Below are 57671 nucleotides of genomic sequence, written 5' to 3'. Positions count from 1 at the left end.
GCCGCTTCCTTCGCCCAACGAGATCAGTTCGCTCATAGTCTTCCCCCCCGGCGGCCGTAACGGTACCACGCGCCGCAGCTTCCTTCCGACGAAACCATGCAGGGGCCGACGGGCTCCTGCGGCGTGCAGACCTTCCCAAAAAGAGCACACTGCGGCGGCGCGAGACGGCCGCGCAGCACTTCGCCGCAGCGGCAGCCGGGAATGGGGGCGCTGACGGCGGACGGCAGATCCAGCTTGGCGCGGGCGTCGCAACACGCATAGGGAGCGCGCAGTTTCAGCCCCGACTGCGGGATCGACCCCAGCCCGCGCCAGACGCTGTCGCAGGGCGTAAAACATTCGTCGATCAGCGCCCGGGCGCGCGGATTGCCGCGATCGCGCACGCCGCTCGGATAGGCGTTGACGACGCGCGGCTCGCCGCGTACGGCCTGCGACAGCAGCGCGCACAACGCCAGCAGGATCTGCTCTCCCTCGAAGCCGCCCACGGCGCAGGCGAGGCGGTACTTTTCGGCCAGGATCCCGTAAGGCTCCAGCCCGATAATGCTCGAGACGTGACCCGGCAGCAGAAACCCCTTCACGCCGGTCAGCGGATCCTGCGCCAGCAGCTCGAGCGCCGGGAGGACCCGCTTATGCTCGACCAGCACGGAAACGTTGCCGACGCCGAGGCGTTTCGCTTCTTGAAGAAGCAGGGCCGTCTGCGGCGTGGTCGTCTCGAAGCCGACGGCGAAAAAAACGAATTCGCGCCGCGGTTCGTTCAGCGCCAGCGGGATCACGTCCATGGCGCTCATGACCACGCGCACGTCGCCGCCGCGGCCCGCCGCTTCGCGCAGCGAGCCGCCCCGTCCGGGAACGCGGAGCATGTCTCCGTAGCTGCATAGCGTCACGCCGGGGAGCGAAGCCGCCGCGATAGCCTGGTCGACGTCGGCCTGATCGGTGACGCAGACGGGGCAGCCGGGGCCGGAAAGCAGCACGACGTTTTCCGGCAGCAGCGAGCGCAGGCCGCTGCGGAAGATCGACACCGTGTGAGTGCCGCAGACTTCCATCAGCCTGACGGGGCCTATGCGCCGGGCCAGTTCCGCCAGCGTCTGCGCGGCGCTAGAAAGGAAGCTGGCCTGCATCGCCGGCGCCTTCCCGAATTTCGGCCCAGAGCGCTTCCAGTTCGGCGCCGTCGCGTTCGTCGACTTTTTCGATGGCAAAACCTGCATGCACCAGCACGAGATCCCCCACGGCCGGCGCGTCCAGCAGGTCGACGCGGATCGAACGGCGGATCGGGCCGGCCGCGGCGATCGCGCTGCCGTCGCCGCAAAGTTCTTCAATTCTATGAGGCACTGCGAGACACATCTGTCCGCCCCCCTTTTTCTGAAACTCTCCGTCAATTATACAACGGCGAAACGTTTTCGCCGCACGGCAGCCGCGCCCCGTCCGAAACGCTTTTCCAATTTGTTGCATGTTTGAACTTTGAGGCGTTTAGATCTTATTCATTTTGCGTCATTGACGTAACCGATTCTGGCGTTAAAATGAGACGGTAAAGGGCGCATGAACTGCGCGGACAAAAACATCTTTCAAGGAGTGGATTTACTATGGCAGTTGAACTTACGAAAGAGACGTATGAAGCGGCAATCGAAGCCAGCAAAAACAAACCCATGTTTATGGATTTCTGGGGCCCCAAGTGCACTCATTGCCTTGCCCTGATGCCCAGCGTCGAAGCTCTCGCCGAGAAATATGCTGACAAGGTCGATCTGTGCAAGGTTAACATCGCCGGCGGCCGCCGTGTCGCCATGGCCCTTAAAGTCATGAGCCTTCCTTCGTTCCTGTTCTTCAAGGACGGCGCCGAAGTGGCCCGTCTGAGCGGTGACACGGTCACCATCGAGCAGATCGAAGAGAACGTCAAGAAGCTCTGCGAATAACCTCGATTAACTGCAAAAGCCCGCGCGTTTTTTCGCGCGGGCTTTTTTATTGGATCTCGCACAAGTTCTGGATCGGAAATCGGTGTGGAGAGGGTTTTCGTCGCAGGGGATTTTTGTCGTGAATGAGTTTGTATTTTTGAATGGAAAATAAAGGTCGTAAATCTTTATGTTGTGGCAGAATGTCGTAAGAATATTTCTTCCTTCGCGATGTTTGGTTAAACTGCACAAAATAAATTTGTCTTTTCGCGGTTTTGGTGTATTCCTCGTACTTTTAGATCAACTGCTCTTTCATAAAAAACATTACTGATCGATCGTAAAAAACTTGAACTTTTTCTCGTTGGTTGTAAAATGAACACGGCGAAAGAAATTCGGGAGAGAGATCCCGGCCTGTTTTGTGAGGGTCGGACGCCGAAGGGGCAACGCAAAACGCTTTTCCATTGCGGAAACTCTCAGGCACAAAGGATCCCGAGCGGACGCCGCTCTGAACATACGTGCAAATCGTACGACAGAGACACATGAGCGCCAGAGAGGTGAACGTGGTGTCCTGTCGTTTTATTTTGCTCACGAACAACCCGCGCTACAAAGACCGGACCGATTTGCCCGTGCAGTTCGTCGGCGGCGCCGGAAAGGACGTTATTACCGCCGGGCGCGATCTGATCCACCAGGGCTGGGCCTTGCAGAATCATCCCCTGTACGGCAACTTCCGGCCGCACCAGCAGCCGTTCCGCACGCTGCTGATGAAAAAAGACGAAAAGGCGGGATTCGACGAATACGGCCTCAACCTGATCGAAGAAGCCGCGCTCGTCTACACGAACGATCCTTATCCGCTGACTCCGGAGCAGACGCCGTCCCGGATGGCCGCAGACTGTTCCGAGATCGACTTCGAGCTGATGAAGGAGACGCTTCTCAAGAACAATCTGATCCACTAGCGTTTTATCCGGGCACGAAACGTTTCCCTCCGCTGGGCAGAGCGTGGAACCGTTTCTGGCCATGATCTAAACGATACAGGTACCGCGCGCCGCCGGATTTTCCGGCATCAGTGCCCCGAGGAGGGGCATGGGTAACATTCAGAAGGGAGGAGTTATCTTGAAGCTTGAACTCCATAAGGTAAAGATTGACAAGATCGCGTTTGGAGACGAATTCTCCGTCAAGGGCGGGGTGCTCACCATCAACAAGAAGGCCATCATCGACCATCTGATGGATGACGATCGTCTCGCCAGTGTCGATGTGGAACTGGCCCATCCGGGCGAGAAGACCCGCATCATGCCCGTCAAGGACGTTGTCGAACCCCGCTGCAAGATCGAGGGAACCAACGAGGTGTTCCCCGGCATGATCGGCGACGTCGACACCGTCGGCGAAGGCTCCACGCTGGTCCTCGACGGCGCCGCCGTGGTTACCACCGGCCGCCTTATCGCTCCTCAGGAAGGCATCGTCGACATGTCCGGCCCCGGCGCCGAACTGACGCCGTTCTCCAAGACCAAGAACATCGTTCTGGTCCTGAACCCCGTTGAGGGGCTTGAGAACCACAACCGCGAGACGAGCTGCCGCATGGCTGGACTGAAGGCCGCCGTTTTCATCGCCCAGCAGATCAAAAAGGCCGGATTCACGGCCGACAAGGTTGAGACGTTCGAGGCTCCCTGCTACAAGGATGCCCTGGCCGCCTACCCCGGGCTTCCCAAGGTCGCCTACATCTACATGCTGCAGACTCAGGGCCTGCTTCACGATACCTATGTCTACGGTGTCGACGCCAAGAAGATCATCCCCTCGGTGATCAACGCCACCGAAGTCATGGACGGCGCCATCTGCTCCGGCAACTGCGTTTCCGCCTGCGACAAGAACAGCACTTACGTGCATCTGAACAACCCCATCATCAAGAGCCTCTACGAGCACCACGGCAAGGATCTGAACTTCATCGGCGTCGTCATTACCAACGAGAACGTAACGCTGGCCGACAAGAAGCGCAGCAGCTCCTACGCCGTCAAGCTGGCCCAGACTCTTGGCGCCGACGCGGCCGTCATCTCCGAGGAAGGCTTCGGCAACCCCGACGCCGACCTGGTCATGAACTGCTGGAAGTGCGAGCGCAAGGGCATCAAGACCGTCCTCGTCACCGACGAATACGCTAACCGCGACGGCGCCTCCCAGTCTCTGGCCGACACCTGCCCCGAGGGCGACGCCTGCGTCACCGCCGGCAACGCCAACGCCACCATCACCCTGCCCCCGATGGACAGGATCATCGGCGACACGCAGTTCGCCGACGTCATGGCCGGCGGTTTCTTCGGCTCGCTGAAGGAAGACGGCAGCATCTTCGCCGAGATCCAGATCATCACCGGCGCCACGAGTGAAGTCGGCTTCACCAAAAACGGCGCTTACACGATCTAGCGGCGAAGAATCCCTTTTTCCCAGGACAGACTCTTAAGGAGGGGAACTTATGACTTATAAAGTAGTTCATTATATCAACCAGTTCTTCGCCGGCATCGGCGGAGAAGAAAAGGCCGACATCGCGCCCGAAGTGCGCGAAGGCGTCGTCGGCCCCGGTCTGGCCCTGAAGAACGCTTTCAAGGGCGAGGCCGATATTGTGGCCACCGTCATCTGCGGCGACTCCTATTTCGCCGAGAACATGGACGCCGCTTCCGACTTCGTGGTCGAGGCCGTGAAGAAGTTCGGCGCCGACGGCTTCGTCGCCGGTCCCGCTTTCAACGCCGGCCGTTACGGCACCGCCTGCGGCGCCGTCTGCAAGGCCGTGGGCGAGAAGCTGGGCATTCCCACCGTTTCCGCCATGTACGTCGAGAACCCCGGCGTCGACCTGTACAAGAAGTACACCTACATTGTCAGCGCCGCCGACAGCGCCCGCGGACTGGGCAAGGCCGTACCCGTCATGGCCAGCATCATCCTGCGCCAGATGAAGGGCGAAAAGCTCGGCGCTCCCGCCGCCGAAGGCTATATCGAGCGCGGCGTGCGCGTCAACAAGTTCTACGACGAAGTCGGCGCGGAGCGCGCCGTGAAGATGCTGATCAGCAAGCTCAAGGGCGAGAAGTTCGAGACCGAGTACAAGATGCCCGTCTTCGACCGCGTCGAACCCCGTCCGGCGCTCAAGGACGTCACCAAGGCCACGATCGCCCTCGTCACTTCCGGCGGTATCGTGCCCTTCGGCAACCCCGACCACATCGCTGCTTCCAGCGCCCAGAACTACGGCGAGTACAACATCGCCGGCGTCGAGGATCTGAAGCAGGGCGAGTATCAGACCGCTCACGGCGGCTACGATCAGACCTACGCCAACGAGGATCCCGACCGCGTGCTTCCCGTCGACGTGATGCGCAAGCTGGAGAAGGAACACAAGATCGGCAAACTTTACGATTTCTTCTACACCACCGTCGGCAACGGCACCGGCGTCGCCAACGCCAAGCGTTTCGGCACGGAGATCGGCCAGAAGCTGCACGGCAAGGTCGACGCGGTCATTCTCACCTCCACCTGAGGCACTTGCACTCGTTGCGGTGCAACGATGGTCAAAGCTATTGAAGAGAATGCCGACGTCCCCGTGGTCCACATGCTGACGATCGTGCCGATCTCTCTGAGCGTCGGCGCCAACCGTCTGATTCCCACCGTGGCCATTCCTCACCCGCTCGGCAACCCCGCGCTGAAGCCCGAGGAGGAGTTCGCGCTTCGTTACCGCCTGGTCACTCGCGCTCTCAAGGCTCTGCAGACCCCGGTGACCGAGCAGACTGTTTTCACGGAGGACTAAGCGCCTCTCGACGGTCAGAGAGATATTCGAAACCTAAAAAAGGACGCCTTTTTTGCAAAGGCGTCCTTTTTTTTATGAGCGAATATGGATATAATATGAAAAAGATCGGAGATTTTGATTTTCTGAAGAAGGGGTGCGAAAGTTGAAAGATCTGAAAATTCTAACGGGCTGTGTCGCCGTGCTGACCGTGATTGCCGTGGGGGTCGTGCTTCAGGCGGCGCAAAACGTCTTTCTGCCTCTGGTCATCGCCTGGATCATTTCGTACATCATGGCGCCGGGCGTGCGTTTCATGACGCGCCTGAAAGTACCGGTCGAAATAACCACTTTTCTGCTGCTGGCGCTGCTGCTGTACATCACGTCGCAGGCGGGCAGCTTCCTGAGCCAACTGTTCGCCGGTTCGGCCGACAAGTTCATGAACTACTACGAACAGCTCGTCGCCATCTGGAACCAATTCTCGGCCAAATACAACATCACCGCCACTTACCTGCGGGGCGTGGACTGGGGCGGGGCGCTGCGTTCCTATATCATCGCGCTGTCGGGGTCGATCGTCACGATCCTGTCCAAGACGGTGATGGTGATCGTCTTTCTGATGTTCATTCTCTTCGGCAGTCCCTACGTGGAGTATAAAATGCGCAAGGCGTTTCCGCAGAAGAGCGGACAGGTCATGAACATTCTCGATTCGATCTCGACGCAGATCGGCCGTTTCCTTTCGGTGATGACGCTGATCAGCGGCGCGACGGGGATCCTGATCTGGCTGGGGCTGAGTTGGATCGGCGTCGATTTCGCGCCGACGTGGGGCGTTTTGGCGTTCTTCCTGAACTTCGTTCCCACGGTCGGCTCGATCGTCGCTTCGGTCCCGCCGATCCTGATTTCGGTCGTACAGTTTTATCCCGCGGCGGCCAGCGGTGTGTTCGGCATTCCGCCGCAGGTCTTTATGACGATCGGCGTGATTCTGGCGGTGCAGGTGACGATCGGCAACATCATCACGCCCAAGGTGATGGGCGACAGCATGAATCTGAGCCCGGTCATGATCCTGGTTTCGCTGCTGCTCTGGGGCTGGCTTTGGGGCGTGGCGGGAGCGCTGCTTTCCATGCCGATCGCCGGCATCATCAAGATCATCTGCGACAACGTCGATCAGTTGAAGATGGTCGGCGTGCTGATGAGTTCCGGCCAGTCGTTCGAGAAGGAATTCAAGACCGAATAGCGTCCGCCGGGAACGGCACGCGGAGCTGCGGCGGTGAAAAGAGGCGGAGGTGTTTTTTCGAGAGAAATTAAGAAAGAGGGTGGGTATGGATGAACTGGAGCGAGATCTTCATGGGGAAGAGAACTCCGGACGAAAAAGATCCCACAGCTTTTTCCGCGGGGACTGCGATGGTCGGCGGAAAGACGCTACCCCCTGCCGACGGCGAAGTCGGTTGCCAGGCTGCCGAAACCGAAACGGAAAGCGGCGGCGGTGCGGTGGGGCTTCCCCTCTGCGACGTGGCGGTGCGCATGTGCATCAGCGATACGGGGAACGCCGCCAAAGCCGCGCTTTATCTGGCGCTTTCCGAAAGCATCGACGAAGAGCGCCGTATCAAGGAGGCACTGAGCGCCTGCGGGTGGTGCAGCGTGGCCACCGAAGTGGGCGGCATTTCCGGCGAGCTTGCCGCGAAGGCCAGCCGTGCTCTGGTCGGCGCGGCGCTGAACAGCGGCGTCGTGCGCAGGAGCGCTTCGGAAATGCACGCGCTCATGCATGCGGCGCAGGAAGCCTTCAATTCCTTCATTCCCTTCGGGTTGCTTGAAGCGAGTGTCGGCGCCAAGATCGCCATCGTGCGCAATGCTCAATGGCTCGCCGTGGCCGTCGTCGGCGATGCGGCCTTTCATGCCATCGCCCATCACGAGCGCGTCGGCGTCGGCGTCATGCACATTTAAGTTATTTTCGCGCTGTCGCCTCCGGAAGAGACTTTTCAACTCTTGCGCGAAAGCTCAAGTTGTGTTAAATTCTACCAATGTAAATGGAAGATCTTTGTACGCTAGGAGGTGCACAAAGTATGAAAAAGGACATTCATCCCAATTACGTCGAATGCCAGGTGACCTGCGCCTGCGGCAACCATTTCACGACCCGCGCCACGGTCCCGGAGATCAAGGTCGGCGTGTGCTCGGCCTGTCATCCCTTCTTCACGGGCAAAAAGAGCCGCGTCGTTTCCGAAGCCGGCCGCCTCGAGAAGTTCAACAGAAAGTACGCCGGCATGAACTACGGCCAGAGAGAAGAGAGTTCGGACTAAAAAGACGGGGCCTGCGCCCCGTTTTTTTTTCAGCTGCGTTTTGCGCCCCGCCGGGGCGTTGCTGTATAAATATGCCGGGCGTTTTTCGAGTCCCCGTTTCGAGCCCGGCGTTCAAAGGAGGTTTTGAGCGATGGAGATCAAAGTTATCAACAAGACGCCCGATTTTCTGCGCACGATCTGGACGGCCGGACGTACCTGCCACAGCACCATGGCGCCGCAGGAGCTTTTCGAACTCGACGAGAGCGAGGGCAAAATGCTCAAGCTGGTGAACTTTCTGCTGAAAGCCCGCCATCTCAGCACGCTGGAGCACTGCTCCGTGACCTACGCCGTGGCGGGCGTCTCGCGCACGCTGCTGGCGCAGTACAGCCGCCACCGCATCGGCGTTTCTCTGTCGGTGCAGAGTCAGCGCTACGTCTCCGAAGGCACGGAAAAGCGCGGTCAAACGTTCGAGTACGTCACGCCGCCCACGATTGCCGCCGACCCGGCGAGATTGTCCGCCTACCAGGCCGCCATGGCCGCCGCCCAGAAGAGCTACGACGAACTGGTCGCCGCCGGCGCGCCCATGGAAGACGCGCGCTTCGCGCTGCCCGGCGGCATCTGCACGAATTTCGTCACCACGCTGAACCTGCGCTCGCTGCTCGACATCTACGAAAAGCGCGTGCTCGTCTCCGGCGCGCAGTGGGAAGTGCGCGAGATGGTGCGCCGTATGGCCGAACTGCTGGTGGAGAAGGAACCGTGGCTGGCCGGCGTTTTCGAAGGAGTCTCGCCAAAGTGACTTTTTCTGCGGCAAAAAAGTTTTTCGCGGTACTGACCGCCTCGCTGGCGGCCCTTGCCGCGGAAGCGGAAGACGGCCTTCCCGCGCCCATGCCCGTGGGGGGGCAGGCCGTCATCGAAGGCGTGCTCATGAAAGGCTACACCCGCTGGGGACTGGCGGTACGCCGCGCCGACGGCGAGATCGTCACCGAGCACTGGCCCGCCAAAAACTGGAGCAAGACGGGCTGGGGCAAAATTCCCGTCGTCCGCGGCTTCCTCAACATGATCGAGATGCTGCGCGAAGGTTTCAAGGCGCTGTCCAAGTCCGCCAGCCTCTCCCTCGGCGAGGATGACGAGATGACGACCCGCGACGTGTTTCTCACCGGTTTGGTCGCGGCCGTCATGGTGATCGGGCTGTTCATCGTGCTGCCCGTCTACGCCGCCGACTGGATCCGGCGCGCCGCTGGGCTGTCGGCCTGGAGCGGGCACCTGATCGAAGGCTGCGTGCGCGGCCTGGTGTTCGTCGGCTATCTGGGCATGATCGGCCTGTGGAAAGACATGGCCCGCATGCTTGCCTACCACGGAGCCGAACACAAGACCATCAATGCCTACGAGTCCCGCCGCCCCATGACGGTGGAGTCGGTGTGCCGCTGTTCGCGCCTGCACCCCCGCTGCGGCACGTCGTTTTTGCTCATTGTCGTGATCGTCAGCATCGTCGTCTTCTCCCTGGCCGGCCCCGGCGGCATCGTCTGGCGCGTCGGCTCGCGCGTCTGCCTGGTCCCCGTGGTCGTCGGCGTGTCCTACGAGTTCATCCGCGCCATGTCGCGGCTGGGGCGCGCCGGGCGCTGCGTCATGGCGCCGGCCATGTCGCTCCAGTATCTGACCACGAGAGAGCCGGGGGCCGATCAGGTGGAAGTGGGCATCCGCTCCCTCGAAGAAGCTCTCGATCTGAAATTCGATTCTGACCGCACGGAGGCCGTCTGAATGAACCTGGAACCAAAACTGCGCGAACTGGAAGCGCTTTACGTCGAACTTGAAAGGAAGATGGCCGACCCCGTTGTCGTCTCCGACCTCAAGGAGATGCAGAGCCTCGGCAGGAAACACGCCGAACTGGAGGAAGTCGTCGGCGACTACCGCCGCTACCGGCAGGTCCGGGATGAGATCGCCGAAGCCAGAGAGCTGGCCGGCGGCGGCGATCACGAGCTGGCCGAGCTGGCCAAGATGGAGTTGGAAGAGAAGGAGCCGCTGCTCGGCGAGATCGAAGAGCAGCTGCGCGTCGCCCTGCTGCCCAAGGATCCCAACGACGAGAAAGACGTCATCATGGAGATCCGCGCCGGCACCGGCGGCGACGAAGCCAGCCTGTTCGCCGCCGACCTGTTCCGCATGTATTCGCGCTATGCCGAGCGTGAGGGCTGGAAGCTCGAGATCGTCGACGAGAACGAGACCGAAGTCGGCGGCTACAAAGAAATCGTGCTTCAGATTCACGGCCACGGCGTGTACAGCCAGCTCAAATACGAGAGCGGCGTGCACCGCGTGCAGCGTGTCCCCGCCACCGAAGCGGGCGGACGCATCCACACCTCGGCGGCGACCGTCGTCGTCATGCCCGTCGCCGACGACATTGACATCGAGATCCGTCCCGAAGATCTGAAGATCGACACCTACCGATCCAGCGGCGCGGGCGGACAGCACGTCAACATGACCGACTCGGCCGTGCGCATCACGCACCTGCCCACCGGGCTGGTGGTCACCTGCCAGGACGAGCGCTCGCAGATCAAAAACCGCGCCAAAGCCCTGCAAGTGCTCAAGACCCGCCTCTACGACGCCGAAGTGGAGAAGCAGCGCAGCGCCGAATCGGCCGAGCGCAAGGGCATGATCGGCTCCGGCGACCGCTCCGAGCGCATCCGCACCTACAACTATCCGCAGAACCGCGTCACTGACCACCGCATTGGCCTGACGCTCTACAAGCTCGAATACATGATGGACGGCGACCTCTACGAGATGATCAAGGCGCTTGTCATGGCCGAACAGGCTGCCAAGCTCGAAGCCCTCGATGGAGTATAAGCCCGGCACGCTGGGCGAACTGCGCGCGCTTTTGGCCGCCGAGCTGAAGGAACTTGATTCGCCGCTTCTCGAAGCCGACCTGATCCTCGCTCATTACGCCGGCAAAGACCGCGCCTGGGTCCACGTCCATCTGCCCGACGCCGCGCCCGCCGCCGTGGCGGAAGCGGCGCTGTCGGCCTGCGCGCGGCGCAAGGCGCGCGAGCCGCTGCAATATGTCTTGGGCTGCTGCGATTTCGACGGCCTTTCGCTGCTCGTCGAGGCGGGCTGCCTCGTGCCGCGCCCCGAAACGGAGCTGCTGGTGGAATGCGCGGCGGCGAACTTCGACGGCGGCGCGTTCCTCGACTGGGGCACGGGAACGGGGTGCATTGCCGTGGCGCTGCTGAACCGCTTTCCGAACGCGCGGGCGCTGATGGCGGAAAAAAATCCCGCCAGCCTGCGCTGCGCGCGCCGCAATCTGGAAAAGTTCGGTTTTGCGTCCCGCGCCCGCCTGATCGCCAGCGAGGCGCCCGAAGACATTCCCGACTGCGAAGTCTCTCTTGTGGTCTCCAACCCGCCGTACATCCCTTCCGGCGAAATCGAGCGTTTGATGCCCGAAGTTTCGTGCTACGAGCCGCGACTGGCCCTCGACGGCGGCCCCGACGGGCTGGAGCCGTACCGCCGGCTTTTTGAGCTCTGCGGGCGCGTGCTGCGCCCGGGCGGCTTCTTCTGCGTCGAGTACGGCGGCGGCGCACAGACGGAAGCGCTGCGCGCCTTGGCCCCGAAAACTTTTCGCGAAACGGTTTTTTTGCGTGATATTGCTGGCTGCGACAGAGTGATGGGGTGGCGATTTGCCGATGCTTTGCCGCAATAAAACTTTTCTTGAGTTTGATATAATCTCAAATATGTTTCTTGTTTACACCCGCTGCTTGTCAGCGGAGATCTTCGTGCAGAGAGGAAGAATTTAGATGGAAGAAAGAGATGTTGTCATCATCGGCGGAGGCCCTGCCGGAATGGCTGCGGCCGTTTATTGCCGGCGCGCCGGCCTGAAGACGGTCGTGCTGGAGAAGGGCAACTGGGGCGGCGCGATCAATCGCACCGAAGAGATCGAAAATTACCCCGCCATCAAACACAGCAGCGGCCCCGAGATCGGCAAAATGTTCGTCGAGCACGCCAAGGCTTTCAACGCCGAAATGGTCGACTGCACCGTCAACAGCATCAAGGAAGACGGCAAGTTCAAGGTCGTCGGCACCAGCAAGGGCGATTACAAGGCCAAGGTCGTCATCGTGGCGACCGGCGCCGAGTTCCGCAAGCTGGGCTGCCCCGGCGAAGCCGAGTACACCGGCAAGGGCGTGAGCTACTGCGCGACCTGCGACGCCGCTTTCACCGAAGGCGTCGACGTGGCCGTGGTCGGCGGCGGCAATACGGCCGTCGAAGAGGGCTGCTACCTGACCCAGTTCGCCAATAAAGTTTACATCATCCATCGCCGCGACCAGTTCCGCGCCGACGAGATGGCCGTCGAGCGCATGCTCAAGAACCCCAAAGTCCAGCCCGTCTACAGTTCGGTCGTCGAATCGATCGAGGGCGACGGCGACTTCGTGCAGAAGGTCGTGCTGAAGAACGTCAAGACCGGCGAGATCAGCGACCTGCCTGTCGAGTTCGTGTTCATGTTCGTCGGCACCGAGCCCAACAACGAGCTTGTCAAGAATCTCGTCAAGTGCACCGAAAAGGGCGGCTGGGTCGTGGCCAACAGCAACATGGAAACCAGCGTCCCCGGCATCCTCGCCGCCGGCGACGTGCGCGACACGCCGCTGCGTCAGGTCATCACCGCCGCCGCCGACGGCGCCGAAGCCGGCATGTCCGCTTACAAGTACATCGCCGAGAACTTCTAGTTTTTCATCGAGCAGACGAAGAGAATCCCGCGAACCGTTTTCCGTCGGTTCGCGGATTTTTTTTCGCCGTGCGAAAAATGGAAGAAAGCGGACGGTCTTTCATTGGGGCGCTTATATTATTTCTTGATAAAAGCATTAACATAGTTTGCTGGGAGCTGCGAGGGAGTTCAGTCGCTCAGAAGGAGCTCGACTGCTGCGCAGTCTGCGCAGCCCGCTTTGTGGATCTCCTTCAGGGGAAAGGACATTCATTGTTTGAGTCACGGCTTGCTCCGCTCCGAAGTGCGGCGTCTTCGATGAAGTCGCTTCATTGAGAAAGAGAGTGACAAAGTAAAACTTTTCCCTGACCTGTATTGACATTCGGCTGACTTCCTGCTATTCTCTCATGCGTAATAGATGCGTTAGCACTCCTTTTAATTGAGTGCTAATAACATGGAAGGAGGTGCGAGGCCGTGCTTACAGAACGGCAGCTTGAGATAGTTTTCGCCGTGGTGTACGAGTACATCAAGACCGGCGAACCGGTGGGCTCGCGCACGATTTCGCGCAAGTTCCTCAAGAGCCACAGCGCGGCGACGATCCGCAACGAAATGTCCGATCTGGAAGAGATGGGCTATTTCTCCCAGCCCCACTCATCGGCGGGACGGCTGCCCACTTCCATGGCGTATCGCGTGTACGTCAATTCGATCCTGCACCGCCCCTCGTCGCCTCCGCCGGAGATCAGCCGCTGGGTGCACCAGGTCGCCGATCAGCTGCAAAGTTTGGACGAGCGTCTGGCCGAAGCGGCCCGTTTTTTGGGGCGCTTCACACGCTGTTTCAGCGTCGCCGCCGTTTCCGCGCTCGAAGGACTGAAGCTGCGCAAGGCCGATTTCATCCGGCTGGCGCCGGAGATCCTGCTGATCCTGCTGGTGATGGAAAACGGCGCCGTGCACCACAGCCGCGTGCGCGTTTCGCCCGACGTGACGCAGGAGCAGCTGGAGCAGCTGGCCGCGGTCATCGACCGCGCCGCGGGCGGAATGCCGTGGAACGACGTGCGCGGCGAGCTGCTCGAGTATCTTTCGAGGGCGATGGCCGAACGCTGGCGGGACATCGAAGACATCTTTATCGCCATCGACGAGATGATGAGCGGCGACGGCCTGACCCTTTCCACCGGCGGCATGCGCGAGGTCTTCGTCTCCGACGGCGGAGAGGCGTCCGACGAGCGGCGCGGCCGCATCCAGGCCATCTCTTCGCTGATGGACACGCGCGAGGATCTGGAAGACTTCATTTCCGATTACGCCGCTTCCGAGGGGCTGAAAGTGACCATCGGCGACGAGAACGAGCGTCCCGCCATGCAGAACTGTTCGGTCATGATGTCCACCGCCACCGGCGGAGGGCGCAAGGCCGTGGTGGGGCTGGTGGGGCCGCTGCGCATGAATTACGAGAACTCGATCGCGGTGCTGGAGGCCGTTCTGAACGGCTTGAACCGTCCCGTGACCGAGAAGGAGGAATCATGATATGGAAGACGATTTGAAAAAAACGACGGCGGAGACCCCCGCAGCGGAAGAGTGCCCCGAGAACCAGAGCGCGCCCGAGGCGGAAACGCCCGCGGACGAAACGCAGCGGAAAATCGACGAACTGACGGCGCAGTACCAGCAGATGCGCGAACTCGCCGCCCGCGCGCAGGCCGACGGCATCAACTACCGCAACTGGGCCGAGCGCGAGATGAAGCGGCTCAAGGCGTACGGCAGCGAGCGTGCGGTCCTCGCCATGCTGCCCGTGTTCGACAACCTCGAACGCGCCCTCGGTTCGGCCGAGTCCGATCCCGCCTCGATCAAGGAAGGCGTACGCATGGTCCGGCAGCAGTTCGCCGACGCGCTCAAAGATCTTGGCGTGACGGAGCTGGATCCCGCGGGCAAACCGTTTTCGCCCGCGGAGCACGACGCCATGGGCATGGTGCCCGTCGACGACAAGGCGCAGGACGGGCTTGTCCACACAGTCGTGCGCAAGGGCTTCCAGATGGCCGAGAAGGTTATCCGTCCGGCTCTGGTCATGGTCGGCCGTTACGCCGAAAACGAACCGGAAGGGAACGGGGAACAGCAGTAACAGGGTAATAAGCGGGAAAGACCGCCGCGACATATAAAAACGAAACAAAATTTTTCATGAGGTGATTCATTATGAGTAAAGTCGTAGGTATCGATCTTGGCACCACCAACAGCTGCATCGCCGTGATGGAGGGCGAAAACGTCACGATCATCCCCAACAGCGAAGGCGCGCGCACCACGCCCTCCGTCGTGGCGTTCACCAAGGACGGCGAGCGTCTCGTCGGGCAGCTCGCCAAACGCCAGGCAATCGTCAACGCCGACAACACCATTATGTCCATCAAGCGTCACATGGGCAGTGATTACACCGTGACCATCGAGGGCAAAAAGTACACGCCCCAGGAGATCAGCGCCATGATCCTGCAGAAGATGAAACACGACGCCGAGGATTATCTCGGCACCGAAGTGAAGAAGGCCGTCATCACCGTGCCCGCCTACTTCACCGACGCCCAGCGCCAGGCCACCAAGGACGCCGGCGCCATCGCCGGGCTGGACGTGCTGCGCATCATCAACGAACCCACGGCCGCGGCGCTGGCTTACGGCGAGAACAAGAGCGGCGACCACAAGATCCTCGTCTTCGACCTCGGCGGCGGCACCTTCGACGTCTCGCTGCTCGACGTCGGCGACGGCGTGTTCGAAGTGCTCGCCACGCGCGGCGACAATCGCCTGGGCGGCGACGACTGGGACATGAAGATCGTGCAGTGGATGGTCGCCGAGTTCAAGAAAGAGCAGGGCATCGATCTGTCCGCCGACAAAATGGCCATGCAGCGCCTGCGCGAGGCCGCCGAAAAGGCCAAGATCGAACTGTCGTCCATGATGGAGACCACGATCTCGCTGCCCTTCATCACCGCCGACGCCACCGGCCCCAAGCACCTGGAGATGAAACTCAGCCGCGCCAAATTCGAGGACCTCACCGCCGACCTGCTCGAGCGCATTGTAGCTCCCGTCAAGAACGCCCTTTCCGACGCCGGCGTGAACGCCTCGCAGATCGACAAGATCCTGCTCGTCGGCGGCTCGTCCCGTATGCCCGCCGTGCAGGCCAAGGTCAAGGAGCTGCTCGGCAAGGAACCCACCAAGGGCATCAACCCCGACGAGTGCGTCGCGGCCGGAGCGGCCATCCAGGGCGCGATCATGAGCGGCGACACCGACAAAAACATCGTCCTCGTCGACGTCGCACCTCTGTCGCTGGGCATCGAGACCCTCGGCGGCGTGTGCACCCGCATCATCGAGCGCAACACGGCCATCCCCGTGTCCAAGAGCCAGATCTTCTCGACCGCGGCCGACAATCAGCCCTCCGTCGAGATCAAAGTCCTTCAGGGCGAGCGCTCCATGGCCGCCGACAACGTGCTGCTGGGCACCTTCTCCCTCGACGGCATCGCCCCCGCGCCCCGCGGCATCCCGCAGATCGAAGTGACCTTCAACATCGACGTTAACGGCATCCTCAACGTCTCCGCCAAGGACAAGGGCACCGGCAAGGAGCAGAAGATCACCATCCAGTCCTCCAGCTTGTCGAAGGACCAGATCGAGAAGATGAAGGCCGAAGCCGAGGCGCACGAAGCCGAGGACACCAAAAAGAAAGAACTGATCGAAGCCAAGAACATGGCCGATTCGATCATCTACCAGTCCGAAAAGACCCTCAAGGATCTCGGCGACAAGGTCACGCCCGAGGAGAAGGGGGCCGTCAACGCCAAGATCGACGAACTGAAAAAAGCCAAGGACGGCACCGACCCCGAGGCCATCAAGAAAGCCGTCGAGGCGCTGAACACCGCCATGCAGCCCATCGGCGTGCGCCTCTATCAGCAGAACGCCCAGCAGAATCCTGGCGGCGCGGACAACGCCAATGCCGCCGGCGGTACCAACGACACCAAGAAAGACGGCGACACGGTCGACGCTGAATTCAGCGAATAATCGGGCGTAGGCAATGGCTGGAACGCATCGGGACTATTACGAAGTCCTCGGCGTCGCCCGCGACGCGACGACCGTCGAGATCAAGCGCGCCTTTCGCCTGAAAGTCCGCGACTGCCACCCCGACACTCATCCTGACGATCCCGAAGCGGAACAGAAATACAAGGAGATCAACGAGGCTTTTTCCGTTCTCGGCAATCAGGAAAAACGACAGCGCTACGACCGCTTCGGCACCGCCGACGACACCGGCAATCCCTTTGCCGGCGCCGGCCCCGAGGACATCTTCGGCGACCTTTTCGGCAGCATGTTCGGCGGCTTCGGCGGTCCCCGTTCGCGCCCCAACGCCCCTGCCCGCGGCAGCGACCTGCAGATGGTCCTTTCCGTCACCCTCGAAGAAGCGGCGACCGGCGTGGCGAAGAAGGTCACCATTCCCCGCTGGGAACCTTGCGACCATTGCCACGGCAGCGGCTCCGAGCCGGGGCACGAAGCGCGAGAATGCCCCACCTGCCACGGCGCCGGCGAGGTCCGTACCCGCGTGCGCACCCTCTTCGGCGACACGCTCAGCGTCAGCACCTGCCCCACCTGCGGCGGCCGCGGCACAGTGGTGGAAAAAGCCTGCACCGAGTGCGGCGGCGAAGGCCGCATCCACCGCCGCCGCGAGCAGGAGATCAAAATCCAGCCCGGCGTCGACACCGGCACGCGCCTGCGCGTTCCCGGCGCCGGCGAACTGGGCGCCAACGGCGGCCCTCCCGGCGACCTGTACATCGTCATGCAGGTTAAGGATCATCCGCTGTTCCAGCGCGACGGGAACGACCTGCACCGTACCGTTTCCATCCCCTTCCCGCTCGCCGTCATGGGCGGCTCGTCGAGCGTCGGCACCCTGATCGACGGCGACGCCTCCTTCGACATCCCCGAGGGAACCGCCCCCGGCCAGACCATCCGCGTCAAAGGCAAGGGCATGCCCCGCCTGCGCGGCTCCAGCCGCGGCGACCTGTACCTGCACGTCACCGTCGACGTCCCCAAGGGCAGCGCGCTTTCCGAGCGCGCCGCCGAGCTGATGAAACAGCTCGCCGAAGAAATGGACGTCGCCGCCGGCGAAAAGGAAGGCCTGTTCGACAAGCTCTTCGGCGGCAAAAAGTCCGCCGCCAAAAAGAAAAGCGCGAAAAAGAAATAAACGGACGACATGGATCCTGAAGCAGTTTCATCCTGTTTCAGGATCCATTTTTGTGAACTCGTATTTGGTTGTCTCGCAAGAGCAAGTGCTGTCCTTTGGCGGTGTTTTTGCTATAATGTCTCAGGGGATTTCTTCTGGGCAGGAGGCGTGAAAATGGAACGCAACGACAACTTCTGGTGGTACATCACGCTGCGCGGGCCGGCGGGGCTGGAAGACGTGCTCAGCTCGGCGGCGGAGAGCACGGGTTGCATCGGCTCGACGGTGACGAACGAGGGCGACGCCGTGGATCTGCAGGTCTATTACCGCGCCAACCAGGATCTGGGCGAATGGCTGAAGATGCTGCAGCCGTATCTGGAGCCGTGGCGCGAGATCGAGATCAAGGACATGGGGCGGGTGGAGAACCGCGCCTGGAACACGGAGTGGATGGACGCCTTCCCGCCGCTGAACGTGGGCGAGAAGCTGGTCGTCATGGCGCCGTGGCACGCCGGCAAGGAAGATCCCGGCCGTCTGCCCATCTTCATCTATCCCGGCTCGGCGTTCGGCACGGGCTATCATCAGAGCACGCAGGCGGTGCTGACGCTGATGGAGCGCTGGCTGAAGCCGGGCGACGCGGTGGCCGACATCGGCTGCGGCACGGCGATCCTTTCCATCGCGGCGCTGAAGATGGGGGCGGAGCGCGCCTACGCCCGCGACCTCGATCCGTCCGTCGTGCGCGAGGCGGTGCGCAACACTCTGGAGCTGAACGGCATCGCCGGGGAAAAACTCGACATCGCCGTCGGCGATCTGCTCAAGGGCTTTGGGCACACGGTCGATCTGCTGCTGGCCAACATCCTTTACGAGCCGAACATGGCCATGCTGCCCGATGTGGCGCGCGTTCTCAAACCCGGCGGACGGGCGATCTTCTCGGGGCTGGTCGTCGAAGAGGGCGAGAAGTTCAAGGAGAAGCTCGCGGAAAACGGCTTGCGTCTCGTCGACGAAGTGCGGCTGGACGACTGGTGCGGCCTTGCCGTCGCCAAAATCTGAGCCGCTGCGGGGGCGCCGCGTCGCCATACAGGCGCTGGGCTGCCGCACGAACCTTGCCGAAGCGGAAGCGCTGGCCTCGGCCTTTCAGCGCCGCGGCGCGTTGGTCGTGGACGAGCCACCCTACGACGCGGCCGTGATCGTGACCTGTTCGGTGACGGCCGCGGCCGACCGCAAGAGCCGCCAGCTGATCAACCGCTGCCGCCGCGCGGGCGAAAACGTTTGCGTCGCCGTATGCGGCTGCTGGGCGCAGGGCGTCGGCGAGAAAAAAGCCGCGGCGATGGGCGTCGATCTGCTGATCGGCAACCGCCATAAAAGCGAGCTGCCTTGCCTCGTCGCGCAGTGGCTGGCTGGGCATAAGCGCCCCTTTGAAGCCGTGCGGGGCGAGATGGGGCGGAAGTGGGACGCGCTGGAACTGGAACGCTCCCCCTATTTCGGGCGAGCGTTCGTGAAGGTGCAGGACGGCTGCGACCACCGCTGCACGTACTGCATCGTTCCCGTTCTGCGCGGGCCGTCGGTGAGCCGGCCCGCGGCCGACATCCTTGATGAGGCGCGCCGCTGCGCGGCGGCCGGGCAGTTCGAGCTGATCCTGACGGGCGTGCATCTGGGGCTTTTCGGCCGCGACAGCGGCGAATCCTTTGCCGGGCTGATCCGCGAACTCGACAAAATCGAGGGAATAAAGCGCCTGCGTTTCGGTTCTCTGGAGCCGTTTTCCATCGGCGACGATCTGCTCGAGGCGCTGGCGCAGTCGCCGCGGTTCTGCCGCCATCTTCACCTGCCCGTGCAGTCCGGCGACGACGAAATCCTGCGCCGCATGGGGCGCGGGCACACGGCCGCGGATTATCTGAAGCTGGTCGAGCGTCTTCGCGCTGCGCTGGGAAGCGACCTGCACGTCTCCACCGACGTGATGTGCGCGTTCCCCGGCGAGAGCGAAGCGGCCTTCGAGAACACGCTGGCGCTGCTGAAAGCGGCGCGCGTCGGCCGCGTGCACGGCTTCCATTATTCGCCGCGCCCCGGCACGCTGGCAGCGACTATGCCCGGGCAGATCCCGACGGAAATCGCGCACGCCCGCGCCGAACGCCTGAAAAAAAGCGGCCAACGGCTTTTGGCCGCGGAGGCGCGGCGCTGGATCGGGCGCGAAGTGGAAGTGCTTTTCGAAGGGAGACAGCGCGGACGCGCGCAGGGATATACGCGCGGCTATTTTGAATTCCGTCCCGAGAAAGAAAGTATTTACGACGAACTGCGGAAAATGACGGTGATATCGAGCAAAAACGGGGTTCTTTGGGGCCGTTAGGAAGAAAAAGACCGACTGTCGATAATTGCCTATTGTCGGAAGCAGTTCAAGAGTGATAAAATAATCGCTATGCGAGGTGACGACGATGGAATCCTGTCCATTTTGCGCGATCGTGCAGAAGCGGCTTCCCGCGGAGACCGTGTACGAGGACGAGAATGCCTTGGCTTTTCGCGACATCAGGCCGCAGGCGCCCGTTCACGTGTTGATCGTGCCGAAGGAGCATGTCGGTTCTGCCGACGACGTACAGGATCCCACCCTCTGGAGCCGGCTGATGCCGGCCGTCAAGGCGACGGCGGCGAAGCTCGGCGTGTCCGGCGGATACCGGCTCGTCGTCAACTGCGGCGAATCTGCTGGTCAGACAGTCCCCCACCTTCATATCCATTTACTCGCAGGGCGAGGGCTCCAATGGCCCCCGGGTTAAAAGTTTGATGCAGGTGGAGCAGAAAGGAGGGAATTGTTTTGACGACAGTCGTTAGAAAAGACAACGAATCGATCGAAGACGTCCTTCGTCGTTTTAAGAGAGACGTCTCCAAAGCGGGAGTCCTTCGCGAGGCCCGTAAGAAAGAACACTACGAGAAACCCAGCGAGGCGAGAAAGCGCAAGCGCCAGGAACTCTCTCGCAGAAAAGTCAGGGGGTAAGCAGCCGTGAGCACGTTGACCGATCGGGTTTCCGCCGATCTGAAGACGGCCATGAAAGAGCACCGGGAGCTCGAGCTTTCCGTGTTCCGCATGCTCAAGGCCGAACTTCAGAAGTTTCAGGCCGACAAAGGCGTCAGCTACGAACTGAGCGACGACGACGTGATTTCCCTCGTCGGCCGCCTGGTGAAGCAGCGCCGGGAAGCGGCGGAGCAGTACAAGGCGGCGGGCGCGGACGACCGCGCCGAGAGCGAGCTCGCCGAGATCGAAGTCCTTGACGCCTACCTTCCTGCCCAGCTCAGCGCTGAAGAAGTGGAGACGCTCGTCCGCGAAACGGCCGCCGAGATCGGCGCTGCTGCGCCCAAGGACATGGGCAGAGTGATGAAGGCTGTTATGCCCCGGCTGAAAGGCCAGGCTGACGGCATGCTTGTCAAGGACGTGGTGATGCGCGTCCTGCAAGGTTGAGTATTGCGTGAAACGGGTCTGGAGTTTTTCTCCGGATCCGTTTTTTTTGAAGGCATTGAAAAACGAGTTTCGGAGTGATCGTAAGGAAAGGAGTTGTCAGAATCGATGAGATGCCCTCAGTGTGGTTCCATGGAGACTCGCGTGATGGAAACGCGCACCGCCGAAGAGGGGCGCACGATCCGCCGCCGCCGCGAGTGCATGGCCTGCGGGTTCCGCTTTACGACCTACGAACGCGTGGAAGAACGCAAAGTGCTGTGGATCTCCAAGAAAGACGGCCGCCGCGAGGCCTTCGACCGCAGCAAGCTGGTCCGCGGCATCAGCCGCGCCTGCGAGCGCCTTCCCGTTTCCCTCGACACCATCGAGGACATGGCCGCCCGCATCGAAGCGCGCCTGCGCGAAAGCGGCGACGAAGTTTCCAGCATGGCGATCGGCGAACTGGTCATGAAAGAGCTGGCCGAGATCAACAAAGTGGCTTACGTGCGCTTCGCTTCGGTGTACCGCGAGTTCACCGACCTTTCCAGCTTTCAGCGGGAAATCGCCAGGCTGGTCTCCCGCGCCGGGCAGCCGGAGGCAACCGACGAAGAAAAAGAGGAGAAGAAAAGTTCTGCGAAGAAGTGAAATTTTTCGTCCGAATACGCACAGATCGATATTTTATGCGATAATAGACCGGTTGCACTGACAAAAAGTCGCCGCGGCTTTTCCTGCGGCGAAAAGGAGAGAGAGTCCTGCTATGCGTTCTCTGAACGTTCCCAACCTCTTGAGCCTGTCGCGCATTTTTTTGGCTCCGTTTGTGATGGTTCTGCTGCTGTACACGCGCATCGGCCGGGGCATTCCTTTTTTCAGCGCTTATGGCCTTGACCTGACCTACAGCGATCTGCTGGCCGGTCTGGTCTTTATTATTGCGGCGCTGACCGATACGGTCGACGGCTACATCGCGCGCAGGAAGGGACTGATCACCAATCTCGGCAAATTCATCGACCCGCTCAGCGACAAGGTGCTGGTCATGGCCGCCCTGATCGCTCTGCTGGAACTGCACCGCCTCAGCGGCTGGATGGTGATGATCATCGTCGCCCGCGATTTCATGGTCAGCGGCCTGCGCATGGTGGCCGCCGCCGAGGGACAGGTCATCGCCGCGTCCCGGCTCGGCAAGCTGAAGACCGTTTCTCAGATCGTCGCCATCGTGATGATGATCTTCAGGATCCCCTGTGCGATCTATGTGATGTATCTCAGCATCGTGCTCACCGTCTGGTCGGGCGTCGTCTACGTGGCCAACGGCTGGGAATTGATCACCGACGCTGACTGATTTCGTAAATGCCAGGGCCGCCTCTGCGGCCTTTGTGAAAAAATATATTCCGGACGTGCGTCACCCGGTTTTTTACGAGAGGTGGAAGGTTTATGTTCGAATCACTGAAACGCGCCATGGGGCTCGATCCCAACGAAAACGCCCTGAAGCGCTACCGCAGGAAAGTCGAGGAGATCAACGCGCTTGAGCCGAAGGTTCAGGCCATGAGCGACGAACAGATTCTGGCCCGCGCCCTGGAGATCAAGGCCGACATTCGCGGCGGCGCCGAACTCGACAAGTATCTGGCGGAAGTTTTCGCCATGGCCCGCGAGGAAGCGAAACGCAAGCTGGGGCTGCGTCCCTTCGACGTGCAGCTGATCGGCGCCATGGCCCTGAACGACGCCAACATCGCCGAGATGAAGACAGGCGAAGGCAAGACGCTGGTCGCGCCGATCGCCGTGATCCTCAACGCCTACAAGGGCGAGGGCGTCCACGTGGTCACCGTCAACGACTATTTGGCCCGCCGCGACGCCAACTGGATGGCGCCGCTGTACGGGGCCATGGGGCTGAGCGTGGCCGTGATTTACGCCTTCATGGATCCCGAAGAGCGCAAGAAAGCCTATCGGGCCGATATCACCTACGGCACGAACAGCGAGTTCGGCTTCGACTACCTGCGCGACAACATGGTCCTGCAGGCCGACGAGATGGTACAGCGCGGGCATTCCTACTGCATCGTCGACGAAGTGGACTCCATCCTCATCGACGAAGCCCGCACGCCGCTGATCATCTCCGGCCCTTCCGAGGACGACACCGGCGCCTACATGAAGGCCGATCAGATCGCCACGCAGCTCAAAGGCGTCTTCAAGGATCCCAACGAGATCGAAGTGCACAGCTTCCTGCTCGACGACAAAGACCGTCCCGAGCCCGACGGCGATTTCGTCGTCGACGAAAAGGAAAAGACCGTCGTGCTCACCTCGAAGGGCATCGCCAAGTGCGAGCAGCTCCTCAAGACGCCCGGCCTGTTCTCCGACATGGCTCACGCCGACATGGCCCACAAGATCAATCAGGCGCTCAAGGCCCATTATCTGTTCAAGAAGGACGTGCATTACGTCATCAAGGACGGCGAGATCGTCATCGTCGACGAGTTCCGCGGCCGCCTGATGTTCGGCCGCCGCTTCTCCGACGGGCTGCACCAGGCCATCGAGGCCAAAGAGCACGTCAAAGTCGGCAAGGAAAGCCAGACTCTGGCCACCATCACGATCCAGAACTACTTCAGGATGTACAAGAAGCTGGCCGGCATGACCGGAACCGCCGCTACCGAAGCCGAGGAGTTCAAGGACATCTATCATCTCGGCGTCGTCGTCATTCCCACCAACAAGCCGGTGATCCGCAAGGACTGGCCGGATCAGGTCTACCGTACCATGGACGAGAAATTCACGGCCGTGGTCGAAGAGATCGAAAAAATCCACGCCGCCGGCCGCCCCGTGCTGGTCGGCACCGTTTCCGTGGCGGTGTCCGAGCACGTCAGCAAGCTGCTGCGCGCGCGCCGCATTCCCCACCAGGTACTGAACGCCCGCTATCACGAGAAGGAATCGGCCATCGTCGCTCAGGCCGGCCGCTTCAACGCCGTCACCGTCGCCACCAACATGGCCGGCCGCGGCACCGACATCCTGCTGGGCGGCAATCCCGACTTCCTCGCCCGCGAGGAGTACCGCGCCCAAAATCTCGATCCCGCTAGAGACGCCGAGAAATGCGCGCCCATTCTCGAACAGATGAAGGCCCTCTGCGCCGCCGAGAAGGAAAAAGTGCTCGAACTGGGCGGCCTCTGCATCCTCGGCACCGAGCGCCACGAGTCGCGCCGCATCGACAACCAGCTGCGCGGCCGCGCCGGCCGTCAGGGCGACCCCGGCAGCTCGCGCTTTTATCTGTCCCTTGAGGACGATCTGCTGCGGCTGTTCGGCTCGGACCGCATCGGCGGCATGCTCGACAAGCTCGGTATGGAAAAGGGCGAGTCCATTGAGCATCCGCTGCTGACCCGCGCCATCGAGAACGCCCAGAAGAAAGTGGAAATGATGCACTACGACGTGCGCCGCCAGCTGCTGCTCTACGACAACGTCATGAACCAGCAGCGCGAGGCCGTTTACGCCGAGCGCTCGACGATCCTCGGCGACTCCGAGATCCTCGAACACGCCAAGGAAATCGCCGTCAGCAACGTGGACGATATCATCGACGCGGCGTTCCCCGAGGACAAGGAAGCCAACCCCGTTTACGCCGCCAACAAGTTACGCGGCATTTACTGGCCGGGCATCGAAAAATCGCTGGCCGGCGCCGACGACCGCCGCAACGTCATGCCCGCCGTCGAAAAGATGAAGGAAGAGATCTCCGCCCGCTTCGACGAGCGGGTCGACAAGCTTGAACCCGCCGTGGCCGAGGGGCTGTTCCGCTTCATCGCCCTGCACGTGCTCGACGGCGCCTGGAAAGAGCATCTGCTCGGCATGGACGTGCTGCGTCAGGGCATCGGCCTGCGCGCCGTCGGGCAGAAGGATCCGCTTATGGAGTATCAGTTCGAGTCCTTCAACCTCTTCCAGGAGACGATGGCCCACGTGCGCGAGCAGATCACGCAGCTGTTCTTCCGCGTCGCCATCGTCTCCGACGAAGACCGCCTGCGCCGCGCCGCCCCCGCCGCGATGAGGGAACACCGCGGCACCGTCGCCGCGCCGTCAAAGGCAGCGGCCGAGGAACTGGGCTTCAACCCGCAGAACTCGCGCGGCAGTTACTTCGCGAACTACGGCACGGGCGGCGAACGTCCCCAACCGGTGCGCGTCAAGAAGGTCGGACGCAACGACCCCTGCCCCTGCGGCAGCGGCAAAAAGTACAAAAACTGCTGTGGCAGAAACCTCTAGGAGGCGGTCATGAAAAAGTTTGTTCTCGTGTTGCTTCTGGCGCTCTGCCTGCCGGCGGCGTCCTTGGCACTGCCCCTGACCTCGGCGGACATCGCCAAAATGGTGCAGGATTGTCCCACGCTCGAGGAGTACCGAGGCGCCGAGCCCGCGGTGATTTGGAGCCGGAAACAGCTCTACACGCAGGATTCTCAGGGGCGTGCCGTCAAAAGCACGTCCTATGTGATCCTCTGCGGAGCCACGGCTCGTCTTGGCTGGCTTCAGGATCAGCTTATCGCTCCCAACGGCGGACATATCGAACTCGAACAGGCGGCGATTTTCGATCCCGGCACGGCGAAGCTTCTGCACAACCTTCCTTATGACCGGGACGAACTGGCCGAACACGGACGGCTTATCGTCAATTTCCCGAAGATGGACGACGTCTACGTGCTCGTGCTCAGCTACCGCCAGATCTTCGCCGAGCCGAACGTGATGGAAGACATCGCCTGGCTCGGTTCCGAATATCCCACCTGGGAGGGCAGCGTACAGATCCGCATCGCCAAGGATCAGGCGCTGGACTGGGAGTCGAGCACCGACGCCATTCCCACGATCGACGTGGACGAGACGTTTCGCCGTTACGGCTGGTTCTATTTCAAACAGCCGGCCAACCGCGGCATGCGCGGCATGCTCGAAAGCTCCGATCCCTACGTGGTCTTCAGCCTTACGACCGGCCCCGCCACCGCCGTGGCCATGATGCGCGATCTGGAAGAACGCCGCTGGCCCGGTCTGCCCGAAAAGTACGTGGTCAATGAGGGCAGTCCCCGCGACAAGGCCCTGAAGACCATCGAGAAGTTTTGGCGCAGCGCCGACCGGCTTCCCGGCCGCGGCACCTGGCGCAGCGCCCGGATGATCCCTGCCGGCGGTCCCTGGACCACGTGGGAATCCATGTACCTTTTGGCGTCCTGGCTGCAGAAACAGGGCTGGAAAGCCGAAGTCTGGTTCCAGCATGTGCTGCCGCAGGATCGCGAATCCATTTCCTGCGCGCCGGCGCTGACGCATCCGGTGTTTCTGCTCAGCGAGCCGGGCTCCAAAAAAAGCTGGTACTATGTGCCCGGACAGCCGGGGGAGCCCGGCAAGCTGCCCGTATCGCTGCGCGGCAAGACGCTGTACGCCGCCGGCACGAAAAAACTCCGCCGCCATTCGGTCGGCGGCACCCGCCTGGAGAAAAACCGCCTTTCCATCGCCTGGAATCTTGACGTCGACGCCGACTGCATCGTCTCCGGCACGGTCGATATCCGTGCGCGCAACAACTGGGTCGAGACGTGCGAGTCGCTGGCGGACGGGCGCAAGGATCAGATCTATTCGCTGTTCCCCGGGCTGGAAGGCTGGATCGACCTCGATCGGGATCTCGACATCTCGCCGCTGGGCAGCCAGGGCTTCAAACTGGTTCTGCCCGTGAAGGCACGGTCGGGCATCGAAGGACAGCAGGGCCTGATGATCGGCCTGCCCTCGATCGCTCCCGGCCCGATGATGCGTCTTCTTGACGTGGGCAGCAGCGCCGTGCTGAAATATCCCTTCGTGGTGGAGCAGTCCTACCGTGTGCAGCTTCCCAAGGGCTATCGTTCCATGGGCGCGCCGCTCAAAATGGAGCAGGGGAGCATGGTCAGCAGCTACACGAGCCAATACCGCATCAATCAGCGCAAGAATCAGCTCGAAGGCGAAGAGAAGCTGATCCAGTCCTCTACGCGAGTCGATGTGCCGTATCTGGGCGGCTTCAAACGCGTGATCGAAACGTGGGGTACCTGGAGGGGCACCAGCCTGGCCTTGATGCCTGTCGGCCGCTCAAAGTGAAAAATGCATGAAAATGATGGGAGTATAAATTATATGTCAGACAACACGAGTGCGCTGAAGGCTCTTGTTCGGGGGGCTCTTGAGGAGATCGCAAAGGAAAAGGGGCAGGATCCCGCTTCGCTGGGCGAGCTCCATTTCGAGCGTCCCAAACAGGAGAACCACGGCGACTGGGCGACGAACGCCGCCATGCAGAACTGCAAACTGCTGGGCTGCAAACCGCGCGACCTGGCCGAGGACATCGTGCGCCGTATCGGTTCGGACAAGCACATTCGCCGCGTCGAAGTGGCCGGTCCCGGCTTCATCAATTTCTATCTGTCGAATCTGTGGATGGGCGACATCGTCCGCGACGTGCTGGCGGCCGGCGGCGATTACGGGCGCGTCGATCTCGGCAAAGGGCGGAAAGCGCAGGTCGAGTTCGTCAGCGCCAATCCCACCGGGCCGCTGCACGTCGGTCACGGCCGCGGCGCCGCCGTCGGCGACGTGACGGGCAACATCCTCGCCTTCGCGGGCTGGAACGTGGAGAAGGAGTATTATGTCAACGACGCCGGCCTGCAGATGAACATCCTCGGCCGTTCCGCGCAGTCGCGCTATTTCGAACTGCTCGGCCATCCCGAGAAGTTCCCTTTTCCCGAAGAGTCCTACAAAGGGCACTACATCTACGACATCGCTCAGGAAGTGGTCGACGCCCGCGGCGAAGAGTTCCTCGACCAGCCGCTCGAAGAGTCGCTGCCGTTCTTCAGGACTTACGCGGCCGGGCGCATCCTCGAGCAGATCAAGGACGAGCTGGGCGAATTCGGCGTCACGTTCGACAGCTTTTTCTCCGAGAAGTCGCTGTACGACCGCAATCTAGTGCCGGCCGCCGTGCAGACGCTGAAGGAGCGCGGCCATCTCTACGAACAGGACGAGGCGCTCTGGTTCCGCAGCACCGAATACGGCGACGACAAGGACCGCGTGCTGATGCGCTCCAACGGCGTGCCCACCTACTTCACGTCGGACATCGCCTATCACAAGGAAAAGTTCGACCGCGGCTTCGAGCGCGTCATCGACGTATGGGGCGCCGACCATCACGGTTACGTGCCGCGCATGAAAGCCGCCATCGAAGCGCTGGGCTACGATCCGAAAAAGTTCACGATCCTGCTGATCCAGTTCGTCAATCTGCTGCGCGACGGCGAGCAGGTGAAGATGTCCACGCGCAGCGGACAGTTCGTGGAGCTGCAGGAAGTGGTCAGAGAGGTCGGCGTCGACGCCGCGCGCTATTATTTCCTGATGCGCCGCAGCGACAGCCATCTCGACTTCGATCTCGAGCTGGCCAAAAGCCAGTCGGCGGACAATCCTGTCTATTATGTGCAGTACGCCCACGCCCGCCTGTGCAGCATCCTGCAGAAGGCGGCCGAGAAGGGGATCGCCGTGCCCGGCGTTTCGGCCTTCGACCCCGACGCCATCGCCACGCCCGAGGAAAAACGTTTATTCACCAAACTGGCCCAGTTCCCCGACGAAGTGGGGCGCGCCGCGGCCGACCTCGAACCTCATCGCATCGTCAACTACGTTCACGAGCTGGCGGGCGATTTTCATTCGTATTACAACAACGGCAGCCGCATCCTCGAGGAGTCCGGCGCGTTTCGGGACAGTCACTTGCTGATGGTCGCAGCCATCCGTACGGTGATCGCCAACGCTCTGCATCTGCTGGGCATCAGCGCCCCCGAGAAAATGTAGCCATGAAACTGCGCTGGGTGGCCTTTTGGGCGGTGGTCGTCATGTCGGCGGCCATGCTCGTCACGTCGGTGCTGAACGAATTCCGCCGGCAGCGGCGCATGGCCGAACTGATGCAAGAAAAGGTTGAAGCGCTGCACCAGGCGCAGGACAAGCTGAGCCGCATGCGCGACCGCGTCGAGTTTTTCAAGACCGAAGAAGGCCAGGCCTGGATCGCGCGGGACAAGCTGAACATGGCCTTCGGCGGCGAAGAAATCTATAGGATCGAAGGAGAAATCCCGGACGATCGAAAGCCGGCGACGGAGTCAAAATAGGGTTCCCCTTCCCCGATTGGACAAAGGAGCACAAAAAATCCTGAACGTCTCTCACACGTTCAGGATTTTTTTATGCCTTCATCATATGCGGTTTTCGTTAAGAGTCCTATGGTTTTTCGGCCTCTCCGCAGCGCTGAAGACGCGTCGAAAATTGGTATTATATAAAAATCGACGATCAAAAAATATTAGCTCTTTACAAAAACACTTTCATGAATATAATATATCCCAACGCGATTTATTTATTGCAAATGGCGGCGGGATCACCATGAGATATGGTTCAAGAGGGGATGAATCGAAAATCGCTCCGGTTGGAGCGGCACACAGCAGAAAATCGCGTTGACGGAACTCGTGAGGAAAGGGGAATGAATTTCATGACAAAACAGGAACTGAAAGACCTGGCGTGCGGGATTATCGACGAACATCGCGAGAGGATCACGGCGCTGGGCGACAGCGTTTTCGCCGAGCCGGAGACGGGCTGGAAGGAATTCAAGACGGCGGAGAAGATCAAAAAAGTTTTCGAATCTCTGGGGTACCCGACGGCCGACAAACAATGCATCACGGGCGTGATCGCGCAGGTCCGCGGCAAGGAGAAGAAGCTGAAGCTTTCCGTGATGGGCGAGCTGGACGCGCTCGGCGTGCCCGACAGCCCCTTCGCCGATCCGGAAACGGGCGCCGCGCACATGTGCGGGCACCACTGCATGATTGCCGCGCTGTCCGGCGTGGCTTACGCGCTGCACGACCGCCGCATCATGGACGAGCTGAGCGGCGACGTGGCGCTGATGGCCGTGCCCGCCGAGGAATTCATCGAGATGAGCTACCGCGGCCGGCTGCGCCGCGAGGGAAAGATCAAAATGTTCGGCGGCAAGCAGGAGTTCATTTGCCGCGGCCTGATGGACGACGTCGACATGATGGTCATGCAGCACACCACGCCGACCGAGGGCGAGCAGGAGACGCCGATCAAGGCCAACGTCGGCGGCACGTCGAACGGCTTCGTCAGCAAGGAAGTCTTTTACGTCGGCAAGGCGGCTCATGCCGGGGGCTCGCCTCACAACGGCGTCAACGCGCTCAACGCGGCCAAGATCGGCCTGGTCGCCATCGACGCGCAGCGCGAGACGTTCCGCGACGAGGACCACATCCGTGTCCATCCTATTGTCACCAAGGGCGGCGACACCGTCAACGTCGTGCCGGCGGACGTGCGCATCGAAACCTACGTGCGCGGCGCCTCCGTCGAGGCGATCCTGGACGCCTCGCAGAAGGTCGACCGCGCGCTGAAAGCCGGCGGCTACGCCGTAGGCGCGGAAACGATCATCGACGAAGTGCCGGGCTACCTGCCGATGAAGCCGTGCGGCGATCTGCAGGATCTGATGTACGCCAACCTTGTTCAACTGTTGGGAGAAGACGCCGTCGGGCGCTCCACGCCTCACAGCGGCGGCAGCACGGACGCGGCCGACGTGGCGGCGCTGATGCCCGTGGTCCACACCTATATCGGCGGCGCGGCCGGCGTGGCGCACAGCAAGGACTACCACATCGTGGACAAGGAACTGGCGTACATCGTCGCCGCCAAGGCGCTGACGATGACGGTGATCGACCTGCTGGCCGACGGCGCCAAAATCGGCCTGAAGATCAAAGCGGACTTCAGGCCTCAAATGACCAAGCAGGAATACATCGACACGTGGGTAAACATGAAATGAGCGTGAGAGGGCGGCAAAATTTTACGTGATGGAGTGAGAAGAATGCAGGATTTTTTCAAGGATTGGAAAGTGCATGCGCTGTGCGTCGTCATTGCGCTGGTCGCCGAGGCTCTCGGCGTAAGGAAGTTCCAGATCACGCCGGCGATCGGTTTCAGTCTGTTCCCGATGCTGTACGCCATGGCCATCGGCATCGTCATGGGAGCGCGAAAGCTTTTTTCGATGGAGACGATGAAGCAGGCCTCGGCCTATACCACGATTTCAGTCATGTTCCTGACGGCGAAGGTCGCTTCCGGCATCGCTCCCGGGCTTTATAAAATTTATACGGAAGGCAAACTCGGCGGCACGGCGCTGGCCTTGATCCTGCAGGAGTTTGGCAACATGGGCACGGCGATTTTCGGCGTGCCGGTCGCCGTCTTTCTGTTCAAGATGAGCCGCGCCGCCATCGGCTGCACCGTCTCCACGTCGCGCGAAGGAACCATCGCTATTATCGGCGAGCTGTACGGCCTGGACAGCGACGAGGGGATCGGCGTCATGGGCGGTTATGTGACCGGCACCGTGCTGGGCACGATTTTCTTCGGGCTGATGGCCTCTCTCTGCGCCCGTTCCGGTCTGTTCCATCCGTACGCGCTGGGGGCTGCATGCGGCGTCGGTTCCGCTTCGATGATGTCCGCCTCGCTTGGCGCGCTGCAAGTCGAGTTTCCCGAGATGGCAAAGGACATCCAGACTTACGCTTACACTTCCCAGGCACTGACGAACGCCGACGGCATGCTGATGAATCTGCTTCTGACGCTGCCCATGACGAATTGGCTGTACGAAAAGTGCGCCGGGATCCGCGGCATGGGGATCAAAGCGCAGCCTCTGCCCGATCTTGTCGAAGCGGAAGCAAAGATCGAAGCGGAAGACATCGAGGAAAGCTGAGGAGGCGATCGTCATGACCAGAATGTGGATGCTTACGAAGGGCTGGATCGTATCCGGCGTCGTGGCGGCGTTCTGCAACTATGTCTACACGCTGAGGCTGAACGATCCCGCCAGAGTGGTCAGGCCGCACGAAGCCGCTCCCGGACTGCTGATCTTTCTGGGTATCATCGTGCTGGCCCAGCTGATTTATCAGGCCATGAAGAAGGCCGCCCCGCGCGTGAGGTTCCCCGCGGTTCTGTATATCACGTTCATCGGGATCCTGGTGACGTGGCCGGGGCTGCTTCCCTGCGCCGATTTCGTCAACAAAACGGTCGGCAAAATCTATCTGCTGCCGCTGTGCACGCCGATTTTGGCCTATTCCGGCGTCGCCGCCGGCAAGGATCTGAAGACTTTCAGAGAGCAGGGCGTCGCCATCGTCCTGACTACGCTCATCGCTCTGGTGGGCACGTTTGTCGGTTCCGCGGTCATCGCTCAGCTGGTCATGAAATGGACCGGCGTGTTCTAAAAGAGACATTCTGAAAAAGTCCGCCGTCTGAGAAAATTTCAGGCGGCGGACTTTTGCGACGGAGCGGACGACAGCGCCCGTCCCTCCGCGAAACGAAAAAAATCCGCTTGCGCGGCATGCGCAAGTAATGTATAATCGCTAACTGTAGTTCCCTGCCCCATGAGGGGCCGACAGTCCAGAGGGAGGAGGTGTTGCGCGTGGTACGTTCATACGAAATGATGGCGATCATCGATCCCACCGTCGAGGACCACAGCGTGGAAGTCAAGGCTATCGAGGAGCTCGTCGTCAAACTCGGCGGCGAGGTCGCGAAGACCGATGTTTGGGGGAAGCGGCGTCTTGCTTACGAGATCAAGAAGCTGACCGAGGGCATTTACGTCGTCGTCGAGTTCAAGATCGACCCCGATCAGCTCAAGGAGCTTGGCCGCGTTCTCAGCCTGCGTCCGCTGATCGTTCGCCATCTCAACGTGGCGGCGGACGGAAAGTAAACGGGTGTCGTCCGATGCGAGGGTATAACAGAGCCATCATCATGGGCAACGTGGCCCGCGATCCGGAGATCCGCTACACCGCCACGCAGCGCGCCGTAGCGTCGTTTTCCGTGGCCGTCAACCGCAGCTGGAAAGACCAGAACGGCGAAATGCGCGAGGAAGTCTGCTTTATCCCCGTCGTCGTCTGGGGCAAAGGCGCCGAAGTCTGCGAACGCTACCTGAAAAAAGGCGGCGGCGTGCTGGTGGAGGGACGCATCAACGTGCGTTCCTACGAGGCGAAGACCGGCGAGAAACGTTACGTTACCGAGATCGTAGCCGACAACTTCCAGTTTGTGGGCGGACGCCGCGACGACGGCGGAGCTGCGCCTTACGGGGCCCAGGACGGCGGCGGTTCTTTTCAGAGCCAAGGCGGCGGTTCCTACCAGTCGGGGCGCGGCAGCGCGCCGAAAAGCTACCGCGACTCTCAGCCGCCGCAAAACGACGGCTTCGGCCCCAACGACAGTTTCCCCATGGATATCTCCGAGCTCGACTCGGGCGCGGCCAGCGTTGCGCCGCCCGAGGACGAGGCCGACATTCCCTTTTAAAAAAGTCTCGCTTCGCGCGCCTTAAGCGCCGCGGAGCATTGAACAGGGGCGCACCCCTGGTGGTGTTTTTTGCGAAGGAGGTTTTTCCCGATGCCCTTTTCCGGTCCGATGAGAAAGAGAGGCGGCGGCAAGCGCCGTCCGAAGGTTTGCTTTTTCTGCGTTGACAAGCTTGACGAGGTAGATTACAAGGATGTGGAGCGCCTGAAGAAGTATGTCAGCGAGCGCGGCAAGATCATTCCCCGCCGCGTCACGGGCAACTGCGCCAAGCATCAGCGTCAGCTGACGGTCGCCGTGAAGCGCGCTCGTTTCATGGCTCTTCTGCCCTATACCGCCGAGTAATCATACGCACGCACGGAGAGAGGATGCTTGTCTTCCTCTCTCTTTTTTTACACAATCTGTGAAAAACGCGGCTGCTCCGTTCAGCCTGCCATCATAGAAGGGGGAAAAGGACATGACACAGGCGCGCAGCCTGGTGGAATCGGCGCTCCTCACGGGGCTGTCGGTCATTCTGTACGTTGGAGCGAACATTCCCGTGTTGGGGCTGCTCCTGATCTTGCTCAGCCCGGTTCCCCTGGTGATCCTGGAAATGCGCCACGACCTGCGGCTCGGCTTTGCGTCGCTGATCGTCGGCTCCGTTCTCGTGCTGCTTTGGGGCGGCCCGATCGCCGCGCTGTCCTACGCTCTCGGCTTCGCCCTGATGGGGCTGAGCATGGGGCGCATCATCGAGCTGAAAAGTTCCGCCGTCGAGATCCTGGGCTGGAGCTCGCTCGTCTCGCTGGGCTGTAAGCTGATCATGGCCGTCCTCCTCTTTTACGTCACCGGGCTCAACCCGATGAACCTCGATATGAGCGGCGCCCAGAAGATAATGGACATGATGCTGAAGCTGCCCGTCGGCGCCGAACTGTCGGCCGCCGTCAAAGCGCAGCTCGAAGCGACCATGAAGATCATGCCGCTGATCGTCCCCGCTATTTTTATCATGGTAGCCGTGATCGACAGCGCCACCTGCTATTGGATCACCGGGCGCGTGCTCGGGCATCTCGACCGCGTCGAACTGCCCAAGCTGCCGCCTTTTGACCGCTGGCGTTTCCCCTCCAGCCTGATGTGGGCTTTCCTCGTCGGGCTGCTGTGCACGTGGGCGGGAGCGAACTATCCGGCGCAGGCCGGCTTTCTCATCCGCATCGGGCTCAATCTCGATCTGCTCGTGCGCACGCTGTTTCTGATCCAGGGCATGTCCCTGGCGGCGTGGTACATGGACGGCCGCGGCCTGCCCCGCATTGTCCGCAACGTCATACTCGTGACGCTTACGATCATCCCGTTCCTGTCGCAGCTTGCGGCCTTCGCGGGAATCATCGACATGTGCTGGAATATAAGATATCGTTTTGGAGGCGATCGTTTATGAAAGTCATTCTCAAGGAAGATGTGCGCAAGCTCGGCAAAAAAAACGCCGTCGTCGAAGTTGCCGACGGCTACGCCCGCAATTTCCTGTTCCCGCGCGGCCTCGCCGTGGAAGGCACCGCGCAGAACGTCAACATCCTCAAGGACAAGACCGCCGCGGCCGAGCGCCGCGACTCGAGACTCACCGCCGAAGCCGAAGCCGTGAAGGCGAAGATCGGCGGCAAGGTCGTCAGGATGGGCGTCGGCGCCGGCGAGGGCGGACGCCTGTTCGGCAGCGTCACCGCCGCGCAGATCGCCGAAGCTCTGCAGGCTCAGTACGGCGTAAAGCTCGACAAGAAAAACGTCAAGATCGACGGCGCCGTCAAGGCGCTGGGAGCTTATCCGCTGACGCTGAAACTCTATCCGGGCGTCGAGTGCGCCATGACGCTGTCCGTGGAAGGGCAGCAGTAGCGTCGTGCCTGACGAGATCTTCGACCGCCTGCCGCCGAGCAATCTCGACGCCGAACGGGCGGTCCTCGGCGCCTGCCTGCTCGACCGCGAGGCGCTGGTCGACGTCACCGAGTTCCTGTCGCCGGAAGACTTTTACGACCTGAACTACCGCGACGTCTTCAACGTGATTGTGGGCATGGTCAAGACCGGCCGCCCTGTGGACATGCTCACGCTCAGCGCCGAGCTGCAGAACCGCGGCCTGCTGGAGAAGCTGGGCGGGCAGGCGTTCCTCGCCGCCGTCATCGACAGCGTGCCGACGGCGGCCAACGCCGCCTACCACGCCCGCATCGTGCGCGACAAGGCTGTCCACCGCCGCCTGATCAGCGCCGGCAACGCCATCGTGCGCATGGGCTACGACGAAAGCAAGGACCTCAGCGAACTGCTGGAAGACGCCGAGCGCTTCGTCTTCGAAGTCTCGCGCCAGCGCAACGAGGCCAACTTCAAGAGCCTGCGCGATGTCATGCCCGCCACCTTCAACAAGATCGAAGAAGCCTTCAACCGCGAGGATACCGGCATCACCGGCATCACCAGCGGCTTTATCGGCATCGACCGGCTCACCAGCGGCCTGCAGCGCGGCGCGCTGAACATTATCGCCGCCCGTCCTTCGATGGGAAAGACCGCCCTGGCCATGAACATCGCGCGCAACGTTGCCGTCAAAGCGCAGCTGCCCGTGCTCGTCTTCAGTCTGGAGATGGGGGCCGAGCAGCTGGCGCTGCGCCTGCTGGGGGCCGAAGCGCGCATGAACCTGCAGGAACTGGTCAACGGTTCGTTCGCGCGCGGCGACTGGAAAGCTCTTCAGGACGCCGCCGCGATCCTCATCGAAGCGCCGCTGTACATCGACGACAGCTCCATCCTCTCCACGATCGAACTGAAAGCGCGCGCGCGCCGCTTCAAGGCCAAGCACGGCGAACTGGGGCTGATCGTCGTCGATTACCTGCAGCTCATGAATGCCAGCCGCACCATGGACAGCAAGCAGAACGAAGTGGCCGAGATCTCCCGCGGGCTGAAAGCGATCGCCCGCGAGCTGGAAGTCCCCGTGATCGCGCTGTCGCAGCTGTCGCGCGCCGTCGAGAGCCGCAACGAAAAGACGCCGCAGCTCTCCGACCTGCGCGACTCCGGCGCCATCGAGCAGGACGCCGATCTCGTCGCGCTGCTGTATCGCGAGAGCTACTACGCCAAAGATCCGGAAGGCCGCAACGACAACTCGGCCTCGCTCGACATCGCCAAGAACCGCAACGGCCCCACCGACAAGGTGAAGCTCGTTTTCCTGCGCGAGTATACGCGCTTCGAGGATATGGCCTACGGTCGCTGAAATATTTTGCATGACGAAAAACGCCTTTTCCACCGTCCGAATGTGGAAAAGGCGTTTTTTGTTGTTCGTTCAGCGCGACGCTGCGGGCAACAGCTCGCGCATCGCTGCGCCGAGGGCTTCGACGCCGGCGTTCACTTGCTCGGGTGTGGCGAAGGTGAAGCACATTCTGAAACTGTGCTCGCCGCCGCCGTTGGGGAAGAACGGCCCGCCGACGACGAAGGCCACGTTGCGCGCGATCGCCCTTTCGAACAGTTCGTCGCAGTCGATGCGCGGCGTCGTGATCCAGTAGAAAAAACCGCCGTGCGGCGTGACCCACTTCGCTTCGCCCGGGGGCAGATATTTGCGCAGCGCCGCTTCCATGAGGTCGCGCTTGCGGCGGTAGTTGTCGACGATTTTTGGCAGATTCGCGTCGAGCGCGCCCGACGCGCAATATCGGTACACCAGTGCCTGCGACACGACGCTGGTGCTGGTGTCCGCCCCCTGCTTGAAGACCGCCAGCGTGCGGATCAGCTCGGCGGGGCCGACGCACCAGCCCACGCGCGTGCCCGGCGCGAGGATCTTGGAGAACGAGCCGGCGTACAGCACGCAGCCCTCGCCGTCGAGCGAGTAGAGCGTCGGCAGGTCCTCGCCCTCGAAGCGCACGCTGCCGTACGGGTCGTCCTCCATGACGACCAGGCCGTAGCGGTGGGCGATCTCCACGAGCTTGCGGCGGCGTGCAAGCGAGAGCGTCGCGCCCGTGGGATTGTGGAAGTTGGGGATCGTGTAGACGAAGCGCGCCTTGTGCCCGGCGGCGAGGATCCGATCCAGCTTTTCCGGGAGCAGATCGACCATCATGCCGTCGCCGTCGCAGGGCACGGTGACGAACTTCGCCCCCTGATTGTACATGTTCAGCGAGTTGCCGAGAAACGTCGGCTCTTCGGTGACGACATAATCGCCGCGGTCCACGGTGGCGCGGATCAGCAGGTCGCAGGCCTGCGAGCTGCCCGAAGTGACGAGGATCTCGTCGCGCGAGACGACGCGCCCGAGGCGGGGCGCCATCCAGGCGCGGAGAAAGTCCAGCAGCGGCGGATAGCCTTCGGTGGCGCCGTACTGGAGGATGTCGCGCCCTTCGTCGCGCAGGATCGACGCGCCAGCGTAGAACTCCTCCACGGGGAACACTTCCGGCGCGGGCATGCCGCCGGCGAAACTGATCATGCCGGGCCGGCGGATCAGCTGGAACATGTCGCGGATCGGCGAGGGACGAATGCCGAGCGCAGCGGCGCTGAACTGTTTCTTGACGTCGAACGTCACGGGAAAAACCTCCCTGAATCGCAAGAATTTTCGTACTGATGCCGATTATAACGCTTTTCAACGGAGCGGCCATAAAAGCGCGGGAAAAGGTGAATGCGAAAAAATGCAATCCCCGATAAACCGGCGGCCATCGGGGATCGGCGTGTGATGTTCCACGTGGAACATCGATTTCCGATTCCTGCCGCCGCGGCGCTATTCTCCCCAGAACGTGTCGATCACGTCGCCCGGCGGCGGGGAAGTCAGCAGGCTGACGGCGGCGAAGGCGGAAAGGCCGATCGCCAGGCTGGGAACGATCACGTTCATGCCGTAGAAGTTCTTCAGCCACGCGCCCATGACGAAGTAGGAGCCGACGCCGCAGACGGCGGAAGCCAGCGCTCCGGCGGCATTGGCGCGGCGCCAGTAGAGGCCGAGTACGAGCGGCCAGAGGAAGGCCGCTTCCATGCCGCCGAAGGCGAACAGGTTCAGCCACACGATCAGGCTGGGCGGCCGCACGGCGGCGAGGAACACGACCGCGCCGAGGACGGCCGTGCTGAACACGCTCAGCTTTTTGACGCGCCGTTCGTCGCCGGCGGCGGCCGGATCGACGTAGTTGATGTAAAGGTCTTTGACGATCGTCGAGGACATCTGGATCAGCTGCGAGTCGATGGTGGACATCACGCCCGCCAGCGGCCCCGCCAGGAACACGCCCGCCACGGCCGGCGGCAGGACCTTCACGGCCAGCCGCGGCATAATCGAATCGGGCGCCTCCAGTCCCGGCAGCACGGCGCTGCCGAGCGCGCCGCAGAGGTGCATGCCGAGCATGATGAAGCTGACGACGAACGTACCGATAACGATGGCCCCGTGCATCGATCGCGAGTCCTTGTAGCCCATGCAGCGCACGGCGGTGTGCGGCAGGCCGATCGTGCCGAAGCAGACCAGCACCCAGAAGGAAAGGATGAAGGGCTTGGCGATGAAGTTGTCGGGGCCGAACGGCGTGAGCAGCGCCGGATCGGCCGCGGCGATCTTGCCCATGACGGATTTCATGCCGCCGCCGGAGGCGGAAATGCCCCAGATCATGGCGATCGTTCCGAGGATCATGACCACGCCCTGCAGCGCGTCGGTGAGCGCCACGGCGCGGAATCCGCCGACGGTGGTGTAGAGGACGACCGTGCCGGCGAAGATCGCCAGTCCCCATAGATAATGCAGTCCGGTGATGGTCTCGAACAGCCGCGCGCCGCCGATGAACTGCGCCGTCATCGCCGAGAGGAAGAACAGGATCAGGCTGACGGACGCGACGACGACCAGCAGCGGGCTGCGGTAGCGCTCGCGCAGAAAGTCGTTGACCGTGATGGCGTCGATGCGGCGGGCGACGATGGCGAACTTTTTGCCGAGCACGCCCAGCGTCAGCCAGGCCGTGGGCACCTGAATCACCGCCAGCAGCACCCAGCCCAGCCCCGTCTTGTAGGCCACGCCGGGGCCGCCGATGAAGCTCGACGCCGACGTGTACGTGGCGACCAGCGTCATCGCCAGCACAAAGCCGCCCATACTGCGGCTGCCGATGAAGTATTCGCTGAGGAAACTTTTGCTTTTCTCCAGACGCGCGCCGCTGTACAGAGCCAGCAGATAGACGCCGGCCAGATAGGCCAGCACGGGAGTCAGCAGCGGCCAGTTAATCATGGGAAGCTTCCTCCTTTTCGTGCGGGGCCAGCGAGACGTTTTTGAACAGAAACTTCACCATCAGCCACGCCAAAAAGCAGAACAGCGCCGGGCCGGCCACCGAACTGTAAAAGAACCATTCCGGCAGCCCCCAAACGAAGCGGTAGCGCGCGGGATCTCCCGATCCCAGCCCGTAGGCGAAAGCGTACCACCAGACGAAGAACGACAGCGCCAGAACCACGGAGCACAAAGCCTCGAAGTTGGCCTGGCGAAAGCGGCGGTCCATGTTTTTCATGGGCGAGAACCTCCTCCGTTTTTTTCGGCCGCGCTGAAAGCACACCGCGCCTTTCGCCGGTCCCGCGCCGGCGATATGCTGTGATCCCACAAGGCCCGGTGCCGCCGTCCCCGCGCGCGCGGCCCGCAAAACGCGCGGAGAACCTCCGGCCGCCCTTCAAGCGACGGCAACGCCCTTTGTAAAACTGGCAGGTTTCATTATACGACAAATTCGCGGCGGCTCAAGCGAAGTCTTGCCGTCGGGCTGTGCCTTTCGGCGTTCGATGCGCGAAGCCGGAACGGAGACGGCGGCGTTCCTGCCTGAGGACGCCGCCGTCTTGAGTGACTGGCGCTGATTTTCAATGGAAAAGCGTCAATGAAAGTCAGTATCAGTGCCAGTCAAGAAACAGTATAATACTATCTCTTAATATTGAAAGGCCGAATACAAGGGCGCTGCGAAAAAATCAAGCCGCTCGCGGCGCCCCGCAAAACTATGTCAAAGCTTTTTATAAGAAATAGTAGAATGGCAAAAACTTGAGGGAAACTTCAACCAGGGCCTCTTTAATGGAGTTATTTTTCGGATGCTGCGTTTGGGCGGTGCGTTTTTGCCCAGGCTGCCCCGATGATCCCGCCAAGGCTGCCCGTAAAAATCCAGGCAAAGCCCTCCTGTCCAAGCGGGATGGCGGCCAGCATGTTTCGGGCTCGTTCAGCAACTGCACTCACATGCTGCAAGCCATAGAGGATTCCCATGAGGAAGGCTCCGACGACGGCTCCGCGGTAGACCCCGGAATTGATCCCGCCGTCAACCAGGTTGAGAAGAATCAGGACGATGGCCACAGGGTAAAGGGCGCACAGGACCGGCACGGACAAAGAGATGATGTGCCTCACCCCGTACACCGAAAGGACGGCGCTGGCGGTGACGATGATCTAGACCAGGATCTTATAGGAGAGCCTTTTGCCCAGGAGCTTTTCGAAATATCCCGCCACCGCCGTGGTGAGACCGATTGCTGTGGTGAGACAAGCGAAGGTCATGGCGCCGGCCAAGGCGTATCTGCCGGCGACGCCGGCGATGGCGTCCACGAGCCTGACCGTGACGGCGGTGTGCCCGTCCTTCGCATTGGCGAAGACCTCTCCCCCCGAAGCTCCCAGGTAGACGAGCCCTCCGTAGACAAAAAGGAAACCCAGCATGGAAACGAGAGCGACCTTGACGGCCATCGATAACCCTTCCCCTGTGTTGCCATGACCGTGGCTCATGATATCAGCCATGATGATGCTCGCAAAAGCCATTGAGGCAAGGGCGTCCATGGTCTGGTAGCCCTCGGTGAAACCGAGAGCAAAGGCATTGTCGACAACAGAAGCGACCGGCTTGCCGATAGGCATGAGGATTCCCTTGGCGATAATGAAGCCCAGCATCAGAATTAAAACAGGGGTAAAGTATTTTCCAATCTGGTCAAGTACCCGGGAAGGATTGAGAGAGAAATAGAGCGTGATGACGAAAAAGACGAGGGAGACCAGGATCGCCCTCCAGGAAATGCCCCAAATACTTCCCGGGTCAAAGGATCCCAAAAGGGGCAGGATCCCCACCTCGAAGGTCGTCGCTGCCGTCCGGGGGATAGCAAACAACGGGCCAATACACAGAAGGATGACAAAGTTGAAAGCCTTTGCAAAAGGCAGACTGACCTTCCCTGCGAATTTGTCGATATTGCCTCCGGCTCTGAATGTGGCAAGCAGCCCGAGCAAAGGCATCCCGATTCCCGTGACTGCGAAGCCCAAGAGCCCTGCGGGCCACTTTTCGCCGGAAACAATCCCGATATAGGGAGGAAAAATAATGTTGCCCGCGCCGAGAAACATGGCAAACAAACCGAAACCCATCACGATAATTTCCTTGTTCTTCGAGTTCATATGATCTCACATCCTAGAGGCTTTCAGTTTCCGATGTGCGGCCTGCGCAGCTCGCTTTGTAGATTCCCCTCGGAGGGCGGTGAACACATTCGTCGTGACGTTTGTCGTTTTAAAAAAGAGGGTTACTGCGTGATCTCTTGAGAGATCATTTGATCTGCAGATATTTCTCGGGAATCGGCAGCTCGGTGTTGCCCAGGTAGCCCTGGCCGAACACGTACGTGTCCTGATAGACCAGCAGGTGATTCTTCTTCTCCAGCCCCGTCTGCGCGTCGCGGTAATAAGACCCGTTCCACTTGGCGCCGGGGGTGTTGGCCGCATAAACGGCGAACAGATCTTCGGCCTTGAACTGGCGGCGGAAATTCTGGGCGCTGACGCCGGCTTCCGCGCACTTCTTGCCGTACTCGGCGAGGCCGACCACGGTCGTGAAGCCGGAGGAGTACGCCCAGGTGCCCATGCGCTTCGCGCCGCCGCGTCTGACGACTTCTTCTTCGATACGCTTGAGAATGGCGGGGAAGTTGCCGGCCACGTTGGAAAGATCCAGGCCGAGCGCGCCGGGATAACCCATCAACGGCGAAGGCACGTCGGCTTCGACGAAAATGCCGCCGAGCGCGGCGATCTGCTTGAGCAGCGGCTCGGTATGAGCGTCATTGGTGCAGAAAAACGCCGTCTGCTTGCCGTAGCGGTCAAGCCATGCGGGCACGTGTTCGAGGATGAACTGCTGCGCGCCGGCCACGCCGACGTCGCTCATCGGGTCGGGCGCCGTCTCGGCATGGAAGTTGATGCCCATGTCCTCGCAGGCCGCCTTCATGATGTTGAAGCGGCGCAGTTTAAGCTCCGAGCTGAGGTGGCGCGGGAAGGATATGTGCACGAAGTCCGTGGCGCCCAGCTTCTTGGCTCCGTAGATAATCAGATAGCCGCGGGTGATCGAATCGACGTTGGTGGCGAGATCGGCGATACTCTCGATGACGCCGGGATCCTCCTGCGGCTGGCCGGCGAAGAGCAGAATGTCGGGACGCTTTTCGCGGATACGGCGGAACGCTTCGGTCGTGCCGGGCACGGCCGTCATGACCACGACCACCTTCATCAGCGGATCGTCGGCGAAAGCCGCGATCTGACTGATGGTCGTCTCCATCTCGGCCATGAAGTTGTCCGGCATCGTCACGTGCTTGATGTAGCCGCCGTCGGCCACTTCGCCGTAGCGGCGGATCAGTTCCTCGGCGCCGCGCAGGTTGTCTTCCGCCTGCGAGACGGTCTCGGTACAGACGCCGATGTGGAACGGCGCCGCCGCGAAAGCCGTACCGGCAGCGCACAGAAACGCCGTCGCCCAAACTGCCGTCAGAAATTTGCGCATGATATATCCCTCCTGGAGTTGAAATATTCTATTCGAGGTTTCCTCCGCCGCGCGGCGAGGGGATGACGCTCTGATGGGAACTACTGGTTCGCCGGCGGGATCCTGAACGATGCGACCATATTCTTGATGATGATATCAAACGCTTTTTATTCGCTTGGGGGATATGTAAACTGGAGCGCGCAGATCGTGTCGCCGCTGAGCTGCTGCCGCAGATAGACGATCTTTCCCTCGTCGTCGAGCCATGACAGCACGAACCAGTTCTGCTTCTCGTTCAGACGCCGGTAAGCGATGACACGCTCTCCGGCGGCGAAGTCGGCCGCCTCGGCGAGCGTCCGCTCGAGCGCGTTGTACTGCCCCCCCACGGCGATCTATCCCTGCGGGGAGCGGCTGATGAAAACGCGTCCGTCGCCGTTTTCCGCTTCCGGCTGCGGCGCGAAACTCTCCGGCACATCGACGCCGTAGCCGAAGCGGTCGTTTTCGTAATGAGATGCGGAGGCTGACGCCGCGAAGAGCCCGCCCATAAGGATTCCCAAAAGCGCCGAGAAAAAGGATTTTTTCACGGATAATCTCCTTTTGTGCTTGCAGTGACTCTTGCGAAAAATTCCAAATTTCTTTTCAAAAAAAGGAGGGGAATTTCCCCTCCTAAAAATATGATTACGAAGAACTACGCTTTGATCCCTTCGGCTTCGGCCTTCATCTCCTGGATGGCCGCGGCGATGCGGGCGATGCCCTCTTCGATGACTTCGGGCGAGCAGTAGGTGTAGTTCAAACGGGCGTTGTTGGTGCAGGCGCCGGGCTCGACGGCGAAGGCGGAACCCTGGATGAAGGCGACCTTCTTGTCGAGCGCGCGCTTCATCAGTTCGTCGGTGTTGACGCCGGGAACGTTAATCCAGTAGAAGAAGCCGCCCTGAGGCTTGACCCACGTGACGCCGAGAGGCGCCAGATGGCGCTTCATGCTCTCTTCCATAGAATCGCGGCGTCTGCGGTAATTGTCGATGATTTTGGGCAGGTGTCTGACGAGATGTCCTTTCTGGCAGTACTCGGCGATCAGGGCCTGATCGACGGAACTGGAACAGAGGTCGGTGCTCTGTTTGAAGACGCACATCTTGCGGACGATGGCGGGGTCGCCGATGACCCAGCCCGTACGCGTGCCGGGAGCCAGAATCTTGGAAAACGAACCGGCATAGAGCACGTTGCCGACCTTGTCGAACGAGAAGATGGAGGGCAGGTGATCGCCTTCGTAACGCACGTAGCCGTAAGGATCGTCCTCGAAAATGCCGATGTCGTATTCCTCGGCGATGGCTGCCAGCTTCTTGCGCTTTTCGACGCCCATCGTCATGCCGCCGGGGTTTTGGAAGTTGACGATGGTGTAGAGGAACTTGACCTTTTTCCCCTCGGCGCGCAGCGACTCGATCAGGGCGGGCACCTTTTCGACTTGAAGGCCGTCGCCGTCGCAGGGAATGCCGCGGCACACGCCGCCGTGATTCATGAACACGGTCATGGCGGCCATGTAGGACGGATCTTCGGTGATGATGACGTCGCCGGGATCGAGCATGGCCCAGGAGAACAGGTCGAGCGCCTGCTGCGAACCGGTGGTCAGGAAAATCTGATCCATGCCGACCTTGCGGCCGAGCCGCGGCTCCATGAAGTTGATCAGGAACTCGCGCAGCGCCGGGTTGCCGTCGGTGGTGCCGTACTGGAGCAGTTCGGTGCCGTTGTCCTTAAGCAGATGCGCGCTCTCGTAGAACTCGTTGACGGGAAAAACCTCGGGCGCGGGCATGCCGCCGGCGAAGGAGATCATGCCGGGCTTTTTGATGACCGCCAGGATCTCACGGACGGGCGAAGGGCGTGTGTGCATCGCTTTGTAGCTGAAATTGCCATTCCAAGTGCTGCTCATGATGAAAAACACCTCCTCAAAAATTTCGCTCTCATGCCTGCGGCGCGAGAGCCGATTCATTTGCGCTCCGGCGGAGAAAAGTTCTTGGAACCTTAGCTCCAATAGTGCATAATTGGATTATACAAAAGAATTTTAACTCTGACCATAGAAAATCGGAGATGAAATATTTCTTCTGTTCAAAATTAAGAATAAAATGAGATTTGTCATTTTTTGTATACAGTAAAATAGCAGAATGAATTCTCGCTGGCAAGCGGACGCCGGACGATAAAAGGAAGCGCCGGAGCTCTTATTGTCGTACGCTTGTCCGACATTGGCTGAGTTGTTATAATGTTCGCCGGAAGGGGACGAGAGGCGATGGCGAAAAAACGGCAACAGGACGGTTTTTGGTCAGGGCTGCTGGTATCGCTGGCGCTCAGCGCCGAGTGGTCGGCGCCAGCCTGGATCGCGCTGGCGCTCCATCACTGGGCGGGGATTTCGCTGCGCTGGTTCTGGGGGCTGCTGGGGCTGTGGATTTTCCCGCTGGGGCTTTCGTCGCTGTCGATGGCCGTCATGAAGCGGGCCATCGACGCTCCCGAGCCGGAGCGCCCCAATAAAAATCCTTATTCGGTCGGGGCCTCTCATGCGGTTCGGGAGGAAGGGAAAAATTCCCGCCGCGCCGATCGGGATCTTTGACCGGCGGGTGTCGGGAGCCAGAAAAGAGCTCTGCTATGAATGAAAAAATTCAAGCGATCGCAATGCGTTTGATCGCGGAGCATGATCTGCCGCCGCAGGATCTGCAGGCGCTGCTCGAAAACAATTCGCCCCAGCTGCGCCGCACGCTGGCGGAGGCGGCACAGGAGCTGTGTCGCGTCTATTACGGCGACGAGGTGTACATGCGCGGCCTGATCGAGTTCACCAACGAGTGCCGCAGCGACTGCTATTACTGCGGCATCCGCCGCGGCAACGGCGCCGTGCGCCGCTACCGCCTCGGCGAAGAGGAGATCCTCGGCTGCTGCCGGCGGGGCTACGATTGGGGATTTCGTACGTTCGTGCTGCAGGGCGGCGAGGATCCGCAGTACCCGCCCGAGCGCATCGCGCCGCTCGTGGCTTGCATCCGCCGCGAGTTCCCCGACTGTGCGGTGACGCTTTCGGTGGGCGAGTGCAGCGACGATGCCTATCGGATGTTTTTCGACGCCGGCGCCGAGCGTTATCTGCTGCGCCACGAGACGGCCTGCGACGGACATTACCGTATGCTCCACCCGCTGCGGCAGCGCCCGGAAAACCGCAAGCGCTGCCTGCGGACGCTGAAACGCCTGGGCTATCAAGTCGGTTCGGGGTTCATGGTCGGCTCCCCCGGACAGAGTTCCGCGCATCTCGCCGCCGACTTTCAATTCATGAAGGAACTGCAGCCGCAGATGATCGGCATCGGCCCCTTCATCCCCCAGCGGGACACGCCTTTCGGACACGCGCCGGCGGGCACTCTGGAGCTGACGCTGCTGTGCCTGTCGCTGCTGCGCCTGTTTTTTCCCAAAGCCCTGATTCCCGCTACCACGGCGCTGGGCACGATCGCGGCGGACGGGCGCGAGCTGGGGATTCTGGCCGGAGCCAACGTCGTCATGCCGAATCTTTCGCCGCAGGCCGTGCGCCGGGATTACGCCCTCTACGACCATAAGCTCTGCGCCGGCGACGAAGCTGCCGAGTGCCGCGATTCTCTTGCCCTGCGCATGAAAAACGTCGGCCGCCGTCTGGCGGTCAGCCGCGGCGACGCCTACGGATTCCCGCCGCGTTACAAAAAATCCTGAGCCGGTTTTCCGGTTCAGGATTTTTTTGTACGGGTTCTCTCATCGAGCGGCGGAAGATCAGCCTGCCGCCCCGGCTGCAGGCGGCGGCGAGGGCGGCGCGTACGGTTCGAGAAATTCGAGCAGCGAGGCGATGTTGGATCGGCGCGCGTAGTCCATCAGCGTGGCGAAGTCCTCTGCCGTGGGCTGCTGAACGAAGCAGGCGATCAGCTGATTGAGGCCGTCGGCGATGATCTCGCGGTCGCCGAGCTTTTCGCCCAAGCGCAGGCGCAGCATGGCCAGCTCGTGTTCCGCCAGGTCGCGCACCATCGGACTGTGACGGGCGATGTTCATGAGCCGGGCTTTTTCCTCCACGTCGTCGGTGAAGCTTTCGGCGCGGCGCAGCAGCAAGTCGGCGCGGATGCCGTCGATGCCGAACCAGAATCCGCCCACCGCCGCGGCGAGCATGAACGCGCCCGTCAGGCGGTAGAACAGCGAAGGCAATTTCTTCGGCGCGGACACGCCCTCTTCGTCCCGGAAAAGATGGCGGCTGCAAAGCGCGAAGGCGAGGGCGGCCCAGAGCGAATTCTCGATGCGGTGGAACGGGCGCGTCCAGAGCGCGTCGAACCAGACCAGGAACAGGAACGAACTTCCCCAGAGGAACTCCATGGGCAGCCGGCGGCCGCGGTGGCGGCGCACGCAGCGGCACAACGCCGCCAGCCAGACCAGACCGGCCAGCAGCAGCGACGCAACGCCCCCCAGGCCGAACTCGCAGAACCACTGCAGGATTTCGTTGTGCGCCCAGTAGGTGAACTGCCATTTCATGGTAGGATCGAGCGTCATGGCGACGTGCTGCCCCTGAAGATAGTGCCATTTGAACTGCCCCAGACCGACGCCGGTCAGCGGCCGAAACGCGCCGACCTGCTGCGACGTCTGCCAAATTTCCCGGCGGGCGGCGATGTCGGCGATGTTTTTGATCATGTCGCGCGTCTTCAGCAAAAAGTCGAAGCCCCGTCCCGTGTCGGCGAGAATGAACACGGCCAGCACGGCGAAGAACAGAGCGATGCCGAGGGCGGCGCGTTTGAGCTGAGCGCGGTCCCGCGAAGTGAAGAAGATCATCAGCGCCATCGCCAGCGTCCCCACCCAGAACGCCAGGATCCCCGAACGGCTTGTGGAACGGATCAGACACCACGACATGATCATATAGAAGGACAGGTTGCCGGCGATCATAAGCTTGTTCCGGAAATTTTTGGCGAAAAGGCCGCCGTAGCAGACGAAGAGGAACAGCGACGAGAACAGCGCCATCGCCAGCCATAACGCGAACATGTTCTGCTGTCCCGTGTTGCCGATGTAGTGCCCCGGCGTCTGCATGACCAGCTTCAGGCCCCGGAGCGGCGCGACCATGCCGCGTACCTGCAGCTCGGCGAAAATCCCGTTGATCGTGGCGTTCAGCGCCGCCATCCAGAGGATCGGACGCAGCCAGTTTTCCTTGAAAAAGGAGAACGCCGCCAGATAGAAGACGACGCAGCCGGCGAAAAAGAACCATTCGCGCTGCCAGCCGGGCACGGAACGGAGCGGCACCCACAGCGGCTGCAGCGTCACGAAAACCAGGAAGAACAGCCAATAAAGCCCCATAACGTCGAGGCGCAGCGGCCCGCGTTCCCCGTCGAGCAGCGTCTGCCCGCCCGCGCAGAGCGCGAGCAGACCGACGGGGACCAGCGCGAAGCACCACTTCATCAAGTGCAGCGTCTGAAAGAACGAAGTGCCTGAATACACCAGATTCGGCAGCGTCAGACTGACCGCGAACAGCAGGAAGAAGAGCGCGTTGCGGAACGCGCCTTTTTCATCGGACGCGGCTTTCGGCAGCGAAGCGTCGTCACATTCCACGGCGAAGCCCCCTTTGGTTTTTGTTCCCAAGAATTTTTCATACTATAGCATAATAACGGCCGCAGTGAAGCGCGCCGCCCGCGAAAAAACGAAACTTTCACGCTGAAAATTCGTGCGCCGCCTCGTTTGCATCTCCAAATTTTTGACGTTTTGCGTTACAATAAAAAGCTGATTGAAGCGACTATTCACTTCGGAGGCGCGGCAATGGGACGACATGACGTAAAATCAGCAACGCAGGCACGCGAAAGGCCGGAGCGAAAGCGTCCGTCCGCTTCGTCTCCGCTTTCGCCGGCACCGGAAAAGCGCGTGCAGCCGGGCGCGCCGGCGCGGGATGCTCCCGACGCGCCGCCTCCTTCCGGACGCGGAAAGCTCAAATGGCCCGTCCGTCCGCGGCTGCGGCGTTCGCTCGAACTGCCGGATCTGAACGAAAACGACGCGGCGCCGCAGACCGAGCGGACCAGCCGTTCTCCCCGCCCCGCCGAGGAAAAAACGCCGGACAGGGGGGCGCGAGTGCAAGGGGCGGTCGCGAAGAGCGTCCCGCTTTCGAAAACGGAACGCGAAAAGCCTCGCCCGGCCACGCCGGAACCGCGGCAAAGCGTTTCCGCGCCGCGCCCGGAAAAAGCGCCCGAAAAGAGAGAGCCGTGGCCCGTCCGCTTTCTGCGCGTCGTCCTTGCAACCGGCATCTGCGCGCTGGCCGCCGGATTCTATTTTCTGTGGGCCAGGCAGAGCGCGGAAGAGGCTATGCCGCCTCTGTTCATGCCGCAGCCCTATTTCTACGAGGAAGAGCAGCCGGTTCACGCGCTGCTGCTCTGGCATGAAAAAGTGCTCACCGCTCCGTCGGGCGGCACGGTGCAGCTGGCTTACGGCGGCAAAGTAGCGGCCGTGGCCGACGACGAAGTGGTGGCGACCGTGCTGGCGCGCGGACGCACGACCACGATCCGCACGCCGGCGCGGGGATACTTTTTGCCGGCTATCGACGGTGCGGAAGACCGCTGGGATTATCCGACGCTGTGGCTCGGCTCCGGCTTGCTTCCCAAAGCGCCGGAACTGCGCTGGATCGAGGATCTGAAGCCGCTCGACACGGCCGTCCGCGCGGTGGGCAAACTGATTTATCTGCCTCAGGAGCCGCGCGCGATTTTTTACCTTGATCTGACCGACCGGCTGCGGACCGGTCTGGAGCGCGGCTCCATTTCCATCCGCCGCGAGTCGAAGGGGCCGAAGTGGACGGCGCGCGTGCGCGTGTACGTGAAGTACGGCGACGAGCGCGCCAAAGTGGCGCTCGACATGCCCTATTTCCCCATGGATATGGCGCTGTCGCGCGAGGTGGACTTTCTCGTCTGTTCCGACGAGGATGCGGGGCTGGTGGTGCCGGACTCGGCGGTGACGATCCGCCGCGGCACCTACGGCGTTTTCGAGCTGGTCGGCGACCGGCTCGTCTTCCGCAGCGTCACCGGAAAGCCCATCGAAGACGGCCGTTTTTTCATCGCCTCGGGGCTTTCTGCCGGAAATCCTGTTATACTTGAAGCGGCAAATGCCGAAGAAAAGAGGGTGCGGTTATGGTAGAGTCGGAAATGTTCGCGTCGATCCGGTCGATTCGGGACCGCATGGAAGCGGCGGCGCGGCGGAGCGGCCGCAGGGCGCCGGATGTGACGCTGGTGGCGGTGAGCAAGACCAAACCGTTGGAAACAGTGGTCGCGGCGGCCCGTACCGGACTGGTGACTCATTTTGGTGAAAATCGCGTTCAGGAAGGCCAGGCCAAGATCCCCAATTTTCCCGCGGAACTCGGCGCCGTGTGGCATCTGGTCGGTCATCTGCAGCGCAACAAAGCGCGCAAGGCGGTGGAGCTCTTCGACGTGATCGAAAGCATCGACGGCGAGGAAATCGCCGCGGCGGTCGAGCGCGTCTGCGCCGAAAAGGAACGGCGCCTGGACGTGCTCATCGAGGTCAACAGCTCCGGCGAGGCGTCGAAGACGGGAACGCCGATGGCGGACGTTCCCGCGCTGGCGGATTTTGTCAGAGGACAATGCCCGCATCTGGCGCTTCGGGGGCTGATGACCATCGGTCCGCTGGGCGGCAGCGAAAAAGAGATCCGCGGCGCCTTCGACGCCACGCGCGAACTGCGCGACCGCCTGCGCCTGAGCGCGGACGATCTGCCGTGCCTTTCCATGGGCATGAGCGGCGATTTCGAGTGGGCAATCGAACAGGGCAGCACCGAAATTCGCGTGGGCACCGCAATCTTTGGACATCGTTAGGAGGAAATCCCCATGGCCAACAAGCTTTTGTCATTTCTCGGTCTCGCCGACAGCGGCGACGTCGTGGTGGAATCTCACCGGAACAAGAAGCGTCGTACCGACTATATGAAGAAGATCCAGCGCCTTGTCGTCCCCGACGATGAGGAAGAAACGGAAGTCCCCGCGGCGGAGAACGAAGCGGCTCCCGCTGCTGTGGAAGATGAACGGGCTTTTGCAGCCGGCCGCGACGCTGCCGAAGAAAACGGCGAATCTGAGGAAGCTGCGGAGCGCGAAAGCGACGGCAGACGTCATGCGGCTGGGCTTTCCGGCTCCTTTTCCAGCCGCCTGCGCCGCTTCGGCGAGTCGCTGCGCCGTCAGGACGAGGCGGCGCAGCCGCTGGTGCTGGTCAAAAAAGGCGCCGCCGGAATGCTCGACGACATCGAAGACGCGCTCGTACAGGGACAGACGGTGATGCTCGATTTCGAAAGAGAAGACCGCAAGGCGGCCGCCGATATCGTTCGCCGTGTGGCCGATTTCGTACGCATGCACGACGGCGTCTTCTACACGGTGACGAGCACGAGCCTGCTGCTTTCGTTGAACAAAAACGCCGTGATCGAATGGCTGCCCGAAGAAAACGGCCGGGAGCAGTAAGGGATGGCAAACGATCTGGACTTGCTGAAAGTCGTGGACGTGGAGGGCGTCGTTTTCTCGCGGGGCCTGCGCGGCTATGCGGCCGACGAAGTCGACGAGTTCCTTGACCGCGTAGCCGACACGCTGCAGCGATATTCCGAACTGCACGCCACCGACCAGATGCGCATCCGCGAGCTGGAGACGGCCATCAGAGAGAACGACGAGCTCAAAATGTCGCTGCAGAACGCGCTGACCATGGCGAAGAAAACTTCCGAGGATTTTCTCGTTTCGTCCCAGAAAGAGAGCGAAGCCGTGCTCGCGCAGGCGAAAGCGAAAGCCGAGGGCATGCTGGCCGACGCCGTCGCGCAGAAGACGCAGCTTCTCGGCGAAATCGAAGAACTGCGCCGCTCGAAGGAACATTTCGTCGCCGACGCCAAGGCCGCGGTGCTGCGGTACAACATGCTGCTCGACGGCCTGCAGGAGAAAAAAGATCAATGAACCGGGGCTTCCTCCGCCTTGACGACCCGGTGACAGCTATCCGCGGCATCGGCGAGGCGAAGGCCCTGCTGCTTCAGCGTCTCGGCATCGCGACGGCGGAAGATCTCGTGTATTTTTTCCCCCGGCGCTACGAAGACCGGCGGCAGATCGTGACGATCCAGGATCTTGCGCCCGGCGGGCCGCCTCAGGCCTTCCGGGCCCGGGTTGTTTCCATCGAACAGCGCGTGGCTCGCAGCAACCGCCGCATGCAGATCACGCGCGTCTGCCTCAGCGACGGCAAAAACGTGGCCTGGGCCTTGTGGTTCAACCGTTGGAACCTGAGCAAGATTTTGCGGGAAGGCATGGAACTGGCGCTTTACGGCTCGCTGGAGCCGCGCCGTCCCGTGCCGGAGCTGCTCAATCCCGAGTTCGAGATCCTCGACGGCAGCGACCCGCGCAGCGTGGGCCGCATCGTGCCCGTTTATTCCGCGACGGCCGGACTGAACGAAAAATGGCTGCGCCGCGTCATCGATACGGTGCTCGAAGCTCTGGTCCCGACGATCCCCGATATTCTGCCGCCGCCGCTCGTCGAGAAGTTCCATTTTATCGACGCCGCCTCCGCCGTGCGCCAGATGCATCAGCCCACCGATGAGGCGCTCTTCCGCGCCGCGCGGCAGCGCCTCGTCTTCGAAGAGTTCTTTCTGCTCCAGGTCGGCTTGGCGCTGCGCCACCGCCGCGGCTGCCTCGAAAAAAAAGCTCCGGCTCTGACTGGGCAGGGGGATCTGACGCGGAAGTTCCTCGCCGGGCTCCCTTTCGAACTTACCGACGATCAGCGCCGCGTCGCGCAGGAAATCGCCGCCGACATGCGCCGCTCCGTGCCCATGAACCGGCTGCTGCAGGGCGATGTCGGTTCGGGAAAGACCGTCGTCGCCGTGATGGCGCTCCTGCAGGCGCTCGACTCGGGCATACAGGCCGCCATGATGGCGCCGACGGCCGTGCTCGCCCAGCAGCACGCGCTGACGCTGAACCGGTGGCTTGCGCCGTTGGGCGTCGAAGTCGCCCTGCTGACCGGCGGCGTCGCCCCCGCCGAAAAGAAAAAGATCCACGAACGGTTATCCGACGGCACGCTGCGCGTCGTCGTCGGCACCCACGCGCTGATCCAGGAGACCGTCAGCTTCAAGCGGCTCGGCCTGATCGTCATCGACGAGCAGCACCGCTTCGGCGTGCTCCAGCGCAAGGCTCTGAACAGCAAAGCCGGCGCCGAAGCGCCGCACACGCTTGTGATGACGGCCACGCCGATCCCGCGCACGCTGGCCCTTTCGGTCTACGGCGACCTGGCCGTGTCCACGATCCGCCAGCTGCCGGGCGGCCGCCAGCCCGTCAAGTCCGTGTGGATCGGCGACAACCGCCTGCCGAAAATGCTGCGCTTCCTCGAAAGCGAAATGGCCGCCGGCCGTCAGATCTATTGGGTCTGCCCGCTTATCGAGGAGAGCGAGAACTTCGACGCCGCGCCGCTGGAATCTCGCTTCGAAAAACTCCGGCGCGAATTCCCGAAGCGACGTTTGGCCATGCTTCACGGACGCATGAGCGAAAAGGAAAAAAACGCCGTCATGACCGAATTCTCGGCGGGGCGCATCGACCTGCTCGCCTCCACGACCGTCATCGAAGTTGGCGTCGACGTGCCCAACGCGACGGTGATGGTCGTGGAAAACGCCGAGCGCTTCGGGCTCTCGCAGCTGCACCAACTGCGCGGCCGCGTCGGGCGCGGCTCCGCCAAGTCCTGGTGCATCCTCTACGCCGATCCGAAAAATCCCGAGGCGGAACACCGCCTCGATCAGTTCTGCGCCCTCAGCGACGGCTTCGCGATCGCCGAAGCTGACATGCAGCTGCGCGGCCCGGGCGAGTTCTGCGGCGTGCGCCAGCACGGCCTGACGGACTTCCGCGTCGCCGACCTGATCCGCGACGGCGCCGTCATGGAAGTCGCGCGCCAGGAAGCCTTCGCTCTGATCGCGCGGGGCGACCCCTACGAGAACTTCCCGCTGCTCATGCAGGCCGTGCTGAGCCGCTACGGGCGCATGCTCGACATCGCGAGGACCGCCTGATGAAAGGGGATCGCGCCGTGCCGTTTTCTGCCCTGAGCGACGAAGACATGAAGTGGGAGTCCGTGCTGGTCCGCCTCGTTTCAACCCCGCGCACGCGCAAGGAACTGGCGCGGAAACTGCACGAACGCCGTTGCCCCGAGGAGAAAGCGGCGGAGCTGCTGGACCGTTTCGAGGAGATCGGCATGGTCGACGACCGCGCCTACGCGCTGCTTTACATCGATTCCAAGCGCGACTTCGGCCTGCGCCGCCTGCGCGACGAACTGAGAGCGCGCGGCGTCAGCCATGCCGATATCGACGACGCCCTTGCGGAGAGCGAAATCGACGAAACCGAACGGGCGCTGCGCCTGGCGCGCCAGTGGAAAAATCAGCGCGGTATGACGCCGCCAAAACTCGACGCCCGCCTGCGCCGCCGCGGCTTTTCATCGGCCGCCGTCCGCGAGGCGTTCGCGCAGTTGCGTGAGGAATTTGGAAATTTTCACAGCCTCGGCGAAGAATCCGACGACGGTGATGAATAACGGCGCGGAACAATCCGCGGAAGCCCATGAGAAATTTTTTCTCATGGGCTTTCGTCGTTGCAAACGATGGACGTCCGAAAAATTCTGAAGATTTTCCCGCCCTTTTAATGGGGGATTTTTTTGCGTTTTCCCCTTGTGAAGTTTCGCAGAGAACTGTAAAATAAAAAACGTTACAAGCAGATTTTTGTCACGTCCGTATTCCCCTCTCTAAACGTATGCTTCTCTCACTATTTATTCAGAGGAATACAGGCGTCCGTCGCCGCCGGCGAACGACGGGGCGACTTTACATTGACAAATTCATAAGGAGTGAGAACTTTTGAGTATTTATCTGGTACTTGGAGTGCTCCTCGGCATCATCGGGGGCACGGGGGCGGGGATGTTCATCGCCAAGGGCGTGGCCGCGCGCAAGGTCGCGGAAGCGCGCTCTCAGGCGGAGAACATCGTCAAGGAGGCCCGGTCCAGCGCCGAGCGCGACAGCAAGCTGCTGGTGTCGGAAGCGCGCGACGAAGCTTCCAAAGTCCGCCTCGAAGCCGAGCGCGACGCGAAGGAACGCCGCGTGGAACTGCAGCGCACCGAACGCCTTCTGGAGCAGAAAGAAGAGAAGCTCGACCGCAAGCTGGAAAAGCTTCAGCACCGCGAAGACGAGATGAAGATGCGTCAGGACGACCTGGAGAAGAAGATCCAGGAGGCCGACGAACTCTGCAAAAGACGCGTTACCGACCTCGAGCAGATCGCTCAGATGACCAGCGACCAGGCCCGCGCCCAGCTGCTTCACGAAGTTGAGGACAGCGCTCAGCACGCGATCGGACTGCGGCTGGCGGAAATGGAAGCGCAGGCCCAGCGCGACGCGAACAAGAAAGCCCGCGAGATCATCGTCACCGCCGTGCAGCGCTGCGCCGTGGAAAAATCCTCGGACGTCGCCGTCAGCACCGTGTCGCTGCCGAACGACGAGATGAAGGGCCGCATCATCGGGCGCGAAGGGCGCAACATCCGCGCCTTCGAGACGGCCACCGGCGTCGATCTGATCGTCGACGACACGCCGGAAGCGGTGACGCTGAGCTGTTTCGACCCCGTGCGCCGCGAGATCGCCCGCCTGTCGCTCGAAAAACTGGTCGTCGACGGCCGCATCCACCCCGCCCGCATCGAGGAACTGGTTGCCAAAGCGACCGCCGAAGTGGAGGAGTCCATCGCCGACGCCGGCGATCAGGCCCTGATGGAACTCGGCATCAAGCAGATGAATCCCGAACTGGTCCGCACCATCGGCCAGCTGCGCTATCGTTACAGCTATGGACAGAACGCCCTGCAGCACAGCATGGAAGTGGCGTACATTTCCGGCATGATCGCCTCCGAACTGGGCGTCAACGAAGAACTGGCCCGCCGCGCCGGGCTGCTTCACGACATCGGCAAGGCCGTCGATTTCAAGATCGAGGGGCCGCACGCCCTGATCGGCGCCGACCTCGCCAAACGTTACGGCGAGCCGGCCGAAGTCATTAACGCCATCGGTTCGCATCACGAAGACATGGAAGTCAAGAGCATTTACGACGTCATCGTCGCCACCGCCGACGCCATCAGCGCAGCCCGCCCCGGCGCCCGCCGCGAGAGCATCGACGCCTACGTCAAACGTCTGGAAAAACTCGAGACCGTGGCCAACGGCTTCAAGGGCGTCAGCAAAGCCTTCGCCATCCAGGCCGGACGCGAAGTGCGCGTGCTGGTCGCCCCCAGCGTGCCCGACGAGGCGTCCGTGGCCAAACTGGCCTACGACATCGCCCGCAAGATCGAAGAGGAACTGAAATATCCCGGGCAGATCAAGGTCACCGCCATCAAGGAGATCCGCGCCTCCGACCTCGCCAAGTAGGATCTTTTCAATGAGAATACTCTTTGTCGGCGACATTGTCGGCAGCCCCGGACGGAACGCCTTCTTCGCCATGCTGCCCAAGCTGCGCCGCCTGAAAGGCCCCTTCGACTTTATCCTTGTGAACGGTGAAAACAGCGCCGCCGGCCGCGGCCTCACCGAAAAGATCATGAACGAGCTTTTCGCCGCCGGCGTAGACGGCATCACCTCGGGCAATCACATCTGGGATAAAAAGGAATTCCTTCCTCTTTTGGATGAAGAACCCCGCGTCCTTCGCCCCCTCAATTACCCGCAGGGCGTGCCCGGCCGCGGCTGGACGATCCTGACCGGCAGGAACGGCAAAAGACTGGGCGTCGTCAACATCCAGGGCCGCGTTTTCATGCCCCTTACCGACTGCCCCTTCCGTGCCGTGGACGAGGTGCTGCCAAAACTCGGCGACATCCCCGTCTTCGTCGATTTCCACGCCGAAGCCACCTCGGAGAAACGCGTCATGGGACTGTACCTTGACGGAAGGGTTTCCGCCATGGTCGGGACCCATACCCATGTCCAGACGGCCGACGAGGAGATTTTGCCCGGCGGCACCGCCTACCTCAGCGACGTCGGCATGACCGGCGCGTTCCGCAGCTCCATCGGCATGACCTACGAAAGCGTTTTGCCCCGCTTTCTCACCTCTTTGCCGGCTAAATTCGAAGTCGCCGAAGAAGACGTGCGCCTGAACGGCGTCCTTATCGACATCGACGATGAGGACGGCAGAGCCTGCGGCATCGAGCGCGTGGCGATTCGTTCGGGCGAGTTGGGCGAGCGCGACGGCGAAAATTGAAACGGAAAGATTCTTGTGAAAAATGCGCAACAGAAAATCCCGAAAACCAACGTTTTCGGGATTTTCTGTTGCCTCCAGTCATTGAGCTTTGTGTCGTCGGTCGCTGGCGGCCGGTTACTTTTAACCGCGCACATAATAAAATCTGATAGATTACAAATGCGACAAAAACACAATCTAAAAGAAGATATAGACAAAAAAAGCCTCAGGGTGTATCATCTCATTTGCACTGAACGAAACGTGGTTCACATTGGACCATAAAACGTCAGTGCAGCACCTTGACAATAGAAGAGGACGAGGAAGAGAAGCCAAGCGAGAGCGAGCCTGGAAGATGCAGTAGGTAAGGGATAAAGGATTTAACGGAGAGTTTGATCCTGGCTCAGGACGAACGCTGGCGGCGTGCTTAACACATGCAAGTTGAGCGGAGATGGATTGAGAGACTTCGGTTGATTGGTACATTTCAGCAGCGGACGGGTGAGTAA

At 61.5% G+C, this 57671-nt stretch carries 56 protein-coding genes, 1 rRNA gene, 2 pseudogenes and 1 riboswitch (1 of these 60 running past the window's edge); of the genes and pseudogenes, 47 read left to right on the top strand and 12 right to left on the bottom strand.

Features of this window, described 5'->3' with window-relative positions; genetic code table 11:
- The 3 genes in view from hypE to FYJ74_RS11010 are tightly spaced (each overlapping or abutting the next) and all read right to left on the bottom strand, a layout consistent with a single transcriptional unit that may run on beyond the window.
- Nucleotides 1–36, bottom strand: partial view of a hydrogenase expression/formation protein HypE gene (gene hypE / locus FYJ74_RS11020; protein ID WP_154529623.1) — the 5' end (the start) only. It extends 960 nt beyond the left edge of the window; 36 of the gene's 996 nt are visible here — the first part of the coding sequence; the start codon lies at nt 34–36; its stop codon lies beyond the left edge, outside the window.
- A complete protein-coding gene (gene hypD / locus FYJ74_RS11015) occupies nt 33–1115 on the bottom strand; it encodes a hydrogenase formation protein HypD (RefSeq protein WP_154529622.1) in 1083 nt (360 codons plus the stop codon). The genes hypE and hypD overlap by 4 nt, the downstream gene beginning before the upstream one ends.
- Nucleotides 1093–1338, bottom strand: a complete 246-nt coding sequence (locus tag FYJ74_RS11010; RefSeq protein ID WP_154529621.1) for a HypC/HybG/HupF family hydrogenase formation chaperone — start codon at nt 1336–1338, stop codon at nt 1093–1095. The genes hypD and FYJ74_RS11010 overlap by 23 nt, the downstream gene beginning before the upstream one ends.
- Before the next feature lie 239 nt (nt 1339–1577).
- Between FYJ74_RS11010 and FYJ74_RS11005 the strand changes: the two genes are divergently transcribed.
- The 36 genes from FYJ74_RS11005 (at nt 1578) to dnaB (ending at nt 36573) form a co-directional block, all read left to right on the top strand.
- Nucleotides 1578–1904, top strand: coding sequence for a thioredoxin family protein (locus FYJ74_RS11005; RefSeq protein ID WP_009165176.1), 327 nt, complete (start codon nt 1578–1580; stop codon nt 1902–1904).
- A 361-nt stretch (nt 1905–2265) separates the two neighbouring features.
- A riboswitch (glycine riboswitch) is annotated at nt 2266–2380 on the top strand.
- A 39-nt stretch (nt 2381–2419) separates the two neighbouring features.
- Entirely contained in the window at nt 2420–2833 is a 414-nt protein-coding gene (locus FYJ74_RS11000) for a GrdX family protein (RefSeq protein ID WP_154529620.1), read from the top strand.
- A gap of 157 nt (nt 2834–2990) precedes the next feature.
- Nucleotides 2991–4283, top strand: coding sequence for a glycine/sarcosine/betaine reductase component B subunit (locus FYJ74_RS10995; protein ID WP_154529619.1), 1293 nt, complete (start codon nt 2991–2993; stop codon nt 4281–4283).
- A 49-nt stretch (nt 4284–4332) separates the two neighbouring features.
- Complete coding sequence (grdB, locus tag FYJ74_RS10990) at nt 4333–5643, top strand: glycine reductase complex selenoprotein B (RefSeq protein ID WP_154529618.1); 1311 nt, start codon at nt 4333–4335, stop codon at nt 5641–5643.
- Nucleotides 5644–5785: 142 nt separating this feature from the next.
- Nucleotides 5786–6847, top strand: coding sequence for an AI-2E family transporter (locus FYJ74_RS10985; protein ID WP_154529617.1), 1062 nt, complete (start codon nt 5786–5788; stop codon nt 6845–6847).
- Nucleotides 6848–6936: 89 nt separating this feature from the next.
- On the top strand, nt 6937–7554 hold the full coding sequence (locus FYJ74_RS10980; protein ID WP_229769471.1) for a HutP family protein: 618 nt from the start codon (nt 6937–6939) through the stop codon (nt 7552–7554).
- Between the two features lie 119 nt (nt 7555–7673).
- A complete protein-coding gene (gene rpmE, locus FYJ74_RS10975; RefSeq protein WP_154529616.1) occupies nt 7674–7907 on the top strand; it encodes a 50S ribosomal protein L31 in 234 nt (77 codons plus the stop codon).
- Between the two features lie 130 nt (nt 7908–8037).
- Nucleotides 8038–8682 carry an FAD-dependent thymidylate synthase gene (gene thyX / locus FYJ74_RS10970; protein ID WP_154529615.1) on the top strand — a complete coding sequence of 215 codons (645 nt, stop codon included), beginning with the start codon at nt 8038–8040 and terminating at the stop codon, nt 8680–8682.
- The gene (locus FYJ74_RS10965; RefSeq protein WP_326830938.1) at nt 8679–9644 is read left to right on the top strand and encodes a DUF1385 domain-containing protein; all 966 of its coding nucleotides are present in this window, start codon (nt 8679–8681) and stop codon (nt 9642–9644) included. Before thyX ends, FYJ74_RS10965 begins: the two co-directional genes overlap by 4 nt.
- Nucleotides 9645–10721 carry a peptide chain release factor 1 gene (gene prfA / locus FYJ74_RS10960; RefSeq protein WP_154529614.1) on the top strand — a complete coding sequence of 359 codons (1077 nt, stop codon included), beginning with the start codon at nt 9645–9647 and terminating at the stop codon, nt 10719–10721.
- A complete protein-coding gene (gene prmC / locus FYJ74_RS10955) occupies nt 10711–11571 on the top strand; it encodes a peptide chain release factor N(5)-glutamine methyltransferase (RefSeq protein ID WP_154529613.1) in 861 nt (286 codons plus the stop codon). Before prfA ends, prmC begins: the two co-directional genes overlap by 11 nt.
- Nucleotides 11572–11665: 94 nt before the next feature.
- Entirely contained in the window at nt 11666–12589 is a 924-nt protein-coding gene (locus FYJ74_RS10950; RefSeq protein WP_154529612.1) for an NAD(P)/FAD-dependent oxidoreductase, read from the top strand.
- A 449-nt stretch (nt 12590–13038) separates the two neighbouring features.
- The gene (hrcA, locus tag FYJ74_RS10945) at nt 13039–14079 is read left to right on the top strand and encodes a heat-inducible transcriptional repressor HrcA (protein ID WP_326830937.1); all 1041 of its coding nucleotides are present in this window, start codon (nt 13039–13041) and stop codon (nt 14077–14079) included.
- A 1-nt stretch (nt 14080) separates the two neighbouring features.
- Nucleotides 14081–14668, top strand: a complete 588-nt coding sequence (locus FYJ74_RS10940; RefSeq protein ID WP_154529611.1) for a nucleotide exchange factor GrpE — start codon at nt 14081–14083, stop codon at nt 14666–14668.
- A 71-nt stretch (nt 14669–14739) separates the two neighbouring features.
- Nucleotides 14740–16572 (top strand): molecular chaperone DnaK, encoded by a 1833-nt coding sequence (gene dnaK / locus FYJ74_RS10935; protein ID WP_154529610.1) that lies wholly within the window; start codon nt 14740–14742, stop codon nt 16570–16572.
- 13 nt (nt 16573–16585) lie between these two features.
- Entirely contained in the window at nt 16586–17743 is a 1158-nt protein-coding gene (gene dnaJ / locus FYJ74_RS10930; protein ID WP_154529609.1) for a molecular chaperone DnaJ, read from the top strand.
- A gap of 153 nt (nt 17744–17896) precedes the next feature.
- Complete coding sequence (locus FYJ74_RS10925; RefSeq protein ID WP_154529608.1) at nt 17897–18766, top strand: 50S ribosomal protein L11 methyltransferase; 870 nt, start codon at nt 17897–17899, stop codon at nt 18764–18766.
- Nucleotides 18747–20057: a tRNA (N(6)-L-threonylcarbamoyladenosine(37)-C(2))-methylthiotransferase MtaB gene (gene mtaB / locus FYJ74_RS10920; RefSeq protein WP_154529607.1), complete on the top strand. Its 1311-nt coding sequence runs from the start codon at nt 18747–18749 to the stop codon at nt 20055–20057. The genes FYJ74_RS10925 and mtaB overlap by 20 nt, the downstream gene beginning before the upstream one ends.
- Nucleotides 20058–20142: 85 nt before the next feature.
- A complete protein-coding gene (locus tag FYJ74_RS10915; protein ID WP_154529606.1) occupies nt 20143–20478 on the top strand; it encodes a histidine triad nucleotide-binding protein in 336 nt (111 codons plus the stop codon).
- A gap of 38 nt (nt 20479–20516) precedes the next feature.
- Entirely contained in the window at nt 20517–20696 is a 180-nt protein-coding gene (gene rpsU / locus FYJ74_RS10910) for a 30S ribosomal protein S21 (RefSeq protein WP_009165205.1), read from the top strand.
- 6 nt (nt 20697–20702) lie between these two features.
- Complete coding sequence (locus tag FYJ74_RS10905) at nt 20703–21158, top strand: GatB/YqeY domain-containing protein (RefSeq protein ID WP_320634474.1); 456 nt, start codon at nt 20703–20705, stop codon at nt 21156–21158.
- Between the two features lie 105 nt (nt 21159–21263).
- Nucleotides 21264–21776, top strand: coding sequence for a transcriptional regulator NrdR (gene nrdR / locus FYJ74_RS10900; RefSeq protein WP_154529605.1), 513 nt, complete (start codon nt 21264–21266; stop codon nt 21774–21776).
- 112 nt (nt 21777–21888) lie between these two features.
- Nucleotides 21889–22461 (top strand): CDP-diacylglycerol--glycerol-3-phosphate 3-phosphatidyltransferase, encoded by a 573-nt coding sequence (pgsA, locus tag FYJ74_RS10895; RefSeq protein ID WP_154529604.1) that lies wholly within the window; start codon nt 21889–21891, stop codon nt 22459–22461.
- 92 nt (nt 22462–22553) lie between these two features.
- The gene (secA, locus tag FYJ74_RS10890; RefSeq protein ID WP_154529603.1) at nt 22554–25343 is read left to right on the top strand and encodes a preprotein translocase subunit SecA; all 2790 of its coding nucleotides are present in this window, start codon (nt 22554–22556) and stop codon (nt 25341–25343) included.
- 9 nt (nt 25344–25352) lie between these two features.
- Complete coding sequence (locus FYJ74_RS10885) at nt 25353–27170, top strand: hypothetical protein (protein WP_154529602.1); 1818 nt, start codon at nt 25353–25355, stop codon at nt 27168–27170.
- Between the two features lie 33 nt (nt 27171–27203).
- Entirely contained in the window at nt 27204–28883 is a 1680-nt protein-coding gene (gene argS, locus FYJ74_RS10880) for an arginine--tRNA ligase (protein WP_154529601.1), read from the top strand.
- A 2-nt stretch (nt 28884–28885) separates the two neighbouring features.
- Entirely contained in the window at nt 28886–29194 is a 309-nt protein-coding gene (locus FYJ74_RS10875) for a cell division protein (RefSeq protein ID WP_154529600.1), read from the top strand.
- A gap of 371 nt (nt 29195–29565) precedes the next feature.
- On the top strand, nt 29566–30885 hold the full coding sequence (locus FYJ74_RS10870) for an amidohydrolase (protein WP_229769470.1): 1320 nt from the start codon (nt 29566–29568) through the stop codon (nt 30883–30885).
- Between the two features lie 42 nt (nt 30886–30927).
- The gene (locus FYJ74_RS10865; RefSeq protein WP_154529598.1) at nt 30928–31803 is read left to right on the top strand and encodes a DUF3100 domain-containing protein; all 876 of its coding nucleotides are present in this window, start codon (nt 30928–30930) and stop codon (nt 31801–31803) included.
- Nucleotides 31804–31816: 13 nt separating this feature from the next.
- Nucleotides 31817–32308 (top strand): DUF340 domain-containing protein, encoded by a 492-nt coding sequence (locus FYJ74_RS10860; protein WP_154529597.1) that lies wholly within the window; start codon nt 31817–31819, stop codon nt 32306–32308.
- A 197-nt stretch (nt 32309–32505) separates the two neighbouring features.
- The gene (rpsF, locus tag FYJ74_RS10855; protein ID WP_320633486.1) at nt 32506–32793 is read left to right on the top strand and encodes a 30S ribosomal protein S6; all 288 of its coding nucleotides are present in this window, start codon (nt 32506–32508) and stop codon (nt 32791–32793) included.
- Nucleotides 32794–32807: 14 nt separating this feature from the next.
- Complete coding sequence (locus FYJ74_RS10850) at nt 32808–33377, top strand: single-stranded DNA-binding protein (RefSeq protein ID WP_154529596.1); 570 nt, start codon at nt 32808–32810, stop codon at nt 33375–33377.
- Between the two features lie 90 nt (nt 33378–33467).
- Nucleotides 33468–33716, top strand: a complete 249-nt coding sequence (rpsR, locus tag FYJ74_RS10845) for a 30S ribosomal protein S18 (RefSeq protein WP_154529595.1) — start codon at nt 33468–33470, stop codon at nt 33714–33716.
- A gap of 112 nt (nt 33717–33828) precedes the next feature.
- On the top strand, nt 33829–34776 hold the full coding sequence (locus tag FYJ74_RS10840) for a YybS family protein (protein ID WP_154529594.1): 948 nt from the start codon (nt 33829–33831) through the stop codon (nt 34774–34776).
- On the top strand, nt 34773–35222 hold the full coding sequence (gene rplI / locus FYJ74_RS10835) for a 50S ribosomal protein L9 (protein WP_154529593.1): 450 nt from the start codon (nt 34773–34775) through the stop codon (nt 35220–35222). The genes FYJ74_RS10840 and rplI overlap by 4 nt, the downstream gene beginning before the upstream one ends.
- Before the next feature lie 4 nt (nt 35223–35226).
- The gene (gene dnaB, locus FYJ74_RS10830) at nt 35227–36573 is read left to right on the top strand and encodes a replicative DNA helicase (RefSeq protein ID WP_320633483.1); all 1347 of its coding nucleotides are present in this window, start codon (nt 35227–35229) and stop codon (nt 36571–36573) included.
- 69 nt (nt 36574–36642) lie between these two features.
- On the opposite strand, the gene FYJ74_RS10825 is transcribed toward dnaB, so the two are convergent.
- From FYJ74_RS10825 to FYJ74_RS10785, 8 genes and pseudogenes are all read right to left on the bottom strand, one after another.
- Complete coding sequence (locus FYJ74_RS10825; protein WP_326830936.1) at nt 36643–37863, bottom strand: aminotransferase-like domain-containing protein; 1221 nt, start codon at nt 37861–37863, stop codon at nt 36643–36645.
- A 192-nt stretch (nt 37864–38055) separates the two neighbouring features.
- Complete coding sequence (gene panF, locus FYJ74_RS10820) at nt 38056–39519, bottom strand: sodium/pantothenate symporter (RefSeq protein ID WP_154529591.1); 1464 nt, start codon at nt 39517–39519, stop codon at nt 38056–38058.
- Complete coding sequence (locus FYJ74_RS10815; protein WP_154529590.1) at nt 39512–39793, bottom strand: YhdT family protein; 282 nt, start codon at nt 39791–39793, stop codon at nt 39512–39514. Before FYJ74_RS10815 ends, panF begins: the two co-directional genes overlap by 8 nt.
- 548 nt (nt 39794–40341) lie before the next feature.
- Nucleotides 40342–41673 (bottom strand): annotated as a pseudogene (gene brnQ, locus FYJ74_RS10805) (branched-chain amino acid transport system II carrier protein).
- A 145-nt stretch (nt 41674–41818) separates the two neighbouring features.
- Nucleotides 41819–43024: a DUF3798 domain-containing protein gene (locus FYJ74_RS10800; RefSeq protein ID WP_154529587.1), complete on the bottom strand. Its 1206-nt coding sequence runs from the start codon at nt 43022–43024 to the stop codon at nt 41819–41821.
- A 146-nt stretch (nt 43025–43170) separates the two neighbouring features.
- Entirely contained in the window at nt 43171–43386 is a 216-nt protein-coding gene (locus FYJ74_RS10795) for a hypothetical protein (RefSeq protein ID WP_154529586.1), read from the bottom strand.
- A 6-nt stretch (nt 43387–43392) separates the two neighbouring features.
- Nucleotides 43393–43584 carry a hypothetical protein gene (locus FYJ74_RS10790; RefSeq protein ID WP_154529585.1) on the bottom strand — a complete coding sequence of 64 codons (192 nt, stop codon included), beginning with the start codon at nt 43582–43584 and terminating at the stop codon, nt 43393–43395.
- Nucleotides 43585–43688: 104 nt separating this feature from the next.
- Nucleotides 43689–44921 carry an aminotransferase-like domain-containing protein gene (locus FYJ74_RS10785; RefSeq protein ID WP_154529584.1) on the bottom strand — a complete coding sequence of 411 codons (1233 nt, stop codon included), beginning with the start codon at nt 44919–44921 and terminating at the stop codon, nt 43689–43691.
- A gap of 354 nt (nt 44922–45275) precedes the next feature.
- Between FYJ74_RS10785 and FYJ74_RS10780 the strand changes: the two genes are divergently transcribed.
- The gene (locus FYJ74_RS10780; protein ID WP_154529583.1) at nt 45276–45593 is read left to right on the top strand and encodes a hypothetical protein; all 318 of its coding nucleotides are present in this window, start codon (nt 45276–45278) and stop codon (nt 45591–45593) included.
- A 35-nt stretch (nt 45594–45628) separates the two neighbouring features.
- Nucleotides 45629–46702, top strand: coding sequence for a [FeFe] hydrogenase H-cluster radical SAM maturase HydE (hydE, locus tag FYJ74_RS10775; protein WP_154529582.1), 1074 nt, complete (start codon nt 45629–45631; stop codon nt 46700–46702).
- Nucleotides 46703–46759: 57 nt separating this feature from the next.
- On the opposite strand, the gene FYJ74_RS11975 is transcribed toward hydE, so the two are convergent.
- Entirely contained in the window at nt 46760–48565 is a 1806-nt protein-coding gene (locus tag FYJ74_RS11975) for an O-antigen ligase family protein (RefSeq protein WP_154529581.1), read from the bottom strand.
- A 204-nt stretch (nt 48566–48769) separates the two neighbouring features.
- Here FYJ74_RS11975 and FYJ74_RS10765 point away from each other — a divergent pair, with 204 nt between their 5' ends.
- From FYJ74_RS10765 to FYJ74_RS10725, 9 genes and pseudogenes are all read left to right on the top strand, one after another.
- A complete protein-coding gene (locus FYJ74_RS10765; RefSeq protein ID WP_154529580.1) occupies nt 48770–50128 on the top strand; it encodes an efflux RND transporter periplasmic adaptor subunit in 1359 nt (452 codons plus the stop codon).
- Nucleotides 50122–50817, top strand: coding sequence for a YggS family pyridoxal phosphate-dependent enzyme (locus FYJ74_RS10760; protein WP_154529579.1), 696 nt, complete (start codon nt 50122–50124; stop codon nt 50815–50817). Before FYJ74_RS10765 ends, FYJ74_RS10760 begins: the two co-directional genes overlap by 7 nt.
- Nucleotides 50818–50829: 12 nt before the next feature.
- Nucleotides 50830–51447 carry a hypothetical protein gene (locus tag FYJ74_RS10755; RefSeq protein WP_154529578.1) on the top strand — a complete coding sequence of 206 codons (618 nt, stop codon included), beginning with the start codon at nt 50830–50832 and terminating at the stop codon, nt 51445–51447.
- 3 nt (nt 51448–51450) lie between these two features.
- Nucleotides 51451–51924: a DivIVA domain-containing protein gene (locus FYJ74_RS10750; protein ID WP_154529577.1), complete on the top strand. Its 474-nt coding sequence runs from the start codon at nt 51451–51453 to the stop codon at nt 51922–51924.
- Nucleotides 51840–54005, top strand: a pseudogene (recG, locus tag FYJ74_RS10745) (ATP-dependent DNA helicase RecG); the annotation flags it as partial. The gene FYJ74_RS10750 and the pseudogene recG, both read left to right, overlap by 85 nt.
- Nucleotides 54005–54520, top strand: coding sequence for a regulatory protein RecX (locus FYJ74_RS10740; protein ID WP_154529575.1), 516 nt, complete (start codon nt 54005–54007; stop codon nt 54518–54520). The pseudogene recG and the gene FYJ74_RS10740, both read left to right, overlap by 1 nt.
- Nucleotides 54521–54842: 322 nt before the next feature.
- Entirely contained in the window at nt 54843–56375 is a 1533-nt protein-coding gene (rny, locus tag FYJ74_RS10735) for a ribonuclease Y (protein WP_326830940.1), read from the top strand.
- 10 nt (nt 56376–56385) lie between these two features.
- Nucleotides 56386–57192, top strand: coding sequence for a TIGR00282 family metallophosphoesterase (locus FYJ74_RS10730; protein WP_154529574.1), 807 nt, complete (start codon nt 56386–56388; stop codon nt 57190–57192).
- 353 nt (nt 57193–57545) lie between these two features.
- Nucleotides 57546–57671: ribosomal RNA gene (locus tag FYJ74_RS10725) — 16S ribosomal RNA — on the top strand; the annotation flags it as partial.

This window comes from Pyramidobacter porci (genome assembly GCF_009695745.1).
GTDB classification, from domain to species: Bacteria; Synergistota; Synergistia; order Synergistales; family Dethiosulfovibrionaceae; genus Pyramidobacter; species Pyramidobacter porci.
Note: the sequence above shows the minus strand (reverse complement) of the source record. Positions and strands in the feature narration are given on the sequence as shown.

Coding starts and splice junctions, on each gene's coding strand:
- panF (WP_154529591.1), bottom strand. CDS start 39,519: ATGATTAACTGGCCGCTGCTGACTCCCGTGCTGGCCTATCTGGCCGGC.
- FYJ74_RS10755 (WP_154529578.1), top strand. CDS start 50,830: ATGGCCAACAAGCTTTTGTCATTTCTCGGTCTCGCCGACAGCGGCGAC.
- FYJ74_RS11000 (WP_154529620.1), top strand. CDS start 2,420: ATGAGCGCCAGAGAGGTGAACGTGGTGTCCTGTCGTTTTATTTTGCTC.
- argS (WP_154529601.1), top strand. CDS start 27,204: ATGTCAGACAACACGAGTGCGCTGAAGGCTCTTGTTCGGGGGGCTCTT.
- FYJ74_RS10780 (WP_154529583.1), top strand. CDS start 45,276: ATGGCGAAAAAACGGCAACAGGACGGTTTTTGGTCAGGGCTGCTGGTA.
- FYJ74_RS10950 (WP_154529612.1), top strand. CDS start 11,666: ATGGAAGAAAGAGATGTTGTCATCATCGGCGGAGGCCCTGCCGGAATG.
- FYJ74_RS10815 (WP_154529590.1), bottom strand. CDS start 39,793: ATGAAAAACATGGACCGCCGCTTTCGCCAGGCCAACTTCGAGGCTTTG.
- prfA (WP_154529614.1), top strand. CDS start 9,645: ATGAACCTGGAACCAAAACTGCGCGAACTGGAAGCGCTTTACGTCGAA.
- FYJ74_RS10885 (WP_154529602.1), top strand. CDS start 25,353: ATGAAAAAGTTTGTTCTCGTGTTGCTTCTGGCGCTCTGCCTGCCGGCG.
- FYJ74_RS10925 (WP_154529608.1), top strand. CDS start 17,897: ATGGAACGCAACGACAACTTCTGGTGGTACATCACGCTGCGCGGGCCG.
- rpsR (WP_154529595.1), top strand. CDS start 33,468: ATGCCCTTTTCCGGTCCGATGAGAAAGAGAGGCGGCGGCAAGCGCCGT.
- FYJ74_RS10860 (WP_154529597.1), top strand. CDS start 31,817: ATGACCAGAATGTGGATGCTTACGAAGGGCTGGATCGTATCCGGCGTC.
- FYJ74_RS10870 (WP_229769470.1), top strand. CDS start 29,566: ATGACAAAACAGGAACTGAAAGACCTGGCGTGCGGGATTATCGACGAA.
- FYJ74_RS10875 (WP_154529600.1), top strand. CDS start 28,886: ATGAAACTGCGCTGGGTGGCCTTTTGGGCGGTGGTCGTCATGTCGGCG.
- FYJ74_RS10915 (WP_154529606.1), top strand. CDS start 20,143: ATGGAATCCTGTCCATTTTGCGCGATCGTGCAGAAGCGGCTTCCCGCG.
- FYJ74_RS10840 (WP_154529594.1), top strand. CDS start 33,829: ATGACACAGGCGCGCAGCCTGGTGGAATCGGCGCTCCTCACGGGGCTG.
- dnaJ (WP_154529609.1), top strand. CDS start 16,586: ATGGCTGGAACGCATCGGGACTATTACGAAGTCCTCGGCGTCGCCCGC.
- prmC (WP_154529613.1), top strand. CDS start 10,711: ATGGAGTATAAGCCCGGCACGCTGGGCGAACTGCGCGCGCTTTTGGCC.
- FYJ74_RS10940 (WP_154529611.1), top strand. CDS start 14,081: ATGGAAGACGATTTGAAAAAAACGACGGCGGAGACCCCCGCAGCGGAA.
- FYJ74_RS10750 (WP_154529577.1), top strand. CDS start 51,451: ATGGCAAACGATCTGGACTTGCTGAAAGTCGTGGACGTGGAGGGCGTC.
- secA (WP_154529603.1), top strand. CDS start 22,554: ATGTTCGAATCACTGAAACGCGCCATGGGGCTCGATCCCAACGAAAAC.
- rpmE (WP_154529616.1), top strand. CDS start 7,674: ATGAAAAAGGACATTCATCCCAATTACGTCGAATGCCAGGTGACCTGC.
- FYJ74_RS10800 (WP_154529587.1), bottom strand. CDS start 43,024: ATGCGCAAATTTCTGACGGCAGTTTGGGCGACGGCGTTTCTGTGCGCT.
- nrdR (WP_154529605.1), top strand. CDS start 21,264: ATGAGATGCCCTCAGTGTGGTTCCATGGAGACTCGCGTGATGGAAACG.
- FYJ74_RS11010 (WP_154529621.1), bottom strand. CDS start 1,338: ATGTGTCTCGCAGTGCCTCATAGAATTGAAGAACTTTGCGGCGACGGC.
- hypD (WP_154529622.1), bottom strand. CDS start 1,115: ATGCAGGCCAGCTTCCTTTCTAGCGCCGCGCAGACGCTGGCGGAACTG.
- FYJ74_RS10730 (WP_154529574.1), top strand. CDS start 56,386: ATGAGAATACTCTTTGTCGGCGACATTGTCGGCAGCCCCGGACGGAAC.
- FYJ74_RS10980 (WP_229769471.1), top strand. CDS start 6,937: ATGAACTGGAGCGAGATCTTCATGGGGAAGAGAACTCCGGACGAAAAA.
- hydE (WP_154529582.1), top strand. CDS start 45,629: ATGAATGAAAAAATTCAAGCGATCGCAATGCGTTTGATCGCGGAGCAT.
- pgsA (WP_154529604.1), top strand. CDS start 21,889: ATGCGTTCTCTGAACGTTCCCAACCTCTTGAGCCTGTCGCGCATTTTT.
- FYJ74_RS10865 (WP_154529598.1), top strand. CDS start 30,928: ATGCAGGATTTTTTCAAGGATTGGAAAGTGCATGCGCTGTGCGTCGTC.
- rplI (WP_154529593.1), top strand. CDS start 34,773: ATGAAAGTCATTCTCAAGGAAGATGTGCGCAAGCTCGGCAAAAAAAAC.
- FYJ74_RS10850 (WP_154529596.1), top strand. CDS start 32,808: ATGCGAGGGTATAACAGAGCCATCATCATGGGCAACGTGGCCCGCGAT.
- FYJ74_RS10740 (WP_154529575.1), top strand. CDS start 54,005: ATGAAAGGGGATCGCGCCGTGCCGTTTTCTGCCCTGAGCGACGAAGAC.
- dnaK (WP_154529610.1), top strand. CDS start 14,740: ATGAGTAAAGTCGTAGGTATCGATCTTGGCACCACCAACAGCTGCATC.
- FYJ74_RS10785 (WP_154529584.1), bottom strand. CDS start 44,921: ATGAGCAGCACTTGGAATGGCAATTTCAGCTACAAAGCGATGCACACA.
- FYJ74_RS10765 (WP_154529580.1), top strand. CDS start 48,770: ATGGGACGACATGACGTAAAATCAGCAACGCAGGCACGCGAAAGGCCG.
- FYJ74_RS10760 (WP_154529579.1), top strand. CDS start 50,122: ATGGTAGAGTCGGAAATGTTCGCGTCGATCCGGTCGATTCGGGACCGC.
- FYJ74_RS11005 (WP_009165176.1), top strand. CDS start 1,578: ATGGCAGTTGAACTTACGAAAGAGACGTATGAAGCGGCAATCGAAGCC.
- thyX (WP_154529615.1), top strand. CDS start 8,038: ATGGAGATCAAAGTTATCAACAAGACGCCCGATTTTCTGCGCACGATC.